Genomic DNA, 56,129 nt, shown 5'->3' on the forward strand with positions numbered 1-56,129 from the left:
TGGACCTCTTGAGGACTCCATTTCCTGCGCCAGGAGGGGCCGAAAGGCAACCTGTCAGGTACTGAGGGCCAGGGCGTGAGAAAAGTGCGCTGACCCGGCTGACTGACACCGCCCGCAGTGATTTCGGCAAGTTGGGCCAACTCAACTTCAGTTGGGAAGCGCAGTTCAAGGCGTGGCGTACGCAGAATCAGTTCATACGGTGGCCAAAACGGGTTGATCATGTGCTGAGAATAGTTGCGGACGCTCCGGCGGCGCATCAGCCATACAGCGTATCCTCTCTCAGTGACTGCCCAGACCGACGCGCCCAACCTCGCCCGCCTGCTGCCCAAAGCGCCCCCCGGAAACCTGCTGCTGCTGCCGCAGGTGGCCCGCGCGGCGCTGTTTGCCGCGCACGCAGGCCCAGCGGTGCTGCTGACCACGCCCGAGCGGGCGGCTCTGTACGCCTCGGCGGGAGCGCTCGGTGCGCCAGTCAGTGTGAATCCGGGCCTGGCCGACTGGGACACCCGCTGCGAACACGTGGTGCTGGACGTGAACACGGCCATGGACCTGTTTCCTGCCGACCCCGCCGCGCACTCGCTGACGCTGGCGGTGGGCCGCGAGTATGCCCGCGAGGACCTGCTGTCCCGCCTGGAAGTCCTGGGCTACGAGCGCGGCGAAGAACCGGGCTACGAGCTGCACGGCGACACATTGGAGCTGCGCCTCGGCCCCGGCATGGGCCTCCCCAAAGACGCGGACGAGCTGTGGATTCGCGCCGAGTTCTTCGGAGATGAGCTGGACACCCTGCGCCGCCTGGAGCCGGGCGGCCTGAGCGGTGAGAAAATCGAGCGCTGGACGCTGGAGCCCTCGGACGAGTACCTGAGCGATGTGAAGTGGGACTCTGCCCGCTTGGAGCAGCTGCCGGGCCGCATTTTTCTGGATGCGCCGGAGTTTTATGCGTCCAGCCTGGGCGTGCTGACCGATACGCTCTGGGCCGCGCTGCGCCGCTTCCAGGAGGGGGGGCGCGACATCACTTCCTTTGGCCGTGCGCCGCTGGACCTGTCCGACCTGGACAGTGGGCTAAAAGCTTTGCCGTTTTACCGCGCTCGCCTCAGCGACCTGGAGCGCGACGTGGCCGAGTGGCGCGGAGCGGGCTACCGCATCTTCTTGCTGGTGCGCCATGACCGCACCGCCGAATATCTGGCCGGGCGGCTGCTGGGCGCGGGGCCGGACGACAGCAGCGTAGAAGTGCCCTGGCTGAACTTGCCGCGTGTGCGGGAGGGTGAGCTGGGCTTCCTGCGGGCGCTGGGCGAGGGCGGCTTCGTCATCCCGGAATACAACACGGTGGTGCTCACCGAAGACCTGATCTACGGGTTTCAGGGTGGCTCGGCCCTGCGCGGCAAGCGGATGGCGGGCAAGCCGGTCACCGACGCGCTGGGCCTGCACGTGGGCGACTACCTGATTCACCCGGAGCACGGCATCGGGCAGTTTCTGGGGCTGGAAACCCGCACCGTGCTGGGCGTGACCCGCGACTACCTGAACCTGGAATACCGGGGCGGCTCGCGCCTGAGCGTGCCCATCGAGCAACTTTCGCTGCTGCGCCGTCACCCCGGCACCACCGACGACCCGCCGCGTCTGAGCAGCTTTGACAAGAAAGACTGGAGCAAAGCCAAGGAGCGGGCCCGCAAGAACGCCGAGGAGGTGGCCGCACGCTTGCTGGTGCAGTACGCGGCCCGCCAGGTGATGCCCGGCACGGCCTTTGCGCCGATTCCCGAGTGGGACGAGCAGGTGGAGCACAACTTCGAGTTCGAGCTGACGGACGACCAGCGCACGGCCCTGCGCGAAACCCTCAGCGACCTTGAACGCGCCCACCCTGCTGACCGCCTGATTTCGGGTGATGTGGGCTTTGGCAAGACCGAGGTGGCGCTGCGGGCCGCGCACCGGGTGGTGGGCCACGGCTACCAGGTGGCGATGCTGGTGCCCACCACGCTGCTGGCTGATCAGCACCTAGCCACCTTCCGGGAGCGCTTCCAGGGCCTGCCGGTGCGCGTCGAGGGCCTCAGCCGCTTTACTTCCGACAAGGAAGCCCGCGAGATTCTGGCTGGGCTGGCCAATGGCCGGGTGGACATCGTGATCGGCACGCACCGGCTGCTGAGCGGCAACATCGAATTTGGGAACCTGGGCCTGATCATCGTGGACGAAGAGCACCGCTTCGGCGTGGGCCAAAAAGAAAAGCTGCGGGCCATGCGCGGTATTCCCGACGCGCCCCGCAGCGGCAAACTGGAACTGCCCGAAGGCGTCAAGGCCGTAGACACGCTGTCGCTGTCGGCCACACCGATTCCGCGCACCCTGTACATGAGCATGGTGGGCCTGCGCGACATGTCCAGCATCCAGACCCCGCCCAAGGGCCGCAAGCCCATCCAGACGGTGCTCACACCGTTTGACCCGGTCACGGTGCGCGACGCCATCGTCAGCGAAATCGAGCGCGGCGGCAAGGTCTTTTATATCCATGACCGCATCGCCAGCATCGGCGCACGCAGCCTGTATCTGCGCTCGCTGGTGCCCGAAGCCCGCATCGGGGTGGCGCACGGACGCATGAACGAAGAAGAGCTCGAAGAGATCATGAAAGGCTTTGAGGACGGGGCCTTTGATGTGCTGCTGTCTACCACCATCGTGGAGACAGGCCTGGACATCCCCGAAGCCAACACCATCCTGATTGAGCGGGCAGACCGCCTGGGCCTGGCGCAGCTCTACCAACTCCGGGGCCGGGTGGGGCGGCGGGCGCAGACAGCTTACGCTTATCTGTTCTATCCGCCGCGCATGACCGAGAACGCGCAGCGCCGACTGTGGGCCATCGCTGACCTGCAAGACCTGGGCAGCGGGCACCTGCTGGCCGAAAAGGACATGGAGATTCGCGGGGTGGGCAACATTCTGGGCGAGGAGCAGCACGGGCAGGTGCAGGCCGTCAGTATTGACGTGTACACCGAACTGCTGGCCGAGGCCGTCGCCAAGCTCAAGGGCGAGAAGCTGGAGCCGGTGCCTACGGTGACCATTGACCTGCCGGTGAGTGCGCGGCTGGACCCCGAATACTTCGCCCTGGACGAAGAAGCCCGCATTGCCACCTACGGCAAGCTGTCCGAGGCCCGTACCCTCCAGGCCGTCAGCCGCATTGAGCGCGACCTGCGCAAGCGCTTTGGGCCGCCCACCCCGGAAGTTCAGAACTTTATCGACCTGGCTCGGCTGCGGATGCTGGGCCTACGCAAGCGCGTGAGCGAGGTGCGCGACGCCATGACCCACCTGCAAATCACCTTTGCCTACAAGTCGCTCGACTACGACGCGGCGGGCCTGCGCAGCTTCCCGCACAAGACTACGGTGACCACCTTCCCGCCCGCCGTGCAGATTGACAAGCGCGGGCTGAAGCCGGACGACTACCTCAAGGTGCTGCTGGACGTGCTGGGGTATTTCGGGTGAGGTCAGGGCTGCGAGTACCAGCCAGCAAAAGGTACGGTTGGCAGCCCTGACTCGCCTTTGAAAACATGGAATCAGGCCCAATGAGGTCTGACCAGAGTGCCGTCTGCTTGGGGAAGCCTTGCCCCAACCATGTCTGTGAGTGGCCCTGCTTACAAGGAACCCAGCTGGCAGGGGCTTTGTTTGACAGCCTTAGGGGAATCCGTTTTCAAAAATTCCCGTCGCACGTCCCGTAACTTTGATTGTGTCCATGCGGGAGCGGGAACCCTGGGGATTTGCAGCCTCGGGCCAGGTGTCAGAACCCAGCCCAAGGCTGCAAATTTCGTTTCAGCTGTCACATTTAGGGACAAATCACCTTGCATCCGCTGGTGTGCTAACCTCCGTGCATCTTTAGTCAAGCTATATGTTCACTCATTTGTAAGGTCTGGCGCGTGTCTGGGTACTTACGTGTGCGGCGCATAGCCTGGTGAGAGAGAAGGTCAAATCCCCCCCCTGGAGCTGAAAGCATGTTTGAAACCCTCGTGAATACCCTCAACGGTTGGGTCTGGAGCCCGGCCCTGATTTATCTCTGCCTGGGCGTCGGGCTGTACTTTTCTATCCGCACGGGCTTTTTGCAGGTGCGGCACTTTGGCGAAATGATCCGGCTGCTGCGCGATGGCCGCAGCTCCAACGAAGGTGTGTCGTCGTTCCAGGCGCTGGCGATGGCGCTGGCGGGGCGCGTCGGCACCGGCAACATTGCAGGTGTAGCGACGGCCATCACCTTTGGCGGTCCCGGCGCACTGTTCTGGATGTGGATGGTGGCGTTCCTGGGGGCCAGCACGGCGTTCGTGGAATCGGTGCTGGGCCAAATCTACAAAGAAAAAGACAGTGGTGGGCACTATGTGGGCGGCCCAGCCTACTACTTTGAAAAGGGCCTGGGGCAGAAGTGGTACGGCGTGCTGTTTGCGATCAGTGCCGCTGTCGCCTGCGGCCTGCTGCTGCCGGGCGTGCAGGCCAACTCCATCGCTACGGCCATGACCACCGCGCTGAATGTGCCTCCCATCTTCACGGCGGGCGTGCTGGCCGTCATTCTGGCCTTTATCATCTTTGGGGGCGTCAAGCGCATCGCGTCCGCCGCCGAAGTGATTGTGCCGTTCATGGCGGGGGCTTATATCTTGGTCGCCATCGCCGTGGTGCTGATGAATATTGGTCAGCTGCCTGAAACCCTGGCGCTGATTTTCCGCTCGGCCTTTGGCATGGACGCCGCGTTTGGGGCCATCATCGGTCAGGCGGTGGCTTGGGGCGTCAAGCGCGGCGTGTATTCCAACGAAGCCGGCCAGGGCACTGGCCCGCATCCTGCCGCCGCCGCCAACGTGTCTCACCCTGCCAAGCAGGGGCTGGTCCAGGCGTTCTCGGTGTATGTGGATACCCTGCTGGTGTGCTCGGCCACCGGGTTCATGCTGCTGACCACCGGCATGTACAACGTGCAGGACCCCAACAATGCCGAAGGCTTCTTGCATCAGGGTGTGGCGGGCGTGGCGGCTGGTCCCGGCTACGTTCAGACGGCAATGGAGAACATCATGCCCGGCATCGGTTCCATCTTCGTGGCAGTGGCGCTGTTCCTGTTCGCCTTTACTACCATTCTCGCCTACTACTACATCGCGGAAACCAACATCCGCTATCTCAGCCGCAGCGTGAATCTGGACTGGGCACTGCCCATCCTCAAGCTGGTGCTGATTGGCATGGTGGTGTACGGTTGCCTGCGGACCGCCGACCTGGCCTGGGCAATGGGTGACCTCGGTGTAGGTGTGATGGCGTGGCTGAACATCATCGGGATTCTGTTCTTGCAAAAGCCTGCACTGGCCGCACTGCGCGACTACGAAGCCCAGAAAAAGGCAGGCCGCGACCCTGTGTATGACGCCGAGGCCAACGGTGTCCACAACGCGCCGATGTGGGCCGACATTCGCCGTGATTTTGAAAGCCGCCGTGGCTAAGGCGCACGCCTGAAGCGACATTTCAAGCACCACAAGGAAAGGACCAGAGCCATATTCGCTCTGGTCCTTTCCTTGTGTGTTGTCGTTGGTCGGCTTCCAGTGGCCCCGGCCTCCAGCACTTCTGAGCAGCGCTGGAGGCCCGCACTCTGTATCAGGCCCCCGGCTGCGGACGCTTGGCTTTCGGTGCGGCCACCGGGTCAGCGGCCAGGTTTTCTTCTTGCTGCACTGGGAGCAGCAGCAGGTCCAGCACTTCGCTGACATTCTCCAGGGCGTGAATTTTCAGCTCGCCCCGGATGCTCTCGGGCACTTCTTGCAGGTGGGGTTCGTTGTCGGCAGGAATAATCACCTCGCGGATACCGCCCTGGTGCGCCGCCAGCAGCTTTTCCTTGACCCCGCCGATGGGCAGCACCCGTCCGCGCAGGCTGATTTCGCCGGTCATGGCCACGTCCAGCCGGACTGGGCGGCCAGTAATGGCGCTGATGACCGCCGTGGTGATGGTGATGCCCGCGCTGGGGCCGTCTTTCGGGGTGGCCCCGTCAGGGAAGTGGACATGCAGATCAATGTTCTTGTGGAACTCGGGATCAGCGCCGTATTCGGCGGCGTGCGCACGCAGGTAGGCGATAGCCGCTCCCACGCTTTCTTTCATCACGTCGCCCAGGCTGCCCGTCATGTTGATTTTGCCGCTGCCGGGGGTGGCCAGCGCCTCGACGAGAAGCATGGTGCCGCCCACGCTGGTCCAGGCCAGGCCCTGTGCCACGCCCACCTGAGGCTCTTTTTCCATCTTTTCGGGGCGGTGCAGGGGCACGCCCAGGTAGTCGGGAATCTGCGGAGCGTCAATCACGCGCACGCCTTCCCAGGGCTGCTCCAGCAGTTCACGGGCCGCCTTACGGGCCAGTTTGCTGATCTGGCGGTCCAGGTTCCGCACGCCGCTCTCGGCGGTGTATTCCTCGACCAGCCGGTTCAGCGCGGCATCGGTGATCTCCAGGCGGCCTTCCAGCCCGTGTGCTTTGATCTGGCGCGGCACGCGGTAGCGCTTGGCAATTTCTACCTTCTCGGCCTGGGTGTAGCCGGGAATCTGAATCACTTCCATGCGGTCCAGCAGCGGACGGGGGATGGTCTGGAGGCTGTTGGCTGTCGTGATGAACATGACCTGTGAGAGGTCATAGGGCACTTCGAGATAGTGGTCCTGAAAGGTGTGGTTCTGCTCGGGGTCCAGCACTTCCAGCATGGCGCTCGAAGGATCGCCGCGCCAATCGCTGGACATCTTGTCAATTTCGTCCAGCAGGATGATCGGGTTGACCACACCAGCCTGCTTCATGCCCTGGATGATGCGGCCCGGCATGGAGCCGATGTAGGTACGGCGGTGGCCGCGCACTTCGGCTTCGTCGCGCATGCCGCCCAGCGCCATCCGCACGAACTTGCGGTTGAGGCTGCGGGCAATGCTCTTGCCCAGGCTGGTCTTGCCCACACCGGGAGGGCCGACCAAGCACAGGATAGGTGCGCGCAGTTCGGCGTCATCGGTCCTTTCTTCGGCAGTGCGCTCAGCCTTGCGGCCTTCAGCTTCAGCGTCTTCGCCTTCGGCGTCCTGACCTTCTGCGCTCTGCGGCTCATCCTTGGCCTGGTCCGCAGTCAGCTGACGCACCGCCAGGAACTCCAGGATGCGGTCTTTCACGTCGCCCAGAGCGTAGTGGTCGGCGTCCAGAATGTCAGCCGTGCGGCTGATGTCCAGAATTTCCTCGTCGCGGCTGCTCCAGGGCAGGTCCAGCAACCATTCCACATAGTTGCGGACCACGGTGCTTTCGGGGCTGCCGCCAGGGGTACGCTCCAGCCGCTGAATTTCCTTGAGCGCCTTGTCCTTGACGCTCTGGGGCATGCCAGCGGCTTCCACGCGCTCCTTGAGGGCTTCGGCCTCGGCGGGGCCGTCTTCGCCGCCGCCCAGCTCCTGCCCGATGGCTTTCATCTGCTCACGCAGATAGTACTCGCGCTGGTTGCTGTCCATCTGCTCCTTGACCCGGCCCGCAATCTTCTTGTCCAGGTTGAAGCGTTCCAGGTCACGGGTCAGCAGGCTCAACACCTGTTCCAGGCGGGGGCGCAACTCCGCTTCGGCGAGCACGGCCTGCTTGTCTTCCACGTCCCAGGTGGCGTGGTGGGTGACGGTGTCGGCCAGCAGCGCAGCGTCGCTGAGGGCCTTGAGGTTTTCCAGCTGGTAGTTGTCCAGCCGCAGGCCCTTGTTCTGGCGCTGGTACTCCTCGAAGCTAGATTTGATTTCGCCCACCAGCACGTCCAGCACCCGCGCTTCTTCGGCGTCTGGGGTGGGGGCCTGGAAGGTTTCGGCACGGACGCGCATGTACGAGCTGGGCACTTCTTCCAGCACGCGGGCACGCTCCTGAGCCTCGACCAGCACCTGATAGGTGTTGTCGGGCATCCGCACCACTTGCTTGATGACGCCCAGTACGCCTGTGCTGTGCAGTTCGGCGGCGGTGGGGTCGTCGGTGCGGGCTTCGCGCTGGGTCAGCAGCAACACGCGGCGGTCCGCGGCCTGCGCTTCGTCAATGGCGCGCTTGGACTTGGGCCGGCCCACGTCCACGTTCATGGTCATGCCCGGCATCAGGACGATATTTCTCAGTGCAACTACGGGAAGTTCCCAGATCATTAGGTGCTCCTTTGGCGGAGAGGATGGCAAAAGTTGGCGGGGAGGGGCGGTGTAAGAACGCTGCACCCCGCTCCAAAGTAGAAAGGCAGTCTAGGAGCTGAGGTACAGCGGCGCTGTAATGCGAGTTGCGATTTTACTGAAGATTAAGCAGACTTCTTGAGTCCCTTAGACTCAAGCAAGCGCATCGGATGGTCAATGTGCTCCGCTTCAAACTTCAGGTCCTTGAGCCCTTCCAGCGGCAGCTCAAACAGCAAATCCGTCATGGCTTTTTCCAGTACGGCGCGCAGGCCACGGGCACCCGTCTTGCGTTCGCGGGCGCGCTTGGCAACCTCTTGCAGGGCCTCTTCGCTGAAGGTGAGGTCCACGTCCTGAAAACCGAACAGGGCCTGATACTGCCGGATGATGGCGCCCTGCGGCTCGGTCAGGATGCGGACCAGGGCTTCTTCATCCAGGTCTTGCAGCTGCACCACCAGCGGCAGGCGGCCCACAAACTCCGGAATCAGGCCGAACTTGACCAGGTCCTCGGGCATAAAGCGCACTTCTTCGTGCTCCTCGCCCTTGGCCTCAGCGCCAAAGCCCACGCTGCGCACGTTGGTGCGGCTGCGGGCGATGTCCTCCATGCCGTCAAAAGCTCCGCCCACGATAAACAGGATGTTGCGGGTGTCCACCTGTACCAACTCCTGCTGGGGGTGTTTGCGTCCGCCCTGCGGGGGCACCTGCGCGGTGGTGCCTTCAATGATTTTCAGCAGCGCCTGCTGCACGCCCTCGCCCGACACGTCGCGGGTAATGGAGGTGCCTTCCGACTTGCGGGCAATCTTGTCAATCTCATCCACGTAGATGATGCCGCGCTCGGCAGCCTGCGGGTCGTAGTCGGCGGACTGGAGCAGGCGAACGATGACGTTTTCCACGTCGTCGCCGACATACCCGGCTTCGGTCAGGGTGGTGGCGTCGGCAATGGCAAACGGCACCTCCAGCATCTCCGCCAGCGACTGTGCCAGCAGCGTCTTGCCGGTGCCCGTCGGGCCAATCAAGAGAATGTTGCTCTTTTGCAGGCCCGCGTCGGGGTGGCTGAGACGCTGATAGTGGCTGACCACCGCCACCGCCAGAGCCTTCTTGGCCTCGTCCTGACCGATCACGAACTCGTCCAGATAAGCCTTGATCTCCTTGGGGCTGGGCAGTTCGGACAGGTCGAATTCTTCGCCACTCGTCTTCAGGTTCTGGCGAACCAGCTCGGAGGCACGCTCGGCGCACTCGTTGCAGATAAAAGCGGTGCGGCCCGGCGCTTCGATCAGCTGGGCAATCTGGGGATGCTGCCTTCCGCAGAATGAGCAGCGGTCCCCGGTCACAGGTTTGGTCATGCGTTCTCCTCGCGGTTGCGTTCAATGACCTGATCAATCAGGCCATACTTCTGGGCTTCTTCGGGTGACATAAAGTAGTCGCGCTCCATGTCGCGCAGCAGCTTGTCGTGGGGCAAGTCGGTGTGCTTGTGGTAAATCTCGACCAGCTTGTCGCGCAGCGAGAGCACTTCCTTGGCCTGCACTTCCAGGTCCGGAGTGTTGCCCCGGAAGCCTGCACTGCCCTGGTGAATCATGATGCGGCTGTTGGGCAGGGCCATGCGCTTGCCCTTGTCACCGGCCATCAGCAGCACGCTGCCCATGCTCATCGCCATGCCCACGCAAATGGTGCTGATGGGCGCACGCACGTACTGCATGGTGTCGTAAATGGCGAGGCCCGCGTACACTTCACCGCCAGGGCAGTTGATGTACATCTGGATTTCCTGCTCAGGGTTCTGGCTGTCAAGCAGCAGCAGCTGAGCCACGATGGAGTTGGCCATCTGTGATTCCACCGGAGTGCCAACAAAGATAATGCGGTCTTTGAGCAGGCGCGAGTAGATGTCGTACGTTCGCTCGCCGCGCCCGGTCTGTTCAATCACGTAGGGGATGACACTCATACCCTCCAGTATCGCACGCTCGCTGCGGGCAAAGGTAGGCAGAAAGGAGGTTGCGGGCTGGGGCCTGACAGACCGATGAACTTACTTTTTGGCGGTGTGGGTTCCAGGTATAGGGTTGCCCGTGCACTTCAGGTGACAGGCCATGCGGCAAAGTGGGAGCGGGAGGAATTCTATGATCAAGACAGTGACGGTATGTGGCAGCGGCGTGCTGGGCGGACAAATCGCCTACCAGTGCGCGTTTCACGGCTTCAAGGTGCAGGTCTATGACATCAGCGAGGAGGCCCTGACCCGGGGCCGGACACAACTGGAAGGGTTGCCCGCGCATTTTCAGCGGGACTTGGGAGCAGCGCCCGAGCAGACCGCTGCTGGCCTGGCCCGCCTGAGCTACCACACCGACCTGGCGCAGGCGGTGCAGGGCGCGGACCTGGTGATTGAGGCTGTGCCGGAAAACCTAGACATCAAGCGCGAGTTCTACCGCCAGCTGGCCGCAGTCGCCGCGCCCCACACCATTTTCGCCACCAATTCGTCCACGCTGCTGCCCAGCGATATCGCGCAGGCCACAGGCCGCCCGGACCGCTTCCTCGCGCTGCACTTTGCCAACCGCATCTGGCGCAACAACACTGCCGAGGTGATGGGGTCGCCCGCCACTTCCCCGGAAGTCTTTGGGCAGATTGTGGAGTTTGCCGCTCAGATTGGCATGGTGCCCCTGCCGCTGTACAAGGAGCAGCCTGGCTACATCCTCAACAGTCTGCTGGTGCCCTGGCTGAGCGCCGCGCTGGACCTGGTGGTGCGCGATGTGGCCGACCCACACACGGTAGACCGCACCTGGATGATCGCCACGGGAGCGCCGCTGGGGCCGTTCGCCACCTACGACGTGATCGGCCTGACCACCGCCTACAACGTTAACCAGGCCAAAGCGGCGGCAGGTGATCCCCGCGGTGCAGCGGGAGCGGCGTATCTCAAAGACCGGATAGACAGGGGCCTGCTGGGCATGGCAACCGGCGAGGGCTTCTACACCTATCCGAACCCGGAGTACACGCAGCCGGATTTCCTCAGCCCGGCGCAGGTGTCTGCTTCGGCGCAACAGGAAGTGAGCGAGAAAGCGGACAACGAGTCCGGGGACCAGCACTGAACTGAGCCAGCCCGACCGCCCCAAGAGGGTGTGGTCGGGCTGGCGTCACCTTGTTTGATTCAGAGCGTTCAATCAGTGCTCAATCGGGCTTGGCTGCTCAGTCCACGATCAGGGGAATCAGCACCGGGTTGCGGCCAGTGGCCTTGCGCACGAAGCGGCGCACCTGGCCGTACATATCGTTACGGACATCTTCCAACCTGCGCTTGCCGCGCATGCCCTCGGTGACAGCTTCCAGGGCCACGCGGCGGATTTCTGCGTCCAGATCGGCGTTGGAGCGGGCAAAGCCACGTGAAACGATTTCCACATGCGGCGTGGGGTGCAGCACTGCCGTCAGCACGATGATGCCGTCCTGGCTCATGGCGCTGCGGTCCAGCAGCACTTCGTCGCCTATATCGCCCACGCCCAGGCCGTCCACGTACACTGCGCCCGCAGGCACCGTGCCCGTCACCTTGAACTCGTTTTCTTCCAGGTGCACGATATCGCCGTTGCGGGCGATCAGGGTGCGCTGGGGAGGCTGGGGCAGCGTCTGAGCCAAGCGGGCGTGGTTGATCTGGTGGCGCGGTTCGCCGTGCCAGGGCAAGAAGAACTTGGGCCGCACCAGGTTCAGCACCTCGGCCAGCTCGTCGCGGCTGCCGTGACCCGAAGCGTGCACCCGGTAGGTGGGCGGATAGTACACGTCGGTGCCAATTTCGTAGAGGTGGTTGATGACCAGATTGACCGCTTCCTCGTTGCCGGGAATCGGGTTGCTCGACAGAATCACCGAGTCGCCGCGCTTGAGCGCAATCTTGGCGTGGTTGCCAAAGGCCAGGCGGCTCAGCACGCTCATCGGCTGGCCCTGCGACCCGGTGCAGAGAAACAGCACCTGCGAGTCCTGGAGGCCCGCCACCTGATCAGAAGTCAGGAACGGCTCGGGCGCTTCCATAAAGCCTAATTCCTGCGCCACCTGGGTGTATTTCAGCATGGAGCGGCCTTCAATCACCACGCGGCGGCCCAGCTTGTGGGCGATGGTGAGGATGTTTTGCAGCCGCAGCACCTGCGAAGCGAAGGTGGTCAGGAACACGCGGCCCCGGCATCCGGCAATCACTTCTTCGAGGTTGCGGGCAATCTCGGCTTCGCTGGGGGTGCGCCCTAGGCGCTCGGCGTTGGTGGAGTCGCTCAGCAGCAGCAGCACGCCTTCGTCACCGGCCTGCTTCAGCCGGGCGAGGTCGCTCAGCTTGCCGTCGCCGGGCTCTTCGTCCAGCTTGAAGTCGCCGGTATGCACCACCTGACCCACCGGAGTTTTCAGCACGTAGCCGGTGTTGTCAGGAATGGAGTGGGTCATGCGGAACACGTCCAGCTGAAAGTGCTGGCCGATCTTGAGCTGGTCGCCAGCTTCCACTTCACGGAAGTCCACATCACTGTCCTTGATGCCGAACTCTTTGAATTTCTCGCGGACCAGCCCCAGGGTGAGGGGGCCGCCATACATGGGAATCTTGGGCAGGCGGGCGACCAGATAGGGCAGGCCGCCGATGTGGTCCTCGTGGCCGTGCGTCAGATACCAGCCTTTGATCAGGCCAGCATTTTGCAGCAGGTAATCCATGCGGGGAATAATCAGGTCAATGCCCGGCTGGCTGGCGTCAGGAAAGGCCAGGCCGCCGTCGACAAGCAGGATTTCGTCGCCGTAACGGTAGGCAGTGATGTTCTTGCCGATCTCGCCCATGCCGCCCAGCGGGATGACTTGCAGGTGCGGTTTGGGCTGGGCTTCGCCGGAAGGCTGGGAAGCAGGTTGGTTGGGGGTGGTCATGATGCTCCTTAGGGTGAGTGGAGTGGCTTTGGTCTGTGGGGAGACACATAGGGTGTCTTTGAGATAGCCCTGGTTGGGCTCGGTGCTTTGGTCAGGTAGGCCCGCTCGCAAAGTCGCCGCAAGCGCTTTGATGGCCAGGGCCGAAAGAGGGCGAAAGGATATGCTGAAGGCGGAGGCCAAAAGCCGTGCAGCACAGAGATGTTGCTGTGGGCCAGGCGCTACCGCAGTGCTCTTACGCTACCACAGGCAGCTGTGCTTGGCAGAGAGATGCACAGGGCCCGCCGCCGAACAGGATGTGGACCGAACAGGATGCAAAGAGGATCAGGCGCTGCCACTGCCCCTGTGCTGAAGGGAGCTTGGGGCAAGGGAGGAACCGCTTTCTTTAAGGAAGCGTTATGATGCGGAGCAATGAGCGAACATCACATCTTGATCATCGAGGACGACCTGGACATTGCCAACGTCCTGAAACTGGACCTGACGGATGCCGGGTATGAGGTGGACCACGCTGACGTGGCGATGACGGGCCTGATCAAAGCCCGCGAAGACAATCCGGACCTGATTATTCTGGACCTGGGCCTCCCTGACTTCGACGGCGGTGACGTGGTGCAGCGTCTGCGTAAGAACAGCGCCGTGCCCATCATCGTGCTGACAGCCCGCGACACGGTAGACGAAAAAGTCCGCCTGCTGGGTCTGGGCGCAGACGACTACATCATCAAGCCGTTTCATCCTGACGAGCTGCTGGCCCGCGTCAAGGTGCAGCTGCGTCAGCGCGTGACCGAGAGCCTCAGCATGGGCGATCTGACCCTGGACCCCCAGAAGCGCCTGGCAACCTACAAGGGCGAAGAGCTGCGCCTGAGCCCCAAGGAATTCGACATTCTCAGCCTGCTGATTCGCCAGCCGGGCCGGGTGTACTCCCGCGCCGAGATCGGCCAGGAAATCTGGCAGGGCCGCTTGCCCGAAGGCAGCAACGTGGTAGATGTCCACATGGCCAACCTGCGGGCCAAGCTGCGCGATCTGGACGGCTACGGCCTGCTGCGGACCGTGCGCGGCGTGGGTTACGCGCTGCGGGGCTAAGCCTTCTTACACCCTGACTGCTGAGCCTGCCTAACCCAAGCCCTGGCTGCCAGTCAGGGCTTTTGCCTTTGTTGAGAGGTTTGAGAGGTTACAGGGCTTTTCATGGGGCTCAAGGGGCAAGGGGGTATAGAGCTGCATTTGAGCGCTGCCAAGTCGTCAGGAGAGCGAAGGTTGCCCGCGAATCGCTAGACTGATGTTGCATGCCCAGCTCACAGATGGACCCCCGCATCATCTCTGCCTTACGGGACTATTTTTCTGCTTTTTTGATGTCCTGCCGTGAAAAGGAATTGGACCAGAAGGCCGAAGAGCGGCGGCACTTGCCAGAATTTTTTCTGACCTTCTCTCCGGATGCTTCGGGGGGGAGCACCAAGGCAGCGCTGTCGGTCTATCTGTCACAGGACCACCCACGCTATGAAACGCTGGATGAGGTGGTGGGTGAACATAAGGTATTTCTCGAAAGCTGTGAGGTCCCCCTCAGGTGCTATGGTCCGCAGGAGCGCACCGCTATGTACCGCGATTTCGCTCGCAGCGGCGTGACCTACTACCTGCACCCAGGAGCGCTGGAAGCCATAGCAGCCTTTCCTGTCAGCCGCGATGCCTATGGGCGGCTGTCGCTGATCCTGAACTGGATATATGGCCTGCTGCTGCTCGGAACAGGGGTGTTGATGCTGGCCGACGGCAACGACTGGGGCTTCTGGTTGGCCCTCGCGGCAGCGCTGACAGCGGTGTATGGCCTCTTGGCCTGGCTGCTCAACCGCCCGGCCCTGCGGCAGCCGCTCTCTGCCCTCCGCCAGCAGCGCTTCGGGGAGATTTTGTCCGACTGCCAGAAAGTGAGCGAGCGCCAGTTGCCACCCGCGCTGGCTCCCGAAGTGCCTGCCAGCGTGCTGAGCCTGCTGACACAGTTGCCTACAACCCGTCCCCAGAGCGCGGGAACGCTCAGCGAGGCCGAATGGCGGCTGGGCGAACTGTGGGACCTGGCGCACCGAGCTTCAGCAGAGCTGGCCAAGATTCCAGAAAGTAGCCCGGTCTATGCCAAGCGGGTCAGGGAAGTGGAGATGCTGCTGCGGCAGCTTCTTCCTGCCTTTCAAGGGGACGAGCGGGCGCAGGATGTCAGTCGCTTGAATGTCCTGTACGAGCAGGCTCAGCACCATGCTCAGGCGCTGGGGCTTGAGCTTCAGCCCATTCGCGCCGCCGATGCGCCTGAACAGCCTGAGCACGCCGCCCAGCGCCTGAGCTGATACAGACGGGGAGAGACGCGGGGACGGTGCGTCACCCGTCAGGCCCCTAAGCCCTACGCCTCACGGCAGTGGTTCAAATCTCCTGCACGGCCCAGTCAAACCCGCTGTCCTGTGTGGGGGCCTTGCCGGTCACGGTGGCATAGGCCGCCCGCTCTGGCGTGAGGTAGGTTGCGGCCACCCGGTTCACATCGTCCAGGGTCACGGTGAGCAGACGGGCCAGGTACGCTTCCTTGACCTCCACGGTGAAGCCCGCGTGGTCGCCAAAAAAGCGCATGCGGCCTACGGTATCGGGGCTGGTGAGAGGGTCCAGGGTTTTGCTGGCCCCCAGGACGGCTTCGGTCAGGTGGCTGGATTTGATGCGGCCACTACTCAGGAACGCAGGCACGCCCGCAAACACCTCGAAGGTGCGGTCCAGCTGCGGGTCGCGGTAGCTGCTCATGGTCAGTACGCCAGCGCGGCTGTCCAGGCTGGCTCCGGCTCCGTACGCGCCGCCTTTTTCGCGGATTTCGCCCAGCAGGTACTCGCTGCGGAGCAAGCGGGTCAGCACCAATAGGGCCGGGCTGTCGGGGTGGGAGAACGGCACCGTTTCCCAGGCCACAGCGTTGAATGATACCGGCGAGTCGGTCACTCTGGCCTGCGGCTGGCGGTCCAGCAGGGCTGCGCCGGGTTGAGCAGTGTGGCCGCCAGCCGCGAACACCTGCCCCAGACCGGACACATCCAGGTCCACACCGTGTGGGGTGGCGGTCAGTGCCAGCAGGGCCTCGCCGTGCGGGAGCGCCTGGGTGATTTGGGCGAAGGTGCCCAGCAAGCCGCTCAGGTCGCTGCCCTTGCCTGTCAGGCCCTTGAGGCGCTCCAGGCTGGTCAGGCCGCTCATGGTTTCTTGCAGGGCTCCGGCGCGGCTCACCTGCGCGGCGGCCAGGCGTTCGGCGTAGGCATTGCCCGCGCTGACCACACTGTTCTTGAGGGCGGCGTAGCGCTGGTCCAGCAGTTGCCGCAGCCGGGCTTCGGTAAAGCGGGGCTCGGCCAGCAGGTCGCGCATCAGCTCGGTGAGGGCGGCACCGTTGCGCTCTAGCGCCTTGCCACTCAGGGTCAGCGACAGGCGCACATGTTCCAGGCTGTCTGGGGCGTGGCCCACGCCGATACTTGCGCCGATACCACCCGTGACCGCCTCGGTGCGGCGGGCCAGTGCCAGATAGTCGCGCTCGCCCGCGCCCGATTGCGTGAGTGCTCCAGCGTATAGCCCCAGGGCTTCGACCTGAGCCGCACTCAGCTCTGGCAGCCGCGTTTGCACATCCAGGTAGGTCAGGCCGCCGGTGGGCTGCGGAATTCGGCCCAGCAGCGCCGCGCCGGTGCGTTCCTCCGCGTAGTCCGGGCGCGGCAGCTGCCGGGTCACGTCGTCCAGCCCCAGCGAGGGCAGCACCGTGCTGTCGGGCTCCTGCGCCTGCCACTGCGCCAGCGCGGCGCTGTCGGCCAGGATGCGCTCACGGCCAGCGTCGTCCAGTGCGGCCCCCATCTGCGCCACCTGCTCGGCTTCGTCGGCTTCAGTTTTGGCAGCCAACTCTGGGTCGGGGGTCAGGGTGAGTGTCACACGGTGGGGGCTGTCCAGCAGCTCACGCAGCATCGGCTCGAACACCGGCCCGGCTTTCAGGTCGGCGCGCAGCCGCTCCAGCTCGGGCTCCAGCCTGAGGGCGTTGGCGGGATGACCGCCATTCATCCAGGGCCCCACCAGGCCGAACATCACCCCCAGGCCATAAGGAAAGCCAGCGTTGCTCACCTCCCGGCTCCCCAGCTCGAACCCGTGCAGGCTGCTTTCAATCAGCTCCTGGTCCAGGCCCTCCTCGGCAATCTGGCGCAGGGTGTCCAGCACCAGAGCTTCTACAGCGTCCGTCTGCTCCAGCGGCAGTCCCTTGAGGCCAGCGGCGAAGGCGCCCTCGCGGTACGAATCGCGGTAGCCGCCCACGTCGGCCAGCGCAGTGCCCAGGCCCGAATCAATCAGGGGCTGGGTGAGCGGCGCGGCGGAGTTGCCCAGCAGGACATCGCTCAGCACGCTCCAGCGCAGGTTCTCGCGGGGGTCGGCGCTGTAGCCCAGCTTCCAGCCCACCACCACCTGCGAGCCGCGTTCCAGGTCGCTGCCCGCGTAGGCCACTTCCTCGCGGCGCGGGGCGCTGAAGGCAGGCTGGTCGGGCACGCTCACGTCCAGCTCCTGCGCGCTGAACCGCGACATCACTTCACGTTCAATCACGTCCAGCACTTCTTCCAGCGCCACATTCCCGTAGGAATAAAAGTAGGCGTTGGAGGGGTGATAGTGCGCCGCGTGAAAAGCCTTCATGCCTTCGTAGCTGAGGCTGGGAATGTCGGCGGGTGTGCCGCCGGAGTTGTTGGCGTAGGTCAGGTCTGGATACAGCGCTTTCCCGAACGCCCGGTACAGCACGCTGCCGGGGGTGGCCATCGCGCCTTTCATTTCGTTGTAGACCACGCCGCCCAGTTTCAGCGGGCTGGTGGGGTCGTCCGGGGTTTCAAATTCCAGCCGCCAGCCGTCTTGGAGAAAGCTCTCGCGGCGCAGCAGCGGGAAAAAGGTGGCGTCCAGATACACCGACAGCAGGTTGAAAAAATCGGCGCGGTTGCGAGTGGAAAAGGGATAGGTGGTCCAATCGGCGGCGGTCATGGCGTTCATGAAGGTGCTCAGGGACCGGGGAATCATGGTGAAAAAGGGGTCGGCCACCGGGTATTTCTGCGACCCCATCAGCACGTTGTGTTCCAGGATGTGGGCCACGCCGCTGCTGTCCTGCGGCACGGTGGGAAAAGTCACGCCAAAGGCGAGGTTGTCGTCTTCGCGCTGAACGTGGGCGTGTCGTGCGCCGTTCTCGTGGCGCAGCAGCACCAGCGTGCCCTGCATTTCGGGCAGGTCATGGACTTCTTCAACGTGGTAGCGCCCCACCTGTGAGCCTGCGGCGGGCAGTGGAGGAAGGACCGGGGCCTGAAGGTCAGCCGTCTTGTGCGGAGCTGTTGTGTGAGAGGTGGTCATATCCCGGCATGATAGGGGAGGGGTGAGCGGGTAAAAGTGGGAGATGTGGCGGCTGAAGCGGCGTGGCTAGTGCCTGACCTCTACTTCTATCTCTGGTGCGGCAAACTCTGGGGGCAGGTCCAGAGCCAAGCTGTAGACGCCCGTAGGCACGCCGCGCACGCTGTACCAGAAGCGGTGCTGGACGGTTTGCCCAGGCTCCAGCTGAAGCACCAGCGCATCCGTTTGACAGCCACCCGACCTCGGCTCTGGCATGGGCCTAACCTGTTCGCCAGTCTGGACGTTTTGTAGCGGCGCGGTGTTCAGGCCGCACTCTCTGTCCTCTGTTGGCATGGGATGCGTGACTGTCGGCCCGCCCGCGTTGGTCAGGGTCACGTCTACAGAAAGGTGTGGCCCGCTCACCCAGCGCGGATGTGAAACCTGCACCGTATATGGGCCTTGCGTGTGCCTATAGCCTGTGCGCTCAAGTGAGGCGGTGCAGCTCGTCAGCAACGAGGCGGCGGCCAGGGCAACGGCCAAGGCGGGGCGGGTCAGGGGCATGCCCGCAGGCTAGTGGGCGAGGGTTAAAGCCGTCTGACAGCGCAGGGCTTTACACTTGTCCCCGATGACTCTGCCTTTTGCCCAAGCTGTCACCGAACGCACCCGCACGCTGAATACCCGCCTGTGCGTGGGACTCGACCCGCGCCTGGGCGAGTACCGCGACCCTGCACACCTGCGGCAGCACACGCTGGAGGTGCTGGAAGCCACCGCACCTTACGCCGCCGCCGTCAAGCCGCAGCTGGCCTTTTACGAGGCGCTGGGCCTGACCGGCATGCAGATTCTGGAAGAGGTCTGCGCAGCGGCCCGCACCCTGGGCCTGCCGGTGATTCTGGACGCCAAGCGGGGCGACATCGGTTCTACTGCTGAAGCCTACGCGCAGGGCTGGCTCACGGGGCGGCACGCGGGCGCAGCGCTGACGGTCAATCCGTTTTTGGGCTTCCAGACGCTGCAACCCTTCGTGCAAGCAGCGCGGGAGAATGGCGGCGGCGTATTCGTGCTGGTCAAGACCTCTAACCCTGACCAGGCTGATTTGCAGGGTGAGGGACGGAGTGGCGCGAGCGTCAGCGAACGGGTGGCTGCCGAAGTGGCCCGCCTCGGTGCTGAGGAAGAAGGCGAATACGCCAGCGTGGGCGCAGTGGTGGGGGCGACCCACCCGGACGATCTGCCGCACTTCCGTGCCCTGATGCCGCGTGCGCTACTGCTGCTGCCGGGGCTAGGCGCACAGGGGGCCAAAGCCAGTGACCTGGCGGGCGCATTCCATGCAGGCGGCACGGGTGCCCTGGTCAGCGCCAGCCGGGGCGTACAGTACGCGGCAGGTCTGGATGTGGCGGCGGCGCGGGCAGCGGCCCAGACGTTCCGGGACGAGCTGAACAGCGTCATGCCTTGAGGGGAAGAGAGCGCAGAGCGTAAGGCAAAAAGAAGAAGGCAGAAGGTGTGCAGAGATGTGCTTCTGCGGGCCTTCTGCCTTCCGCTGCTCTAGGGTTCTACTGCTCTATGCCTGAGCGGGGTTTTCGCCCAACTCCAGTTCCAGTCCAGCAATCTCTTCGGGCTGAAAGAAGTATTTCTCGTTGCACCAGTGGCAGACCACTTCTTGTCCGCCTTCGTCCTGCATGTCGCGGCGCTCGGCTTCGTCGAAGAACATCAGACTGCTGGCGGCCCGCTCACGCGAGCAGCGGCACCGGAATTCCCACGGCTCGGCGTCTTCGCTGATCTGTGGCTCCAGGCCTTCCAGAGCGCGCTGCACGGTGCCCAGCAAGCCCACTTCCCGCATGGAAGTGGTCAGCAGGCCGATGCTGGCGATGTTCTTTTCCAGCTGTGACAGTGTCTCGTCGCTCACACCTGGCATGGCCTGAATCAGCAGGCCGCCGCTGATGGCTACGCGCCCGCCTTCTTCGTACACGCCCAGCAGGAGGGCATTGGGAATCTGTTCGCTGCGGCCCAGGTAGGTGCTGATGTCCTCGGCAATTTCACCGCTGACCAGCTCCACACTGCCGGTCCAGGGTTCGGCATTTTCCAGCAGGCGGGTCACCGCCAGCTCACCGTCTTTGCCGACCACGCCGCTCACGTCTAGCTTGCCGTCGCTTTCGCGGGGGGGCAGGTCCGCGCCGGGGTCATGGACATACCCGCGTACGGTGCCGGGATGGTACGTACCGCCCACCTCGCCGCCAGCGGTGCCCTCAGCCACCACCCAGCCGATAGGGCCGCCGCCCTGAATACGCAGGGCCACGCGGCTGCCCGTGTTCTTGCCCAGCACCACGGCCAGCAGCCCAGCTCCTATCAGGCTGCGGCCCAGTGCGGCGGTGGCCGTTTTGCTGAGGTTATGGCGTAACCGGGCTTCTTCCACGATTTGCGTGCCGTCCATGGCGACCACGCGCAGGGTGCCCTGGGCGGCGATACCGCGCAGGAGATAAGACTGTGTATAGGCAAAATCGGTCATTGTCCCAGCTTAGGCCAAGTGGCCTAAAAGTAATGGTGCAGCTACAGGCAGTTGCGCCGGGAGACTGTCCACAGGCACACGTGCCTCGGTGCTCAGGGGTGGCTGACTTTGCAGCATAAAAAAGCGCTCATGCCTCACTCGGTGTCCGGCGCTTCTTCACGGTATCGAAAAAAAAGTCACCTAAATCTAAACATTTGAACATGTAATAGCCCTAAGATATTTCAAAAGTTTAATATAACCACTTGAAAAGCAGTTTTCAGCGGACGGGTTCAATCTGGAAATTATTCACCTTGTTTCTACTTTATGCAAAAGTCGCTGCGGCTCTCTATACAAAGTGAGCAAATCATGTAGAATTTGCTTCCGGTTAGATCTATCAACCCTGCGCCTGCTGCCACTCGGCGGGCAGGCGTGCTGCGTGCTGCTGCGAGAAGTTCTGGCAAGCCGCCCAAGGAGACATGCATGAAGAGAATTTTTGCCCTGACCACCCTGGCTCTGGCCCTGGCCGCCTGTGACACCAAGACCACCACCACCGAGACCACCTCGGGCGTGACGACCACCTCTGAAACCACCGCTTCCGGCGCGGCGGCTCCTGCTTCCGGCGCAGCCACCGTGTCGGCAGCTGGCAAGAGCGACACCCTGGTGATTCAGCGCTCCAGCGACATTCCCACCACCGACCCCGGCACCTCCTACGACACCGCCAGCGGCGAAGTGCTGGAGAACGTGTACGAGACCCTGGTGACCTACAAGGGCAACTCCACCACTGAACTCGAAGGCGTGCTGGCAACGGAGTGGAAAGCCAACGACGCGGGCACCCAGTACAGCTTCACGCTGCGCCCCGACGTGAAGTTCCACAGTGGCAACCCCATGACCTGCGCTGACGCTGAGTACACCTTCCAGCGCAACCTGGTCACCAACACTGCCGACTCCGGCAACTGGTTCATGGCTGAGTCGCTCCTAGGCACCGGCGCCAACGCCAACGACGACAAGAACGTCACCTGGGACAAGATTGACGCTGCGGTGCAGTGCGACGGCGAAACCCTCGTGTTCAATCTGCCCAAGGCTGACCCTGCGTTCCTCGCCAAGCTGGCTTACACGGGTCAGGCCATCGTGGACTCCAAGCACGCCAAGGAAATCGGTGAGTGGGACGGCACGGGTGACACTATGATGAAGCACGTGGGCGTGGACCTGACTGGTAGCCCCCTCGCCAAAGATCCCAGCGGCACCGGCCCCTACCAGATTGTCAGCAACGACTCGACGGGCGTGACCCTCAAAGCCTTTGACGGCTACTGGGGCGGCGCTCCTGCCATCAAGAACGTGGTGCTGAGCATCGTGCCTGAGCAGTCCAGCCGTATTCAGGCCTTCTTGAACGGTGACGCTGACCTGATCGAATCGGGTGGCCGCGAAGTGGTCGAAACCCAGCTGGCTGGTCAGCCTGGCGTGCTCACCGTTGATAACCTCGAAAACCTGGGCACCTTTGGCTTCACCATGAACCAGGACCTGGAAGGCAGCCCCAACCTGGGCAGCGGCAAATGGGGAGACGGGATTCCTGCCAACTTCTTCCAGGACGCCAACATGCGCAAGTGCTTCGCTGCGGCCTTTGACTATCAGTCCTACATCGACCAGGTCCAGATGGGCAAGGGCGAGCAGCTGAACACCATGCTGCCCAAGTCCTTCCTGGGCTATGACGCCAGCCTGCCGCTGGCCCAGTACGACATGGCCGCTGCCGAAGAAGCCTGTAAAGCAGCCCACGGCGGACAAGCCTGGGAAAACGGCTTCACCCTGAACGCCGCTTACCGCGAAGGCAGCAAGACCATGCAGACGGCCCTGGAAATCCTCAAGATGAACATGGAGGGCATGAACCCTAAGTTCAAAATGAACATCCAGCCGCTGCAGTGGAGCGAAGTGATCAGCAAAGCTGACGAGCAGCCGATGATCTACGTGGGCTGGTCGCCCGACTACGGTGACCCCGACAACTTTATTCACACCTTCTACCACTCCGACGGCTACTACAACAGCCGCGCTGGCTTCAAAGAGCCGGAGCTGGACAAGCTGATTGATCAGGCCCGCACCAGCACCGACGAGGCGCAGCGTAAGGCTCTGTACAGCCAGATTGCGAAGATGGCCGCTGAGAAGAACCTGTACCTCCAGCTGCCTACCGGCATTGACGTGGCTGCTGTACACGACAACCTCAAGGGCGCTACCGCTGAAGGCTACAACGCTATGAATAGCGGCCTGTGGCTGTGGAAGAACCTGAGCAAGACCCAATAAACCTGAGAAGAACCTAAGCTGCATGGCTGCTCTACTGAGCCCGCCGTATGAGCCGCACCCAAGCCCCTGGCCCCGCGCTGGGGGCTTTTGCGTGCGTCCGGGAGTGTGATCCATCAGGCGCACGGGTCGCCTCTTGCTGGTGTACGGCTGACTGAATAGTGGTCTGCATAAATTACAGCACGGGGTCTATCCCTCTATCGGCGAGACAGAAAGGGCACTCCTTTTCCGTATGACAACTCGGGGCGAGCCCGCTTGCTGATCATGCACGCCTAGGGAGCAAAACGAGTTACAGGACACTGGCAAACTTCGTCATGATTGTGTATTGTTACTCATCAGCTACTTCATCTCATCTAGGCAGTGATCTGGAGTATGGGAATTTGTCCCGCCCAGACGAATTTTTGAACCTTTGGTTCAGAGACTGCTCAATGAGAAGCTGGCTCATTCTTGGAAGGCCCGGAGTGCCCAAAACTGCTACCAGCCTTCCTAATTCCCCCCACAGGAGTACAAGTACACATGAAGAAATCTGCCATCCTGCTGACCACCCTGACCCTGATGCTGGCCGCCTGTGACACCAAAACCACCACCACCCAGAGCACTTCGGGCACCACCAGCACCGAGACGGCTTCTGCTGCGAGCACCAGCGGCACTGACGCTTCGGCCACCACGACCACCGCTTCGGGTACGACGGGCTCCGCTGTGGGTGGGGCCAGCAAGACCGGCAAGGACACCATGGTGATCCAGACTTCTTCGGATGTGCCTGCTATGGACCCCGGTACTTCCTATGACACCTCTAGTGGTGAGCTGCTGGAGAACATGTACGAGACGCTGGTGACCTACAAGGGAACCTCTATTGATGAGTTTGAGGGCTTGCTGGCCACCGAGTGGGAAGAAGTGGACGGCGGCAAGAGCTACCGCTTCACGCTGCGTCCTGATGTGAAGTTCCATAGTGGCAACCCCTTTACCTGCGCCGACGCCGAGTACACCTTCCAGCGCAACCTGGTGACCAACGGAGCTGAGTCGGGCAACTGGTTCCTGGCCGAGTCGCTGCTGGGCACCGGTGCCAATGCCAACGACGACAAAAACATCACCTGGGCACAGATTGACGGTGCTGTGCAGTGCGACGGCGAAACCCTGGTATTCAACCTGCCCAAGGTGGACCCGGCCTTCGTGTCCAAGCTGGCCTACACCGGTCAGGCTATCGTGGACTCCAAGCACGCCAAGGAAATCGGTGAGTGGGACGGCACCGAAGCCACTTGGAAGGATGCTGTGGGCGCTGACCTGGCCCAGAGCGCCCTGGCCAAGGACCCCAGCGGCACTGGCCCTTACGAGATGGTGAGTGCTGACGCCAGCACCATGACCTTCAAGGCCTTTGAAGGCTACTGGGGCGGCGCTGCGCCTATCAAGAATGTGGTTCGCCAGCTGGTCCCCGAAGAGGCCAGCCGCGTGCAGGCTTTCCTGAATGGTGACGCTGACCGCGTGGAGTTTCCCAGCCGTGAAGTGATTGATACCCAGGTGAAGGGCAAGCCTGGTGTGGTGGTTGAAGAGGGGCTGTCTAACCTGGGTGCCTATGCCTTCCTGATGAATATGAATCTGGAAGGTAGTACCAACCTGGGCAGCGGCAAGTGGGGCGATGGTGTGCCGGTCAATTTCTTCCAAGATGCCAACATGCGCAAATGCTTCGTGAATGCCTTCAACTACGACCAGTACATTGAGCAAGTGCAGCTGGGCTACGGCAAGAAGCGCAACTTTATGCTGCCCCCTGAGTTCATGGGCTATGACGAGAGCATCGCTCCCGCCAACTACGATATGGCTGCTGCTGAAGAAGCCTGCAAAGCAGCTCACGGTGGTGCGGCCTGGGAGAACGGCTTCACGGTGAACGCCGCTTACCGTGAAGGCAGCAAGTCCATGCAGACGGCCATGGAAATCCTGAAGCAAAACATTGAGCAGCTGAACCCCAAGTTCAAGATGAATCTGGTGCCTAAGCAGTGGAGCGAAATCATTGACCAGAAGAACAAAGAAGTGATGGTGTACGGCGGCTGGGCACCCGACTACGCCGACCCGGACAACTTCATCCACACCATGTACCACTCTGAGGGCTACTACGCTCCCCGCAGCGGAATCAATGATCCTGAAATTGATAAGTGGATTGACGAAGCCCGCAGCACCACCGACGTGGAGAAGCGTAAGGCTATCTACAAGCAGATTGCCCAGAAGGGGATGGACCAGTCCTACTTCATCATCCTGCCAGTGGCAGAAAATCAGAACGTGTACCGCGAGAACCTGCAGGGCAAGACCAAAGCCACCGAGAATGCCATGCTCGCTGGCGGCTGGCTCTGGAAGGACCTCAGCAAGACTCAGTAAGCCTCAGGCCTCTGATGCTCAGAAAGTCGCCCCAGGTGGGCGGCTTTTTTTGGTTGTGTGAAGCAGAAAAAGGGAGCTGGCATCAGGGCCGCTCCCTTTTGCATTGCGCTTTCTCTCCTGTGCTCTGCCCTTAGGCCAGGTCATTCAAAATGTCGGCCACGTCCTTGCGGATGCAGGTGAACATGGGCGTGTCCTGCAGGGTGTAGTTGCTGGCCTCGGTGTAGCGCAGGCGGTGAACCAGGTCCACAAACTCCTGCGGGTAGTCCGAGTCAAAGGCCACCACGAACTCCTGGTCGTCAATGCCGTAGCTGTAGCTGGTGTTGATGCGCACACCCTTGAACGGCTCGGAGGCGTAGATGTGCTCATCCATCATGCCCTGGCGGGAATAGGGAGTCAGGTCGTACCAGGCGCGGGTCTTGATGAAGGGATAGATAAACAGGTATTTGCCCTTGCCCGGCAGCATTTCCAGGCCGTGCCCGCTGCCCTCAATACGGACCACGTACTGGCTGCGCTTTTGCATGCTGAGGTAGTTGTAGGGCTGCGTCAGGTAGCCCATCAGTCGGGTACGGTTGAGGCGGGCCTGGGCACCCTGAAACTCTGCCGGGTCAAAGGCGATGCGCCACAGCATAAAGTCCACGTCGCCGCGCACGCCCACCAGCGAGTAGGTGCGCTGAATCAGGCCCTTTTCCGCTGGGGCACCCTCTGTCCAGCCCTGCACGGCGGCCTGAAACTCGGCCTTGATCTCCTCGCGCTCGGCCTGGGGCAAGCGGCGGAAGGCTGGGTCCAGTTTGTAAAAGGCGTAGTTGAGGTACTGGCGGTTGGCGCGGTCAGGTTCCTTCTGGCCGACCTGTCCACTGGGGTCAAGGTCCACCATGCGGCCACGGCCTTTGCGGGCGGCTACGGCGGGGCCGCTGGGCTGCATCGGCTGGCCGCCTGCGCTGCCCTGCGGGGCCGGAGTCGCCTGAGAAGCGGAATGCTGTTCTTCGGGATTGCTCATGGCCCTATTGTGGCATGCCTGGCACCGCTGCTCGGAGGACGATATTCCCGTCTCAGACTGTATTTTGGCTGACTGAAAGGTCGGTCAGGCTGACGGGCCCGGCAGCTGCTTTACCCTGAAGTATGGCCTTTAAGCATGTTTCGTTTTTGACCCGTGACTTGGACCGGACGCTGGCGTTCTATGCCCTGCTGGGTGCTGGGCTGCTCAAGCGCCTGCGGACGCCCGAAGGGTATGACCGCGCCGTGCTGGACCTGGGTGGGGCGCGGGTACAGTTCTTTCAGATTGCGGGCGAGCAGCCCGCGCCGCACCCTCACTGGGCCGAGCATCTGGCGCTGGAGGTGCCCGACCTGGGGCTGACTGTAGAGCAGCTGCGCGGCGCAGGGTATCGTCTCAGCCGCGAGGTGCAGCCCAGTCCCGGTGGCCGCCCGATGGCCTTTGTGCTTGACCCGGATGGGCGCTCGGTGGAACTGCTGCAGCAAGACTAAGGCTATGTGCCCATGCTCCGGGTGCGTGGCCAAGTGAGCTGGTCAAGTCTCTGCAAAAGAAAGCCGTCCGCGCTGGGGACACGCGAACGGCTCATGGGCAGAGCAGGCTAGGGGCCTTCGGTATAGACCTTGGAGGAGTAGTAATACTTCTCCACTGCCAGCTTGCCCAGGGCCACCAGCGGCACAGCGATCAGGGCACCGGCAAAGCCCAGCACACTGGCCCCGATCAGGATGCTCAGCAGCACGGTGATGGGGTGGAGGTCGGTGGTCTTGGACAGCACGATGGGGCTGAGGAAGCTGCCTTCTACCTGGTTGGCGATCAGGAAGACCGCAATGGCGAGCAGCACCTTGGTCACGCCCATCGGGGCAGCCAGCAAAATGGCTGGAATGGCCCCGATAATCGGCCCCAGGTAAGGGATGATGTTGAACGCACCCGCCAGAAAGCCGATGGCAAGTGCACTGGGAATGCCCAGCAGACTGAGTCCCAGGGCAACGACGCTGCCGACGAACAGGGCAATCAGCAGCTGGCCGCGCACGTAGCCGCCGATGGCCGTGCCCGCCAGATCAGCGAATTCCAGCACGCGGGGCTGCCAGGGACGGGGAAACATCTTGAGCATGGCGCGGTTGACCCGGCTGTAATCCAGCATCAGGTACACACTCATCAGGATGACGATCAGCAGCCGCCCCAGGACACTGCCGATGGTGGCGATAGAAGTGAGCAGTGCGCCCTGAGGGTCCAGCCAGCGCTGCAACATGGGCACCAGATTGTCGCCCAGGTTGCGGATGTAGGTCTGGACTGTGTCGACGATGCCGGCGCGGGCGTCTTCCAGGCCGGTGACGCCGCGTGCGCTGAGCCACTGAATCCAGCTGTCGGCCCAGCCTTCGATGTTCTGAACCAGCGTGGGCAACTGCCGCAGCAGGTCGATCAGCTGGCTGGCAATGGTGCCCAGCAGGACCCCTGCGACAGTCAGCAAGCCGCCGAACAGGAGGAGCACGAACAGCACGCCCAGGCCGCGTGGCACCCGGCCACGTTCTAGCCAGTTCAGCATGGGATTGGCGATATAAGCGATCAGGTAAGCAATGGCAAAGTTCACCAGGATGCTGCTGATCATGCCGGTGAAGTAATAGGCCACAATGCCCAGCAGTGCAAAGACAACCAGACGGAACCAGGGGCTGCGCCAGGCGTATGCAAACGCGTTGGGAGGTTTCGGGGTAGAGATCACGCCACGCAGTATAGGTAAGGTTCCCTCAGTGAAGGGAGGCTCTGTCCTTAGTGAAACTTGGGCTCTGGAGACGGGACAGAGAATGAAGCGGGGGTGCCCAGGGCAGTGGGCGGGCAGCCACAGCAGGGGGCAAATACTCTACACTCGGAGCCATGTCGACTGAAAGAACTTTTGCCATGATCAAACCTGACGGCGTCAAGCGCGGCCTGACCGCCGAAATCCTGCGCCGCATTGAACTCAAGGGCTACCGCGTGGTGGGCCTGAAGCTGTACCAGATTCCCCGCGAAACAGCTGAAAGCCACTACGGTGAGCACAGCGAGAAGCCCTTTTTTGGTGAGCTGGTGGACTTCATCACCTCCGGCCCCGTGGTCGCCATCGCCCTGGAAGGCGAGAACGCCATCGCTGGCTGGCGCGGCATGATGGGCGCAACCAACCCCGCCAACGCCGCTCCTGGCACCATTCGCGGTGACTTTGCCACCAACATGGGCGAGAATGTGACCCACGGCAGTGACAGCCCCGAGAGCGCCCAGCGCGAACTGGCACTGTTCTTCAGCGAAGGCGAACTGCTGAACTAAGCCTGCGCAGCTTGGTGTATGGCTCCCGCGTGGCGGGGGCTATTTTTTTGTCCCGGCCCAGCTGGCCTATGCTGGCAGGCGTGTTGCACCACCTCACCCTGCTGCTGAGCGCCGCGCTGCTCCTCGTCCTGCTGACCCTGGGCCTGGGATTACAGCTGCGGCGCTTTGCTGTGGCGCGGGCCTGGCACCACCGGCTGTACTTTGCAGTGGTGGCCGGCGTGGTCCTGAGCAGCCTGCTGGCTTGGCGGGCAGGAGCGCCTTGGCTCTGGCTGCTGCCCGCGCTGGTCCTGCTGCTGCTGATGCCGCTGACCCGCCCAGGCCGCGCCGGGCACTGGAGGCTGGCGCTGGCCTGTGCGCTGGCTTTTGGGCTGGGGCTGTGGGGGGCGTGGTGAACTACAGTGCGACTTCGGTGCCCAGGCCCCGCTGCCGGGCTTCCTGGTAAGCTCCCAGCGCCACCGCCAGGTCGAAATAGGCGGCCCCCACGCACTTGAAGAAGATAATTTCCTCCTCGGTCTGGCGGCCTGCTTTGGCTCCAGCCACCACGCCCGCCAGGTCTGAATGCGCCTGCTCAAAGCTCCAAAAGCCCTGCTGCTCGGCATGAATCAGCTCACCCGCTTCGTGGCGGGTGCCTTCCAGGGTGTCCAGCACGACTTTGCTGGCGCGGCGGATGGTGGTTTCATCCACTTCACGCATAGAAGGCAGATAAGAACCGATGCCACTGATGAAGGTGCCGGGTTGCAGCGCCTTACCGTCAAAGACGGGTGTGCTGGACTGAGTGGACGCCACCAGCATGTCCGAGGCTTCGACCAGGGCTTCGGCGGTAGGGGAGACGGAGATGCTGACGCCCGGCAGCTCGGTGCGCAGGTCTTCGGCCAGTGTGTGTGCTTTGTCGGGCGTGCGGTTGAACAGGCGCAGTTCGCTCAGCGGGCGCACCTCCTGCACTGCCTGAATCTGCTCCAATGCCATACCGCCCGTGCCGATCACGCCCAGTCGCGATGCTTGCGGGCGCGCCAGGTGCTGCGCGGCCAGGCCGGTCAGTGCCCCAGTCCGCAGGCGGGTCAGATATGAAGCGCTGAGCAGGGCGACATGCTGTCCGGTGTCGGCCTCGGTGAGGAGGGTCACGCCCTGAATGGTGGGCAGGCCACGCGGCGGATTGTGCGGAAACACCGTCACCACTTTGCTGCCCACCGCGCCCAATCCGCCGATGGCGCTCGGCATGTACAGCGCGGAGGCTTCACGTTCTGGCACGTCCAGCACCAGCCGGGGCGGGTTCTGCACCTGCCCGGCGTGCTCGGCCTGAAGCGCTGGGGCCAGGTCACGCAGGGCTTCACGCATCCCATAAAAGGAACGAATCTGCTCTTCACTGAGGATCAGCATGGCTCTTAGCCTACCCGTTCGCTGTGCAGCGGATCGAGCTGTTCGCCTTGCCGCTCAGGGACGGAGGCGACGGCCACCAGCGAGATCACTGCCGCCAGCATGATGTATAGGGCGACGGGCACATAAGAGTTGTCGTAGGCGTTCAGCAGCGCGGTGGCGACCAACGGCGCGGTGCCGCCCGCCAGCGCCGCCCCGATCTGGTAACCCAGCGTAATGCCGGTGTAGCGCACGTTGGAGCGGAAGATTTCTGAGAACATGGTGCCGAGCACGGCGGTAATCGGTGCCCAGATAATTCCCAGGCCAATCACGGTGGCCAAAACCAGGAGCGGCACGGACCCTTGGTGCAGCAGCCAGAAGTAGGGAAAGGCAAACAGCGCCATAGCGATGGCCCCGGCGATATACAGCGGTTTGCGGCCAATCCGGTCCGACAGAGCGCCCATCACCGGAATCAGCAGCGTGGTCACGACGGTGCCAATCGTGACGGCCATCAGCGTGCTGGTGCGGTCAAAGCCGAGCTGCGTGGTGGCGTAGGACACCACGAAGGTGCTGAAGATATAAAAAGGTGCTGTCTCCACCACTTTGGCCCCAATCGCAATCAGCACCTCGCGCCAGTGGGTGCGTAGGGTTTCGACCAGGGGCACTTCGGCCAGCTCGCCGCTCTTTTGGGCGGCCTTGAAGGACGGCGTTTCATCTATGCCTTTGCGAATCCACAGGCCAAAGGCAATCAGTACGGCGCTGAACAGGAATGGCATCCGCCAGCCCCAGCTCATGAACTGTTCTTCGGGCAGCAAGGTCATCAGCGAGAGGGCCACAGTGCCCAGCAACATCCCCAGCGCCACGCCCATCTGCGGCACACTGCCAAACAGACCGCGCTGCTCTTTAGGGGCGTACTCTACCGCCAGCAGCAGTGCCCCGCCCCATTCACCGCCGATGCCCAGGCCCTGAATCAGCCGCAGCGTAATCAGCAGGATTGGAGCCCAGATGCCAATCATCTCGTAGGTGGGCAGCAGGCCCATGCCCACGGTGGCCAGGCCCATGAGTGTGAGGGTCAGCACCAGCGTTTGCTTGCGCCCGATGCGGTCCCCGATATGGCTGAACAGCACCCCGCCAAATGGCCGAATAAAAAAGGCCAGGGCGAAAGACGCGTACGAGAGCAGCAAACCCACCGCCGGGTCTTCGGTGGGAAAAAAGAGCTTGTTGAACACCAGTCCGGCGACTGTGCCATACAGGAAATAGTCGAACCACTCAATGGTGCTGCCGACCAAGCTGGCCAGCAGTACCCGGCGGGAAGTCGGGTCAGAAATGGAGGGAACAGGGGCAGGCTGAGTCATCTTGGCTCCTTGAAGTTGAACTTTGGGGTGTGAGCCCTGACTATAGCGGTTGCTTGGCATTTGGGACAGTTGTCCCTAGCTGGCCTGGGCTACAGCCACCTACAAGACCACTTGTGAGGCAGTGAGAGCAGACGCTGCGGCGCACCCAGATGGTCTAGGCTGCGGAGATGGAACTTCTTGATGGGTTGATGGCCCGCCGCACCACCAACGGTCCTTTTCGCCCGGACCCCGTCTCCAAGGAGCACCAGCACCTGCTGATGCGGGTGGCGCAGGCTGCGCCCAGCCACTTCAACTCGCAGCCCTGGCGCTTCGTGCTGATTGAAGACCCGCAGACCATTGGCCGCGTTGCTGAGATTGCTGGGCAGAGCATGACCGAGCTGATTGACGCCGGGGTCTTTTTTGAGCGCTACCGCCGGTACTTCCGCTTCTCGCAGGCTGAGATGGAAGAGCGGCGTGACGGCATTCACATTGACCATCTGCCCGCCCCACTGAGGCCTTTTACCCGGCAGATTTTCAGCGATTCGGGCCTGAGCCTGATGCGCCGCTTAGGGGTGCCGAAGAAACTGGGCGAGGAAAACCGCCGTCTGGTGGCAGGCAGCCCCCTGCTGCTGGCCGTGCTGCTGGACAAAGAGGAGTACCGCCCCGGCGAGCTGAGCGGCTTTTATTCGGTGTTTGGGATGGGCGCGGCAGTAGAGAACATCTGGAATGCCGTAGGCGAGCTGGGCATGGGCATTCAGTTTGTCTCTACACCGATGGAGCTGCCGCACCGCTGGCAGGCCATCTGCGAGTTGCTGGACGTTCCACCCGAGTTGGAGCTGATGGCGGTCTACCGCCTGGGCTACCTGCCTGAAGACCAGGGCCGCCCCAGCATTGACTGGAGCAGCCGTCACCGCAAGCGGCTATCGCAGTATGTGTACCGCGAAAAAGTCGGCCAACCCGAACAGGACGGCTAAATAGCCGCCGGGGAAGTCGCCTGGACCCAGGGTGCAACCAGCACAAGGGGGGGGCGCCACTATTGGGCACGGGCTCACCTTCCACAATAAGACCGACTGGGAGTTGCTGACGCTGGAAGTCGGCAGCGTCCCGAGGGAGCTCTATGAACCATTCACATGAACAGCCCCCCCTGAGTGCGGGGGGCGACCCTGTTGACTCTTCAGCCGCTGAGCTGCCCAGTGCGGCGGCGGCGGGCACGTTTGCGCTGGGCGGAGAGTTGCCAGTAGCCCGACTGGGCTTCGGTGCGCTACACACGGTGGGACGCGGTGGCTGGGGCGAGCCCGCTGACGAACCCCTGATTCGCGAATTGCTGGCGCTGGTTCCACAACTGGGCGTCAATCTGATTGATACCGCTGACGCCTACGGCCCGCACCTGAGCGAAGACCTGATTCGTCAGGCGCTGCACCCCTATGACACGGTGGTCGTGGCGACCAAAGGTGGTCAGGTGCGGCCCACTCCCGCCGAGTGGCGACCACTGGGCCGGCCCGAATATCTCAAGCAGGCCGCGCAGCTCTCGCGCCGGCGTCTGGGCGTGGAAAGCATTGACCTGTGGCAGCTGCACCGCATTGACCGCCGGGTGCCGCGCGACGAGCAGTTCTGCGCCATCCGCGAGCTGCGCGACGAGGGCGTGATTCGCCATGTGGGCCTGAGCGAGTGCCAGGTGGAGGATATTGAGGTCGCGCAGCGCTATTTCCCGGTGGCGACGGTCCAAAATCAGTACAACCTGGTTTACCGTCGCAGCGAGAATGTGCTGAATTACTGCGCCGAGCGCGGGATTGGCTTTATGCCCTGGAATCCACTGGGCATGGGGCAACTGGCCACGGGCGGCACCCTGACTGGGGTGGCCGCTGAGCTGGGGGCGACCCCGGCCCAGGTCGCGCTGGCCTGGCTGCTGCGCCGCAGCCCGGTGATGCTGCCGATCCCAGGGACGGCCCGGCCCGCACACCTGCGTGAGAACGTGGCCGCGGCTTCGCTAGTCCTCAGTGATGAGCAGTTTGACCGGCTGGACCGTGCAGGCCGCAGCGAGTGGCAGCTGGAACTGAGCGATGAGGAAGACCTGCTCTGAGCGGCTGCTCCCGATTCCTGTTCTGGACTCCTGCGGTGTGCGCTGCACCCGGCTGCCCCTGGTAAATGAATGAGCATGAGGATACATTAAGTGCAGGTTTCCGTCCTGACAGCTCTGAATCTAGCCCTGGCGCGGCTTTTGGCGTACCGGCGGCGAGCGGACGCGCAACCTGTGGAGGAATCATGAAACAGACCTGGATGCACGCTGCCCTGGCGCTCGGCGCCGTTCTCTGCATGCCGCAGGCCCTGGCCGCTGCCGACGCCGTGCCCATGTACGACGATGTGGTAGAAGAAGTGGTGGCCGATGACTACCGCGCTGTCGGCACTCCTATGATGGGCCGCCTGCTGACCGAAGAGCAGCGCCTGATTCCGCTCAAGGTGCCCGCGAAGGGCAACTATCTGGTGCTGGCCGCCTGCGACGACGACTGCTATGACATTGACCTGTCGCTGTTCGGCGCAGACGGCACCCTGCTGTACCGGGACGACTACGATGACGACTACCCTGTGGTCTACGGTGATGAGCTCAAAGCTGGGCAGACCATCTACGCCATGATCAGCATGTACGACTGCATGAACGAAGACGACGGCTGTCAGTACCGCCTGGGCTTGTTCGCAGAGAAATAACAGACAAGTAACAGAGAAATAACGAGTCAGCATATGCGGGCACAACGGGCCACTCCTGCAAAAAGGGGGTGGCCCCGTTGCTGTGAGTTGGGTTCTCCGTCACAGGTTACGGCCTGGATGGGAGTCGCAGGCGCACAATAGGCCCTATGACTCTCCCTTTGCTGCGTTCACTGGTCACCGGCACTCCTCCCTACCGGGCGGCCCAGGCTCAGATTCAGGAGGCTGCCGAGCAGTTTTTCCCCCGGCTGGCTGCCCGCTCCAGCTTGAGAGGCGTCTTTGCCAATGCCCAGATCGAAGAGCGTGCCCTGGCGCAGCCGCTGGACTGGTTTGCTCAGCCGCACTCGTTTGCCGAGAAGAACGCCGTATTTGTGCGCGAAGCTCGTGCTCTCACGGGCCGACTGGCTGCACAGGCGATCCAGCAAGCGGGTCTGACACCGGCCCAAATTGACGCGGTGGTCGTGGTGAATACCACTGGCATCAGCACGCCGAGTCTGGACGCCTGGTTGATCGGTGAGCTGGGTATTGATCCACACGCGGCCCGGATGCCGCTGTGGGGGCTGGGCTGCGCGGGCGGTGCGGCAGGGCTGGCCCGCGCCGCCGACCTGGTCCGCGCCGGTCACCGTGCGGTGCTGTACGTGGCGGTGGAGCTGTGTAGCCTCACCTTTTTGCCGGAAGATGAAAGCCCGTCTAACTGGGTTGGGCTGGCCCTGTTTGCCGATGGCGCTGCCGCTGCCGTCATCACGGCTCCGGAGCTGGACGCCGCTCCGCCCCGGCTGGCCCTGCATGGCGCACGCTCTACCCTGATCCCAGACAGCGAAGATGTCATGGGCTGGGACGTGGTGGAAGCGGGCCTCAAAGTACGCTTTAGCCGCAGCATTCCGGCGCTGGTGCAGGAGCTGATGGCTACGAACGTGGCCGACACCCTGGCAGAAGCCGGTTGGGCGCGGGATGACCTGCGGCTGTGGGCCGTGCATCCCGGCGGAACCAAGGTGCTGGAAGCCTACGCTGAGGTTCTGAATCTGACGCCACAGGACTTGTGGGCCAGCTGGGAGGTGCTGCGCGGTCATGGCAACATGAGTAGTGTCACGGTGCTGTTCGTGCTGGAGCGGTTGCTGGCTGCTGGGGTGCAGGGACGCGGGCTCCTCAGTGCGATGGGGCCAGGCTTCAGCGCCGAGCAGGTGCTGATAGAAGCGCTCTGAAGGGGGAGTGGCGACTCCTTTCTCTCTGGCCCCTCTGCTACCCTGGCCCCTATGGCGAATCCTGATTTTGTAGGGCTGGTGACCTCGGTGCAGGCCACGGCGGAAGCGGCGCTGGGTCAGCTGAATGCGGCGACCAGCAGCGCGGCCCGTGACGGCCTGCTGGACGAATCGCGCTCAGCGCAGGTGGCGGAGCGCTCCCTGCGGCTCCTGCTGATGCTGGCCGAGAAAACACGCGGCAACCTCGACTTTGAAGAAGCCGAGATTCTCAGTGATGCGGTGGCGTCGGTGCGTGAGTTGCAGGCGGCCCGCGCTGCTCAGGCAGAGGCGGCCCAGGCAGCGGAACCCAACTGATGCGCGCCGTGCTTCAGCGAGCGGCGCATGGCCGCTGCACCGTGGATGGCCGCGTGACTGGGCAGATTGAGCGCGGGCTGGTCATCTTGCTGGGGGTCGGCCCACAGGACACGCCCGCCGAGGCCGAACGGCTGGCGCAGAAAATCGCCCGGCTGCGTATCTTCAGCGACGCGGCAGGCAAGATGAACCTGAGTGTGCAGGACGCAGGCGGCGCAGTGCTGAGCATCAGCCAGTTCACCCTGTACGCCGACACCCGGCGTGGCAATCGGCCTGGCTTTTCGGGTGCGGCGGCTCCCGCACTGGCCCAGGAGCTGTACGGGGCATTCAATACCGCGCTGCGGGCCGAGGGGCTGCGGGTAGAGGAGGGCATCTTCGGCGCAGACATGAGCATCGAACTGCTGAATGATGGCCCCGTCACTCTGATTCTGGACACCGACGACTGGCAATAAAGCTTGAGCGGGCTGGCGGTGTGTTCTGTGCCGCCAGCCCGCCCTGATCTGTTGCCCTTATTTCAGCTTCGCCAGCAACTGCTGCGCAGCCTGTTTGTCGCGCTTGTCCCAGAAGGTGTTGGCGGGCAGCGATACGGCCTTGTTCAGCTGGGCCACGGCCTGCGCTTTGTTGGCGCTCCCCAGCAGCATCAGGGCGCGGGCGTATTCCAGGCGGTGAATGATGCGGTTCGGCTCCAGGCTTACGGCCTTGTTGAAGTTGGGGCCGACCTGGTCCGCTTTGGCCCCGGTAGCGGCGCGGGCGGCAGTGCCTTTGGCATACAGCTCAGCGTGCCACAGGCCCAGGGCCACGTAGGCACCGGCCAGGTTGGGCTTGAGGCTGATGGCTTTTTGGAGGTTGGTTTTCATGCTGCCAGCCAGGCTGAGGCTCTGCATGATCCCGGCACTCTGGGCCAGGCGGCCCTGGGCACGGGCCAGCTCGAAGTAGGCTTCAGCATTATTTTTGTTCAGACTGATGGCTTTTTGGGCGTAGGTTTGCGCCTGCTGGTACTGGGCCTTGCTGCCGCCGCTCAGCCCCGCGCCCAGGGTGGTGGCTTCGGCAGCCAAGGCGTAGCCGTCGCTGGTGTTGAGGGCCGCAGCAGCTTTGGCTGCGCCCTGCCAGTCACCGGCGTTCAGTTTGTTCTGCGCGGCACTCAGGCTCTGCGCGCCAGCGGTGCTGAGGGTCAGGGCTGCGCCCAGGGCGAGAGAAGAAATCAGAATGTTGTGCATACAGACCTCCGCGGCGGGCCGCTTGACAGACCCCAGCCGCTTTTAGGGCGTGAGAACGGCTGCCTGTGTCTGGCCGCGCCCCCACGCCCGATTCCTGGATATGGTTGAATCAAGTCCAAGATTAGCCTGAGTCAAATGCTCTGAACATGGGGCAGAATACAAGTCGGATGACCGGCAGACAGCGCGTAGAGCTGCTGTTTGACAGAATTGCTGATGGGCGGGGGGATCCTGTGGCAAACAGCAGCGGCCACGCCCTTTGGGGCAATGGCCGCTCGCCTGGCTGTGGAATAGGGTTACTGCCCCAGGCGCTCCAGGCCTTCGCCCGCTTCGGGATAGTTGGCACGCAGTTCCAGGGCGCGGCGGTAGGCTTCGGCGGCGCGTACGGGCTCGGCAGCCACGCCAGCGCCGCTGCGTTCCAGGCTCAGGCCCAGGAAATAAAAGGCTTCGGGGTTCTGGCCGGTGGTTGCTGCATCTGCAAAGTTGGCGCGGGCGCGGGCCAGGTCGCCAGCGTCCAGATTCAGCCGTCCCAGGTAGTACGAAAAGTCCGGATAGCTACCCCCGGCCAGCCGTACCGCCCGCTCCAGCTCCTCGCGGGCAGTCCGGGGTTCACGGGCCAAATAACTGACCACGCCACGCTGTCCAGCGGCATAGGCACTGTTCGGTGCCAGTTGCACGGCCAGCTGTGCCTGCGGGCGGGCCACAGCAAAGTTGCCACCCTCGGCCAGCAGGCGGGCAAAGTAAGCGCGGTTGATTCCGTCACGCGGCTCGGCCAGGACGGCGCGCTGCAAAGTGGCCGTGGCGGCCCGCAGGTCACCGCCTGCATACTGCGTCTCTGCCAGGTTGAACAGAATCACGCTCTCCTGCGGATTCAGGCGGCTGGCCTCCTCAAAGGCACGCACAGCGGCAGGCAGATTGCCCTGAAAGCGCAGGATATAGCCGCGTTCGTTCCAGATTTTGCTGGCTTCGGTCCCCCGGCGGCTGGCGGGGATGCTCGGCAGCACCTTCTCGGCGGCGTCCAGGGTGCGGAGTGCCGCTGCCAGATTGCCTTCACCGCCAGCGACGGGCCCCAGTTGGATGTCGCCCGCACCAGGCAGCCGGGCCTGGCGGAAAGCCAGTGAGTGTGCTTGTGACAGAGCGATGTGCGCGCTGATGTTGGCCGGGTCCAGCTCGGTCAGGCGGGTCAGCGTGGTGATGGCTTCGGCGCTCTGGCCCAGCCGGGTCTGGGTGCGGGCCAGGCCCAGCAGGGCGTCGGGGTTGGTGGGATTGGCCCGCACCGCCGCGCCGTAGGCCACGGCAGCCCGCTGAAAATTGCCCTGGCCGTAGTAGAACTGGCCCACCGTCACGTAGCTGCTGGCCGAAATGGGCGCAGCCTGCACGCTAGGGGTCTGCGGCGTGCCCGCTGTTTGGGCCTGGGCGGAGGCCAGCAGTGCCAGCGCAAAAAAGCTGACCCCTGGCCGTGTCCACTTGGAAATCAAGGTGCTCACAGTGCCTCCACTATAGGGCGGTGCCTGGAGTGACCCGGCAAAACATAAAAAAACGCCCCGGCATGTTCCGGAGCGCCCTTCTGAAGTGGGCTGGTCAGCGGCGGGGCAACTGCTGAGGATGCTGGCCCTGGTCGGTATCTTTGACGCTCTGCGGCGTCTGGTCAACCTGCCGACCCTTTTCCAGCATGCCTTCCTTCTGCACGTCCTTGATGTTGTGCAGGGTGCTGGTGTCTTTGTCGCCACCTTCGGGGCTGGGCTGGCTCTGCGTTGGCTGGTCCTGGGCAGAATGTTTCTGATCGGTCATAACTCGCACCTCCTCAGATGAGATGGCTCCAGCTTACGGTGAGGGCTGAGGCCACAAGCAACAATGGCCTTATCAGAAGGTTGAGACCTGAACGGGCTTCAGTCCCCATCACTGCCGCCAGTGCCAGTCTCGCTGCCACCCTCTTGGCCGAAAGTGCGCTGCAAACCGCTGACCAGGGCCTGGGTTTCTTCCGGGGTCAGCCGGGCTTCCGGGTGCAGGGGCAGGTAAGTCTTTTCAGGCATTTCGCCCTCCCGTACAGCTTCAGCGGCCTCACCGGCTTCTGGGCCGAAGCCGGGCACATTCACGTTGAACTTGGAGCGGCCTTCGTCCACATGCTTCTGAACCAGCCAGGAGACTGGGGCCACGTTGGAGTACCAGGGCCACCGGGTCTGGTTGCTGTGGCAGTCGGCGCAGGCGCGGGCAAACAGCTGCTCGGTCTGTGGGCTGTCCCAGGTGGTCTGGGTCTGCACGGGCGGATTGGTGTGGGCGCGGCCATAGGGAATGAGCTGAAGGAGTAAGAAAGCAGCCGCAGCTGTACCCAACCATTTGGCCCAGAGGTCGGAGCGGGGACGGGCAGCTTGCAAATGACGTTCGGGTGGGGTCATGGTCAGTCGCTCCTTTGCGGCAAGGTTAAGCCGGGAACATTAGGGTGGAAGAAGGAAAGAATGATACGGACGGGGCGGGGCGCACCCTACAGCTGCCGGCGCAGCAACCGCAGGCCCATAAACACCACGAACACCGTGCCGCCCTCGTGGGCCACCACGCCCAGCGGCAGCGGCACCTGCCCGGCAATCGCCAGCGGGGACACCAGCAGAATGATGCCGAAGGCGAACAGCAGATTGAACCGCACGGTGTGCCGCGCTTCACGGGCCAGCCGCACGGCACCGGCCAGACGGCCCAGGTCACTTTGCATCAGCACCACGTCCGCCGATTCAATCGCCACGTCCGTGCCTGAGCCGACGGCCACGCCCAGGTCAGCGCGGGCCAGGGCAGGCGCGTCGTTCACGCCGTCACCCACCATCGCCACCGGGCCGGGCAGCTCCCCGATAATGCGCAGTTTGTCCTCGGGCAGCAGCTCGGCGCGGTATTCACTCAGGCCCACTTCCTGCGCCACACTGGCGGCCACTTCTTCTTTGTCGCCGGTCAGCATTACTGGGTGGGCTATACCGGCGGCCTTCAGCTCGGCAATAGCCCCAGCGATGCCGGGGCGCAGGGCATCGGCTACACCCATCACGCCCAGCACGCGGGAGCCGAGGCCCACGACCACGGTGGAACTGCCCTGCATGTTTAGCTCGTTCAGGGCTGCTTCCTGGGCGGCGGTCAGGGCCGCGCCCTCACGCCGCATCAGCCGCAGGTTGCCGGCCCAGGCTTTCTCGCCACTCGCCGTGTGGGCCTCGATGCCGTGTCCCGGAATGGCCTGGGCCTCCTCGACAGCTTGCGGGGCCACGCCGCGTTCCTGCGCCGCTGTCACGATGGCCTGGGCAATGGGGTGCTCGGAGTGGGCTTCCAGGCCAGCAGCCAGAGCCAGGGCCGCCGCTTCATCGTCGGCCACCACGCGCGTCAGGGTCATGCGGGCCTGGGTCAGCGTGCCGGTCTTGTCGAAAGCGACGGTGTTCACGCTGGCCAGGGCGTCCAGCGCGGCGCTGCTCTTGAACAGCACTCCGCCGCGCGCCGCCGCCGCCATTGCACTGAGCATCACCGCAGGGGTGGAGATGACCACCGCGCAGGGCGAGGCCACCACCATAAAGGTCATGGCACGGTACCAGGCCGCTGCTGTATCCAGCCCGCCCAGGAAGTGTAGCCCGGCAAACACCAGCGGCACCCCGAGCAGCACCGCTGTGGCATAGGGGCTTTCCCAGCGCTCGGTCAGGGTTTCGGTGCGGCTCTTTTCGGTCTGGGCCTGTTCCATCAGGCCCACCAGCCGCGCCAGGGTACTTTCTCCGGCGGGGCGCAGCACTTCGGCCTCTACGCTGCCGTTCAGATTCACGGTGCCGGACGCCAGCTCAGCGCCCACGGCCTTGTCCACCGGGCGGCTCTCGCCGGTGATGGGTGACTCGTCTACAGCGGTGTTGCCCTGCACCACGCGGGCGTCGGCGGCGATGCGCTCGCCGGGGCGCACCAGCAGCAGGTCGCCCACGCGGATGTCGCCCAGCTCGCACCAGCGCTCGGCACCGTCACGGCGGATGGTCGCACCCTGCGGGTTCAGGTCCATCAGCGCGGCGATGGCGTTCTTGGTGCGGCCCATCGCCCAGTCCTGCAAGGTGTTGGACAGGCTAAACAGAAACAGCAAAATGGCCCCGTCAGCCATCTGCCCGATGCTGGCAGCTCCCAGTGCGGCCAGCACCATCAGCAGGTCCACGTCCAGCCGGTGCTCGGTGGTCAGCGTCTGAATGGCTTCGCGGGCCGCTGGAATGCCGCCAGCCAGGAAGGCGAGTGCGTAGCCCGCCCACATGAGTGCGGATTGATGCAGCACATGCTCGCCCAGCAGTCCCAGTCCCAGCCCCAGCAGGGTGAGGCCAGTGAGCAGCAGGGCGCGGCGCAGCTCGGGTGAGAGGCGAAAAGCTGCGCTGCCTGGGGCCTGGCGCTGCGGTGGAGGCGTGGTGGGGACGCCGCTTTGATTGACGGTGGGTGCGGACATATCAAGACTCCTTAGGAGGGCAATTACTTATTGAGAATAATTCCTACTAAGGAGAGTCTATCCCAACGGTTTACCGTTCTCAACGCAGAAAGCGCAGCGGAGAAGTCGGGTTTAGGGAGGTGAAAAACGGAAAGCTGAAGGCAGAAAAAAGCAGAAAGCGGAAGGGGGAGGAATCGCCTCGCTCCCGTCCGCCTTCTGCCTGGAACCGTCCGCGCTAGCGGTGTTGCCAGAGGTATTCTTCCCGCCACGGCAGGCCCCGGCGAATCTGCGGCACCGGCAGCCCCAGCACCCGCGCCCCGCCCTTGACCGCTGAGCGCAGCAGCAGCCGGGGGTCCAGCTCCGGGTACAGCTGCCGCGCAAAGGCCAGCTCGTCCCGGATGTCCAGTGTCTCGCCGCTCGCCACCGAGTCGGTGCCCAGCGCCACTTCTACCCCCGCCGCCAGGAACTCGCTCAGGCGAAGGCGGCCACAGTCCAAGTTGACATTCGAGCGCGGGCAGCTCACCACGGCGCAGCCCGCTTCGGCGACTCGGCGGATATCATCGTCCGACACGTTCACCATGTGAACCAGCGTGGGCCGGTGCCTGAGCACGCCCAGTTCGTCCAGATAGCGCACTGGAGTGAGGTCCGGTTCCGGTGTGCGGCCCATCACCTCGGCAAAGGTGTCTGGACAAAGGCCCGGAATGCGGTGTTCCCACAGTGGCCCGGCGCCGCTGGCGAACAGCTCGGTTTCGCTGGGGTGTTCGGCTACATGAATCTGGACGGGGAGGCCCTCGCCTGCCGCGTACTCGGTGACCAGCCGCAGCAGTGGGGCGCTGACCGTGTAGCTGGCGTGCGGCGATACGCCCACCCGCAGGCCGCCGGGCCGCTCCAGCCGCCGGAAACCTTCTACCTGCTCGCGGAATTGGGCAAAGCGCTCCTGGGCCTGCTCGGGCTTTGGCCCCAGCACCTCGAGATACAGGACCCCGCGCAGGTCCTCGCGGGGCAGCAGCGCTTCCATCACTGCTGGGTCCCAGACGATGTCGCCCACCGGCTGCCCCAGCCGCACCAGCGTGTCTGCTCCGGCCAGCGCTCCGGCCAACCCGCGCTGTGCCTTTTGAGCCACCACCACTTCAGGAATCCAGCGAAAGTAGGGCAGGGCCTGAAAGCGGTAAGCGCTCATGTCCAGGTGGGTGTGCGCATTGGCCGGGAGCGGAGCGATGATGCCGCCTGCGTCCACTTCGCGGGCGTGGGGGTAGTTCTGCCGCAGCTGGTCCGGGTGGCCGGTGGCCGCCACTGTCCCGCGTGACACGACCACCCCTCCGGGCGACTGCGCCCCGCCCAGTCCAGTAAACAGGGTGTCTGCGGTGTAGAGGACGGGGGAGAAGTCGGCGGGGCCTATGGGCTGCGGTTCGCTCATGCCTTCAGTATCTCCCGCAAGAGACGCCGCGCCTGTGACACCTGCGCCGCGTCCGTGCGGCGTTCGCGCTGGTCAAAGCCCAGGTCCGTCTCCAGCGCTGGGGCTGACGGCCACAGCTGCGAGAACGACCCGTGAACAGCATTTACCCCGGTCTGCCTGAGCAAGTCGGCCAGTGTGTCTGGACGCACCCCGCCGCCAGCCAGCACCTCGAAGTTGGGGGCAGCCTGCTCCCGCAAGCGCCGCAGCAGCGCCGCGCCCTCACTCGCGGTAGGCGCACCTCCCGAAGTAAGCACACCGCTGTAGCCCCAGGCGTGCAGTTGGGCTAGGCTCCGTAGCGGGTCAGCGCTCAGGTCAAAAGCGCGGTGACAGACGGCCCGCACCCCGACTTCTGCGGCAGTTGCTGCCCACAGGCGCATGGGCACTTCATCCAGTTCACCAGTGTGGTCCAGTGCTCCGACCACCACACCCGCTGCGCCCGCAGCTGCGGCGTCCCGGATGTCTGCGGCCATCAGCTCGGTTTCAGCGGGCGTAAAGCGGAAGGGGCCCTCGCGGGTGCGAATCAGCACATGCACCGGCACCTCTAGAGCGCACACGGCGCGGGTCAGCGCCAGCGATGGTGTCAGGCCACCACTGCTCAGGGCACTGCATAGTTCCAGTCGGTCAGCCCCAGCAGCTCCGGCACGGCGGGCATTTTCCAGGCTGTCCACGCAGACTTCCAGCACGGGCTGTGGGGGCACTGTAGGCAAGGGGGGCTCAGCTTTCGCCCAGGCTGGGGGCCTGCTGCGCGGCGTACATGGCCGCGCCCACGATACCGGCTTCATTCTTGAGGGCCGCAGGCACCGCCCGGCTGCGTTCCAGCTGAATGTAAGGCAGCCATTTGTCGGCCTTTTTGCTCACGCCGCCGCCCAACACGAACAGGGTCGGGCTAAACAGCAGTTCCAGATGCTGCAAGTAGCGGTTGACGCGGCCCCCCCACTCCTCATAGCTGAGGTCACGGTCCTCGCGCACCTTGGCCGAGGCCCAGCTCTCGGCGTGCCGCGCCTTGCCGCTGCGGCTTTCCAGAAACAGGTGGCCCAGCTCGGTGTTGGGCACCAGGCGGCCATCATGCAGCAGTGCCGAGCCGATGCCGGTGCCCAGTGTGACCACCAGCACCACGCCCTGCACGCCCTGGGCGGCTCCGAAGCGGGCTTCGGCCAGACCAGCAGCGTCGGCGTCGTTCAGCAGATGCACGTCATGGTCGCTGCCCAGCCCAGCGGTCATGAAAGCGTCGGCGTCCATGCCCACCCACCGCTTGCTCACGTTGGCGGCACTCAGCGTGTAGCCCTGCTGCACGATCCCTGGAAAGGTGATGCCCACCGTCCCCCGATAATCAAAGTGCCGCACCAGTTGCCCGATCACGTCCAGTACGGCGTCCGGCTCAGCTCCTTGCGGGGTGGGTAGCCGCATCCGCTCGGCCAGCAGCTCGCCGGTGTTCAGGTCAACCGGAGCGGCCTTGATGCCACTGCCGCCGATATCTACGCCAAGTACCACGTTCATGGGGGACAGTGTAGGGGTTGATGGGGCGGTGATGGTATGGACAGATGCAGAGAGCAGTGATGGGAGAAGGCGCTTCGGCCCGCGACGAGGAGGGCGCGCTGCACTTTATGACACGACTTTCTGCCTTGTCCCCGCCCTCTCCCATCAAAAAAACCGCCCCGAAGGGCGGCTGTTTCACACTGAGCGAAAGACTCAGGCGGCTTTTTGGCCTTCGCGGGCCTGCTTGGCGGTGTCCACCAGGGCCTTGAAGGTTTCGGGTTCGCGGGCGGCGATGTCGGCCAGCACCTTGCGGTTCAGGTCCACACCGGCCAGCTTCAGGCCGTTCATAAGGGTGGAGTAGTTCATGCCGTGCAGGCGGGCACCAGCGTTGATACGCTGAATCCACAGGCGGCGGAAGTCACGCTTCTTGTTGCGGCGGTCACGGTACTCGTAGGTCGCGGCGTTCAGCAGGGTCTGGAAGGCGTTGCGGTACAGCTTGGAGCGGGTACCCCAGAAGCCCTTGGCGCGCTTCAGGACCTTCTTGTGACGGCGGCGGCGGATGATACCGGTCTTGGCGCGGGCCATTATTTACCTCCTGCGTAAGGCTTCATTGCCTTCATACGGGCCCATTCGCTCTTGGCGAGCACGAAGCCCTTGCCTTTGCCGCGAATCTCGTTGCCGCTCTTGCCGGTGTTCTGGTGGCGCTTGCCACTCTTGAACGCCATGACTTTGCCGGTGGCCGTGATCTTGATCCGGCGCACCGCGCTCTTTTTGGTCTTCATCTTGGGCATAGTTCTCCTTGATAGGCGGCTCAACACGTGCGGGGCACGGTTGCCGTCCGGGGGGCAGGCCACTTCAGGCTCTCTCAGAAAGCTTGGTTTTGAAGTTGTTAGGTGCCTGTCTTGCACCCCACTTTGCCAACTGAGAATTGTAGCGTCCAGGCAGCGATGGTTCAAGTTGCTCTGGCGGGACGGCTCACCTTCCACGATTTCCAGCCGCCTAAAGTACCAGCACGCCGCTGTGCTTGGCCTGGTCCTGCGGCTCCACGTGGATGGTCACGCGGGCTCCTTCGACTTCGGCTTCAAGCACCGCTTCCAGCCGGTCACAGATGGCGTGGGCTTCTGCCACGGTCATGCTGCCCGGCACCACCAGGTGAAATTCGATAAAGGTCAGCCGCCCAGCGGTGCGGGTCAGCAGGTCGTGGGCTTCCAGAGCGCCGTCGGCATGTTCGGCCACCAGCTCGCGGATGCGGGCCTGGGTTTCTGGGTCCGCCCCGGCATCCATCAGGCCGCCCACCGACTCGCGCATCAGGTGCCAGCCACTCCAGAGGATATTCAGTGCCACGAGGCAGGCCAGCAGCGGGTCCAGCACATGCCAGCCGGTCAGCAGCGCCAGGACAATCCCGATCAGTACGCCTACCGAAGACACCACATCGCTCATCAGGTGCTTGCCGTCGGCCAGCAGTGCCGGAGAGCGGTGACGGCGGCCCGCCGCAAGCAGCCGCGAAGCCCAAAGCCCATTGATGACCGAGGCCACCACGCTCAGTCCCAGGCCCAGCGGGGGCAACTCCACTGCAGCCGGGGCCAGCAGCTTTGGCCCTGCTTCCCACAGGATGGCCAGAGCCGCCAGCACAATCAGCACCCCTTCGAGCACCGCGCTGAAGTACTCGGCTTTGGAGTGGCCGAAGGGGTGATTATCGTCGGCGGGGCGGGCGGCCACCCGCAGGGCAATCAAGGCCGCCGCCGCTGCCGCCACGTTGATGATGCTTTCCAGTGCGTCCGAGTACAGCGCCAGCGAGCCGGTCAGCAGATACGCGGCCCATTTGAGGCCCAGCACCAGCGCGGCGATCCCTACGCTGCCCCAGGCCAGCCGGGTCAGCCGGGCCGGTGGCTGTGCTGATGCCTGCGCCTGTGGCTGAGGTGGGATGGGGGAAGGCGCAGCAGTCACGCCCGTCAGGGTAGCAGCCCGGTGCTGGGCCGCATGGCCACCTCGCAGACCTGCGGCAGCAAGAAGGCGCGCAGTGTCCCACTGCTCAGATCAGCGATCAGATAGGGAACGCCGTAGCCAGCAGCGGCGATGTCGGTCTGGCTCGGGTGTTGCGGCCCACGCGGGTGGCTGTGAAAGATGCCGCACAGCTCTAGCCCAGCGGCGCGGAACTCGCGCAGCGCCTGAATCAGCGCGGCAGGCTCGGCCTGGTATTCCACCTCCGGGCAGGCGGCCACGTTGGGGAGCGGCACGTAAACCTGCGCTTGCCATGCACCTTCTGCGACTTCGCTGCATTGACCGCCCAGCACGCCCACGCACTCGTTCGGCGCGGCGTGGTGGGCGTGGTCCCACAGCTGCTGGTGCAGAGGTGGGGGCACTACAAGTGAAGCAGGTCCAGCCGGCATGAAGAAAGGATACGCCCGGCTCTCATCTCTCACGGCACCCTGGTATGCTGCCTGACGTGTCAAAGGCCCGCAGCGCTCAGGGGCGCAAAACCAAGTCAACTTCTCACCAGACCGCAGTGCCCGCTTCCCGCTCTCCACTGGACAGCGAAGCCGTGGGCCTGCTGCTGATTGCGCTGGGGCTGTTCCTGGCCATGTCGCTGCTGCTGCCGCTGCTTGATTCGCTGGGCGGGGGCCGGCTGAGTGACCGTCAGCCGGAAGGAGGACTCAATCTGACCGGCACAGTGCGCGACTTTTTGGTGCATGGGTTGGGCTGGGCCGCTTATTTGCTGCCGCTGGTGCCCCTGGGCTACGGGGCGCTGATTTTCACGGGGCGCTCCATGCGGCGGTTCAGTCGGCGGGTGGCGGGTGGCTTGCTGGTCGTCCTGGCCCTGTGCCTGTTGGCGGCGCCCTTTTGGCCACTGGCGTCGGGAGCGCTGGCGACCTCGCTGCTGCGTCCGGTGCTGAGGGTGGTGGGTTTGGCCGCGCTGCTGCTGCCGCTGGGCTTGTTGCTGCTGGGCCTGGACCTGCTGCGTGCGCAGGCACCGCTCAGCCACTTCCGGCAGGTGGGCCGGGGCTTTAGCCGCGCCGCTGTGAGCGGGGCTGACCGCGTAGGTGACTTGGTGCAGGAGCGCCGCGAAGGCCGCGAGGTGGCCCGCGCCCGCAGTGCCCTGCGCAGTGAGCTGCGCCGTCACTTGTCGCAGCTCGGTAGCCTGCTGGACGTGCGGCCCGAACACCCCGAAATGAAGCTGCAAGAAGGCGAAGTGCGCGGCGTGCTGGCCGAGGTGCGCGGGCTATCCGAGGCGGACGTAGAGCACTACGCGGCCAGCTTGAAAGGCTGGGACCGGGCGCTGGAAGACGCCGCCGTGCAGGAGCTGGACGCGCTGCGGGGCCGCTTGAGCGCCGAAGCGGACGCCGCCGGAGACAGCCCCGCCCAGATGGAGGAGAAGGCCGCTGCGGTTCGGGCGGGCCGCTGCGAACTGGGGACCGAGCTGCACGCCACGCAGGCCAGCGCGGCTCTGGATGGGGTACGCCGCAGCCTGGTGGGCGAACTGACCCGGCTCACCCAGCGGGCTGGACGGCTGGAGCGGGCGCGGGTCACAGCTGACGCACAGCTGGCCAAAGCGGCCAAAGGCGGAAAAAAAGCCTTGCCCCTGGCCGCCCGCCTCAAGGTGCTGACCCGTGAAAGCCGCGCCCACGCCGAGCGCGGGGAAGCCTGGCAAGGCCTGGCCGAGGGCTGGGCCGATTGGCAGACGCTGGAGCCGCTCTTCGCGGGCTGGCCCGACCTGGCCGCCGCTTATGACCGCTCGCCCAGCGAGGAGGCTGCCGAAGCCCTCGCCAAAGCCCTGACCGCCCAGCCGCTCGACACCCTGCGTGAGCGGGTCGCCTGGACCGAAGCCCTTCAGGACGGGACGTTTCTGGCCTCCGGCCCCGCTCCCGTTGGTGGAATGACCGCCGCTCCCACCCGTGCGGCTCCGGTGCCTGTCTCTGCGGCGGCGCCTTCCTCTGGGCCGTTATCTCCTGTGGCTGCTTCCGCAAATGCCCGCTCTGGTGAGCCACCGGCCCTCGCCTTTGACTTTACTGCCGATGCCCTAGAGGAACTGGAGGAACTGGAGGAGCTGGAGCGTCCAGCCCCGGTGGCGGTGGTCCGCCCCGCTCCGCCCCGACCTGCTGCCCCGGTTCATCCTGCGCAAGCCCTGGAAGAAGATGAGGCCAGCGACTCGGCTGACGACTGGCAGCCCCCGGCCCCGCCCGCTCAGGCCGTCCAGCGCACGGCGGACACTCCGCCCTGGGAAGGGTCCAGGGTGGGGGCGGCCCGCATGACCGTCAGTGCTCACGCTGCGCCTGAGCGTTCCCAGGTGCAGGAACCGGCCAGGCCCAAGCAAGGGGCGCTGGAACTGGCGCTGCCTTCCACCGACCTGCTGGACCCCATTCCTGCTGCGGCGCTGAATACCGCCGCGCTGGACGTATCGGCCCGGCAGCGCGCCGCCCTGATTGACCAGACCCTGGCCGAGTTCAACCTGCAAGGCCGGGTGGTGGATTTTGCGCGTGGTCCTACCGTGACCCGCTACGAAATCGAGCCAGCTCCCGGTGAGAAAATCAGCCGTATCGCGTCGCTCTCCAATGACCTGGCCCGCGCGCTAGCGGTGGCGGGGGTGCGTATCGAAGCCCCGGTGCCGGGCAAGAGCGTGATTGGCCTGGAAGTGCCCAACGCTGACCGCGAGCCGGTCACGTTTCATCAAGCGGTGGCGTCTCCTTCGTTCCAGCGGTCCAAAGCGGCGCTCCCCATCATCCTGGGCAAAAGTATTGACGGCGAGCTGCTGGTGGGCGACCTCGCCAAGATGCCGCACCTCCTGATTGCGGGTTCTACAGGGTCGGGCAAATCGGTCTGCGTGAATACCCTCATCAACTCGCTGCTGTACCGCTTTTATCCCCAGGAACTGCGCTTCCTCATGATTGACCCCAAGATGGTGGAGCTGACGCCCTATGACGGCATTCCCCACTTGGTGCGTGGCGTGGTCACCAACCCGATGGACGCGGCGGGCGTGCTGCTGGGCGCAGTGGCCCACATGGAGCGCCGCTACAAGATGATGAGCCAGGTGGGAGCCAAGAACCTGGGCCAGTTCAACGCCAAGATGCGGCAGGTGGGCGAGCCGGAGCTGCCGCATCTGATCATCATCATTGACGAGCTGGCGGACCTGATGATCACCAGCCCCAAAGAGGTGGAAGCGGCGATTATGCGCCTGGCGCAGATGGCGCGGGCCACCGGGATGCATCTGGTTCTGGCGACCCAGCGGCCCAGCGTGGACATCCTGACCAGCCTGATTAAGGTAAACGTGCCTGCCCGCGTGGCCTTTGCGGTGAGCAGCGGGCACGACTCGCGCACCATTCTGGACTCGCTGGGGGCCGAGCGCCTGACCGGCATGGGCGACATGCTGTTCTATCAGCCGGGCCTGATCAAGCCGGTGCGGTTGCAGGGGCCGTTTATCAGCGAGGAAGAATCGGTGCGCGTGACCAGCCTGCTTCAGCGCATGATTTTTGAGGACCAGTTTGTGGAAGCCTACGGTTCTGACTTTGATGGAGCCGTGAGCGCCGAAGGCCCAGGGGCCGACCCCTCCAACATGGACTTTTCGGACCCCTACCTGCGCCAGGCCGCGCAGATTGTGGTGGAAGAAGGTCAGGGCAGTGTGTCGCGGTTGCAGCGCCGCCTGAGTGTGGGGCACGCCCGCGCGGGCAAGCTGATGGACATGCTTGAAGCGATGGGCATCGTGAGCAAGCACCAGGGCAGCAAGCCGCGTGACGTACTGATTACCGAGGCGGACCTACCAGAGTATTTCGGGCGCTGACGGGACCTGCGGCCTGGTAATGGTCGGTGGCAGATGGTGAATGGAGAGGGGAAATCAAATCTTTCGACCCTTCGCCGTCAGCCGCGCAGCGGTGAAGCCATCATCCATCAATAGGCAAGGCCAGCAAAGCCCGCGCCCCCGCCTCACACTCCCGCCGGTAAGCTTCCAGGTCCGGTGCTTCCTCGGCCACAAAGCGCAGGCTGAGGCCCTCTACCAAAGCCCGCAGCTGCCGGGCGCGGGCGTCGGCACCGTTACTGCCGCCCAGCTGGGCCAGTTCTAGGTCCAGGGCGTGGGTCTGCGCCAGGAACTCGCGCTGCACGGCCAGCAGGGCCGGGTCGTGGGAGGCCGCACTCTGAAAGTCCAGCCACACGGTATAGAAGCGCCGGGTATTTTCCACGCCGTAGAACTGGTTTTCTACGTAGGCACGCAGCTTGGCTTCTGGTCCAGCCGCCTGCCGCAGCGCCCGGCGGGTGGCGGCAGTCATGGTGCGGGTAAAGCGCTGCATGGCGGCGGTGAGTAGTCCCGCTTTGGAACCGAAGTGATACATCAGCGTGCCCCGGCTGACGCCCGCTTCGGCGGCGATGTCGGCCAGTGTGACGGCGTGATAGCCGCGCTCGTAGATGGCCTGATACGCTGCGCCCACCAGCGCGGTGCGGCGCTGCCGGTCCTGCACCGGGTCAATGCGGCGGGCCATGCTGAGCTAGTTGGCACTGAATTCGACCCAGCGGGCCAGGTCGGGCCAGCAAGTGGCAGGCGTCCCTGTGCTGGCCGCCTGCACACTGAGCGGCAGCGCCGAGACGGTCTGGGCGCGGGTGCTGGCCGTCACTGTGCGCAGCAGCCCACCCTGCGACAGATACAGCTGCGCCACCCTCGCGTCGCCCTGCTTGCTGGGATACACGTAGGAAGCAAAAATGCCCCATACCGTGCCGCGTGCTGCTGGGCGCACCTGAATGTCGCGCACGCCCTGCGCAGCCAGGCCATCTTTGAGCGCACCGGCCAGGCGCACCGCCGAAGCATGGTCGCGCAGCACTGGGAATGCTTGACCGCGCCGCTCGACACGGTAGCTGCACTGCTGGGCAGGGTCGGCCCACTGCCCAGGGGCCACTTGGGCCCAGCTTCCCTGAGCAGAGGCTTGCGCCTGCGCCGCTGTGGGGGCGCTCAGGAGCATCAGGGACACGGCGAAGCCAGGCAAAGCAGAAAGAACGGTGGAAAAGCGCACGCCCTGCATCCTAGAGCATCTGCCTAAAGGACGTTGTTGCTGAGGGGCGCGGCTACAATGACGCGCAGGCCGCTCCCGCCCGCCCGCAGGTTCGCTACTCTGGTGGGCATGCCCGTTTTCGCCGTAGACAAACCGCTTGGCCTCACTTCCCACGATGTGGTGGGCCGGGTCCGGCGGCTGCGCGGAACGCGCCGCGTGGGCCACACCGGCACGCTGGACCCGCTGGCAACCGGCGTGCTGGTGGTGTGTGTGGAAGACAGCACCAAGGTCGTGCAGTTCATGGAGCGCGACTCCAAGGACTATCTGGCCTGGATCAGTCTGGGGGCGAGCACGCCCACCCTGGACGCCGAGGGGCCGGTTGAGGTGCAGGAGCCGGTTGAAGTGCCCGACCCTGCCGCCGTGCGGGAGGCGCTGGCTGGCTTTCTGGGCGACATCCAGCAGGTGCCGCCGCAGTACAGCGCCATTCAGGTGGGCGGCGTGCGGGCCTATGACGTGGCGCGGCGTGGGGGCACGCTGGACCTTCCGGCCCGGCCCGTGACCATTCACCGCCTGGACCTGCTGGACGTGTCGCCTTCGCTGGCGCAGTCGCCGCAGCGGGTGAGCCGGGGCGAAGACGGCTGGGGGCCGGACTCCGCCGGGCGGCCTGTGCCCCTGCCGCCCGCGCTGGGTGAGTTCCCTACGCTGCTTGTCCGCGCTTCGGTGGGCAGCGGCACCTATCTGCGCTCGCTGGCCCGCGACCTGGGTGCGGCGCTCGGTGTGCCCGCGCACCTGTCGGGCCTGCTGCGAACCCGCGCCGGAGCCTATGACCTGGCCGACTGCCTGGACCTGGACGCGGTGGCGCAGGCCCAGGGCCACGCTGACCTGAGCGCCCTGCCGTTCGCGCAGGTGGACGTGCCCGCCGAGGTGGCCGCCGAACTGCGCCAGGGCAAGCGCCCGCGCCGCGCCGAAGCGGGCCGCCTGACCATCACGCATGGCGGGGCGCTGGTGGCGGTGGTAGACGGCGACGGTGAGGCGTGGAAAGTGGTGCGGGCCTGGGTGTGAGGAGCCGTAGCCCAGAGCCCCCTTGCTAGACTGGCCGGATGAAGCATGACCTAGACCGTTCTTTTGGCTCCCAGACGGACGGCCCCGACATTGACGTGGCCGAGCTGGTGGAATTCCTGGCGCAGCAGGTGGTGGACGACCCGGCTGGCGTGCAGGTCAGCCGCCAGGGCCAGAACCTGCTGATCCGGGTGGGCGAGGGCGAAGAAGGACGGCTGATTGGCCGTCAGGGCCGGGTGATTCAGGCCATTCGCACGCTGGCCCGCAGCGCCACGCCGCCCCGCGCCCGGTTGAATGTGGACCTGGACGGCCCGCGTGGGCCGCGCCCCGGAGGCGAAAGGAAGCGCCCGTGAAAGCGCCTGAGAATACCACCCGCGTCGGTCATTTCCTGGGGCCGCAGGGCCTGAAGGGCGGGGTCAAGCTGTTCGTGCTGGGCGAGGCCGAGCAGCTGACCGGCTTGCCCCGCGTCTGGGTCGAAGGCTGGGGCTGGCTGAAGTTGCGCCGCACCGAGCTGACCTACCCCGGCATTGCGCTGTTTCTGAGCGGCATTGACACCCGCGAGGCTGCCGCCGACCTGCGTGGAGCCAATGTGTATGCCCACGACGACGAACTGCCTGCCCTGGAAGAAGGCAGCTATTACTACCATCAGCTGCGCGGGTTGGCAGTGCATAGTGCCGGGGCCCAGGTGGGCGAAGTGGTGGACGTGCTGGACATGGGCTACCAGGACCTGCTGGTGGTGTCGCACGACTACGGCGAGTCGCAGGTGCCGCTGCAAGCACCCTACGTGGTGATTGAGGAAGAGGGCGGCGAACCTACCCGCGTCACCCTGACCGAGGACGCGCCCGCTGGCCTGCTGGGCGATGACGACTGGGATGGGGAAGACGAGGACCACCCAGCAGGAGCAGACGAGGAAGAATGACTCAGCCTCCCCCCGCCCTGACCTTTTCTGTCCTGACCCTGTTCCCAGAATTGCTGCGCCCCTTTGCCGCCGAAGCCCTGCTGGGCAAAGCGCAGGCGCGGGGGCTGGTTCAGGTCCAGCTGCGCGACCTGCGGCAGTGGTCCGGCAACAGGCACCACAAGGTAGACGACACCCCCTACGGCGGCGGCGCGGGCATGGTGATTCGGGTGGACGTGGTGGCCCGCGCACTAGATGCCCTGCGGGCCGAGCAGCCCGTGGATGAGGTGGTGATGTTGACTCCCGCCGGGCAGACCTTCCGCCAGGCCGACGCCGAAGCCTGGGCGGCGCAGGGCGGCCACTGGGTGATTCTGTGTGGCCGCTACGAAGGCTTCGACGCCCGCGTGGAGCGGCTGGTCACCCGTGAAGTGAGCATCGGCGACTTTGTGATGATGGGCGGCGAGGCGGCGGCGGCCTGCATCATGGAAGCGGTAGCGCGGCTGGTGCCCGGCGTGCTGGGTGACCAGGCCTCCCACGAGGATGATTCCTTTAGTTCGGGCCTGCTGGACTACCCCGAGTACACCCGCCCACCGGTCTGGGAAGGGGAGGGCGTCCCCGAGGTCCTGCAAGGCGGCCACCATGGGGCCATTGCGGGGTGGCGGCGGACGCAGGCCCTGGCCCGCACCCTGGAGCGCCGCCCCGACCTGCTGCCCACCGCTGGCTTGACCCCGCAGGATTCCGCTGAGCTGCTGCGGCTGGGAGCTACGCCAGAGCAGCTGACAGGCTGGAATGCCCCCGAGCCGCCCGCGTCCAAGCCGCCCAGGCGCAAGCGCAAAGCTGCCGCAGACCCGGTATAAAAAATGCCCCCTACGCGGGGACTTTCTTTCGGTATGCGGGGTTCAGGCTCCCAGCCGCTCCCGCCCGCACTGGGTCATCAGTTCCGGGTGGCCTGCTTCCAGCAGCGCTTCGTCACGGATGCGGCAGCTGTCGCATAGGCCGCAGGGTTCGCTGCCGCCGCTGTAGCAGCTCCAGGTGAGTTCCACCGGCAAGCCCACCTCCAGCGCCGTGCGGACGATGTCTGCCTTGCTCATCTCCAGCAGTGGGGCCACCAGCCGGGCACCGCGTCCCTCACGGCCCGCCACCGTCGCCAGGTCAGCCAACGTCTGATAAGCGGCCAGATAGTCGGGGCGGCAATCGGGGTAGCCGCTGTAGTCCACTGCCGTGATGCCCAGGTGCAGGCTGCCCGCGTCTATCGCTTCGGCCAAGCTGAGCCCCACCGCGATAAACACCGTGTTGCGGCCCGGCACGTAGGTGGGCGGAATCACCCCGTCAGGCGTGGCGTCCAGCGGTACGTCTCGGCTCTCGTCGGTCAGGGCGCTGCCGCCAAAGCTGCCGATGTTGATGTCCACCACGCGGTGTGCGGCTCCAAAGTGGGCGGCCACCTGCGCGGCCCGCTCCAGCTCCACAGTGTGGCGCTGACCGTAGCGGAAGCTCAGGGCGGTGGGCTGATACCCGGCGCGGACGGCCAGACCCAGCACGGTGCTGGAATCCAGCCCGCCGGAGAGCAGCACCACGGCGCGGGGGTTGTCGTTTGCTGAAATCATGGGTGCTCCTTTTGGTTGGGCGGCGGGTCATGGAGAGGCTGAGGGTCTAAAAGTCTAATGGTCGAAGGGAAAATGTCTTAGTCTCTAGACCTTTTGACCCTTAGACGGCGCGAAATCCCTCAGTACCCTAACCCTTCGTTGCCGCCCAGCGGAATGAGGCGCTTGTCGCTGTGCTCGTCCAGGTCGTCGGCGCGGTACAGCTTGTGCATCTGGTAGCCAGCGCGCAGGCGGGGATTGGCCTTGACTGCTTCGGTGATGGCATTGAGCACTGCCATGTCGCGCTCGCGGGCGCGGCTCCACTCCGGATGCAGCCAGATCACAGCGTCCTCGCGTAGACCGTCCAGCGTCCCCAGACCCGCCGCAATGTCCTGTGGCTCATGCACGATAATCTTGACCTCGTTGGCGCGGGCCACCACTTCCGGTAGCGGCCACTTCTGGGTGGGCTTGGGCGAGAGTGTGACCCAGTCAATCTCCCCACGCAGCGGCGCAATCCCGCTAGTTTCGATATGCACTCGGCGGCCCAGCGCATGCAGGGCGTCTGTGAGGGGGCCGAGGTCGAACAGAATCGGCTCGCCTCCAGTGATGATGACCACCGCACCGTCAGGACTTTCCTGGGCCACAGCCTGCGCGAGGGCCTCTGCGGACAGCAGCCCGACAGCAGCGGGCCGGTAGTCCGGGTGCCAGGTGCCTGCGCTGTCGCACCAGGGGCAATGCTGCGGGCAACCGTACAGCCGAATAAAGTACGCCGCCCGCCCCAGGTGAACGCCTTCGCCCTGCCAGGTATAGAAGCGCTCGTAGACGGGGTATTTTGTAGAGGTCGAGGGTCTAAGGGTCGAAGAGTCTAAGACTGCATTGTCCTTAGACCCTTCGACTTTTAGACCCTTTAACGCGCCCTCGGCGGCGGGGTGGCCCGCCATCTCATTCACTCCTCGCTTCGCTGGCAAGGGCGATTTATTCCCAGTATTCACAGCAGGACTCCGGCGTTTCCCACAGGAACACCCGCAGCCGCAGGTCGTCCCCGCTGTCGCCTGCGTCCAGCGTGTCGCGGATGCGGCGCATGGTCTCGCGGTGCAGGAAGGCGGCCATCACTTCGGCGGTGGTGTCGCCGCCGAGGTCAGGGTGCTCGTTGAGGAACATATGGTCCAGCCCGCCCTGCTCCACGTCTTTTTTTGCCCACTTCAGGCTCTTGAAGTCGGCCACCATGATGTCGCGGCGCACATGGGCGCTGGGGCGCAGGCGCTGGGATTCCAGCTCCATCCGCACCCGGTAGGTGTGGCCGTGCAGCCGCCCACAGGGGCCGTCATAGCCCTCAATCACGTGCGCCGAATCGAAGGTGAATTCGGTAGACAGTTTCCAGGGCATTACGCGCTCTTTTGGTCTTCGGCGGTGTAGTTGGCCTTGACCACCGTACGGATACCGCCGCGCAGGCCGTAGTCGCAGTCAATGCTGAGCTT

Annotated in this window: 51 protein-coding genes (1 of these 51 running past the window's edge); 22 read left to right on the forward strand and 29 right to left on the reverse strand. The window is 64.3% G+C overall.

The features are described 5' to 3' along the window. Positions 1 to 282: 282 nt before the first annotated feature. Both IE158_RS08495 and IE158_RS08500 read left to right on the forward strand, forming a co-directional pair. Entirely contained in the window at positions 283 to 3,447 is a 3,165-nt protein-coding gene (locus IE158_RS08495; protein WP_189643236.1) for a DEAD/DEAH box helicase, read from the forward strand. Between the two features lie 503 nt (positions 3,448 to 3,950). Further along, entirely contained in the window at positions 3,951 to 5,417 is a 1,467-nt protein-coding gene (locus tag IE158_RS08500; RefSeq protein ID WP_189643237.1) for an alanine/glycine:cation symporter family protein, read from the forward strand. Between the two features lie 151 nt (positions 5,418 to 5,568). Here the strand turns inward: IE158_RS08500 and lon are convergent, their stop codons facing one another. The 3 genes from lon to clpP form a co-directional block, all read right to left on the reverse strand. Then, complete coding sequence (lon, locus tag IE158_RS08505; RefSeq protein WP_189643238.1) at positions 5,569 to 8,070, reverse strand: endopeptidase La; 2,502 nt, start codon at positions 8,068 to 8,070, stop codon at positions 5,569 to 5,571. 143 nt (positions 8,071 to 8,213) lie between these two features. Beyond that, complete coding sequence (gene clpX, locus IE158_RS08510; protein WP_189643239.1) at positions 8,214 to 9,428, reverse strand: ATP-dependent Clp protease ATP-binding subunit ClpX; 1,215 nt, start codon at positions 9,426 to 9,428, stop codon at positions 8,214 to 8,216. After that, positions 9,425 to 10,030 (reverse strand): ATP-dependent Clp protease proteolytic subunit, encoded by a 606-nt coding sequence (gene clpP / locus IE158_RS08515; RefSeq protein WP_308430682.1) that lies wholly within the window; start codon positions 10,028 to 10,030, stop codon positions 9,425 to 9,427. Before clpP ends, clpX begins: the two co-directional genes overlap by 4 nt. A gap of 163 nt (positions 10,031 to 10,193) precedes the next feature. On the opposite strand from clpP, the gene IE158_RS08520 reads away from it, so the two are divergent. Further along, complete coding sequence (locus IE158_RS08520; protein ID WP_189643241.1) at positions 10,194 to 11,153, forward strand: 3-hydroxyacyl-CoA dehydrogenase; 960 nt, start codon at positions 10,194 to 10,196, stop codon at positions 11,151 to 11,153. A 97-nt stretch (positions 11,154 to 11,250) separates the two neighbouring features. Here IE158_RS08520 and IE158_RS08525 read toward each other — a convergent pair whose 3' ends face one another. After that, positions 11,251 to 12,936, reverse strand: coding sequence for a ribonuclease J (locus IE158_RS08525; protein WP_189643242.1), 1,686 nt, complete (start codon positions 12,934 to 12,936; stop codon positions 11,251 to 11,253). 408 nt (positions 12,937 to 13,344) lie between these two features. Here IE158_RS08525 and IE158_RS08530 point away from each other — a divergent pair, with 408 nt between their 5' ends. Both IE158_RS08530 and IE158_RS08535 read left to right on the forward strand, forming a co-directional pair. Continuing rightward, positions 13,345 to 14,010, forward strand: coding sequence for a response regulator transcription factor (locus IE158_RS08530; protein ID WP_189643243.1), 666 nt, complete (start codon positions 13,345 to 13,347; stop codon positions 14,008 to 14,010). Positions 14,011 to 14,210: 200 nt separating this feature from the next. After that, positions 14,211 to 15,248: a hypothetical protein gene (locus tag IE158_RS08535; RefSeq protein WP_189643244.1), complete on the forward strand. Its 1,038-nt coding sequence runs from the start codon at positions 14,211 to 14,213 to the stop codon at positions 15,246 to 15,248. Positions 15,249 to 15,321: 73 nt separating this feature from the next. Here IE158_RS08535 and IE158_RS08540 read toward each other — a convergent pair whose 3' ends face one another. Both IE158_RS08540 and IE158_RS08545 read right to left on the reverse strand, forming a co-directional pair. After that, complete coding sequence (locus IE158_RS08540) at positions 15,322 to 18,273, reverse strand: insulinase family protein (protein WP_189643245.1); 2,952 nt, start codon at positions 18,271 to 18,273, stop codon at positions 15,322 to 15,324. A 66-nt stretch (positions 18,274 to 18,339) separates the two neighbouring features. After that, positions 18,340 to 18,810: a hypothetical protein gene (locus IE158_RS08545; protein ID WP_189643246.1), complete on the reverse strand. Its 471-nt coding sequence runs from the start codon at positions 18,808 to 18,810 to the stop codon at positions 18,340 to 18,342. A gap of 64 nt (positions 18,811 to 18,874) precedes the next feature. On the opposite strand from IE158_RS08545, the gene pyrF reads away from it, so the two are divergent. Beyond that, positions 18,875 to 19,696: an orotidine-5'-phosphate decarboxylase gene (gene pyrF, locus IE158_RS08550; protein WP_189643247.1), complete on the forward strand. Its 822-nt coding sequence runs from the start codon at positions 18,875 to 18,877 to the stop codon at positions 19,694 to 19,696. A 105-nt stretch (positions 19,697 to 19,801) separates the two neighbouring features. Here pyrF and IE158_RS08555 read toward each other — a convergent pair whose 3' ends face one another. After that, positions 19,802 to 20,746: an Hsp33 family molecular chaperone HslO gene (locus tag IE158_RS08555; protein WP_189643248.1), complete on the reverse strand. Its 945-nt coding sequence runs from the start codon at positions 20,744 to 20,746 to the stop codon at positions 19,802 to 19,804. Positions 20,747 to 21,205: 459 nt separating this feature from the next. Here IE158_RS08555 and IE158_RS08560 point away from each other — a divergent pair, with 459 nt between their 5' ends. After that, positions 21,206 to 23,014: an ABC transporter substrate-binding protein gene (locus tag IE158_RS08560; protein ID WP_189643249.1), complete on the forward strand. Its 1,809-nt coding sequence runs from the start codon at positions 21,206 to 21,208 to the stop codon at positions 23,012 to 23,014. 513 nt (positions 23,015 to 23,527) lie between these two features. Beyond that, on the forward strand, positions 23,528 to 25,375 hold the full coding sequence (locus tag IE158_RS08565; RefSeq protein WP_189643250.1) for an ABC transporter substrate-binding protein: 1,848 nt from the start codon (positions 23,528 to 23,530) through the stop codon (positions 25,373 to 25,375). Between the two features lie 130 nt (positions 25,376 to 25,505). Here the strand turns inward: IE158_RS08565 and IE158_RS08570 are convergent, their stop codons facing one another. Continuing rightward, positions 25,506 to 26,297, reverse strand: a complete 792-nt coding sequence (locus IE158_RS08570) for a chlorite dismutase family protein (protein WP_229839015.1) — start codon at positions 26,295 to 26,297, stop codon at positions 25,506 to 25,508. Between the two features lie 197 nt (positions 26,298 to 26,494). Between IE158_RS08570 and IE158_RS08575 the strand changes: the two genes are divergently transcribed. Further along, positions 26,495 to 26,857, forward strand: a complete 363-nt coding sequence (locus IE158_RS08575; RefSeq protein ID WP_189643252.1) for a VOC family protein — start codon at positions 26,495 to 26,497, stop codon at positions 26,855 to 26,857. 107 nt (positions 26,858 to 26,964) lie between these two features. On the opposite strand, the gene IE158_RS08580 is transcribed toward IE158_RS08575, so the two are convergent. Then, positions 26,965 to 28,080, reverse strand: coding sequence for an AI-2E family transporter (locus tag IE158_RS08580; RefSeq protein WP_189643253.1), 1,116 nt, complete (start codon positions 28,078 to 28,080; stop codon positions 26,965 to 26,967). Between the two features lie 152 nt (positions 28,081 to 28,232). Here IE158_RS08580 and ndk point away from each other — a divergent pair, with 152 nt between their 5' ends. Further along, entirely contained in the window at positions 28,233 to 28,655 is a 423-nt protein-coding gene (gene ndk / locus IE158_RS08585; RefSeq protein ID WP_189643254.1) for a nucleoside-diphosphate kinase, read from the forward strand. 80 nt (positions 28,656 to 28,735) lie between these two features. Beyond that, positions 28,736 to 29,047 carry a hypothetical protein gene (locus IE158_RS08590; protein WP_373295835.1) on the forward strand — a complete coding sequence of 104 codons (312 nt, stop codon included), beginning with the start codon at positions 28,736 to 28,738 and terminating at the stop codon, positions 29,045 to 29,047. Position 29,048: 1 nt separating this feature from the next. Here the strand turns inward: IE158_RS08590 and IE158_RS08595 are convergent, their stop codons facing one another. Continuing rightward, the gene (locus IE158_RS08595; protein ID WP_189643256.1) at positions 29,049 to 30,032 is read right to left on the reverse strand and encodes an ornithine cyclodeaminase family protein; all 984 of its coding nucleotides are present in this window, start codon (positions 30,030 to 30,032) and stop codon (positions 29,049 to 29,051) included. 5 nt (positions 30,033 to 30,037) lie between these two features. After that, positions 30,038 to 31,363, reverse strand: coding sequence for an MFS transporter (locus IE158_RS08600; protein ID WP_189643257.1), 1,326 nt, complete (start codon positions 31,361 to 31,363; stop codon positions 30,038 to 30,040). 167 nt (positions 31,364 to 31,530) lie between these two features. Here IE158_RS08600 and IE158_RS08605 point away from each other — a divergent pair, with 167 nt between their 5' ends. The 6 genes from IE158_RS08605 (at position 31,531) to dtd (ending at position 36,044) form a co-directional block, all read left to right on the forward strand. Next, positions 31,531 to 32,316, forward strand: coding sequence for a nitroreductase family protein (locus IE158_RS08605; protein WP_189643258.1), 786 nt, complete (start codon positions 31,531 to 31,533; stop codon positions 32,314 to 32,316). A 143-nt stretch (positions 32,317 to 32,459) separates the two neighbouring features. Then, positions 32,460 to 33,422: an aldo/keto reductase gene (locus IE158_RS08610; protein ID WP_189643259.1), complete on the forward strand. Its 963-nt coding sequence runs from the start codon at positions 32,460 to 32,462 to the stop codon at positions 33,420 to 33,422. 182 nt (positions 33,423 to 33,604) lie between these two features. Next, a complete protein-coding gene (locus IE158_RS08615; RefSeq protein ID WP_189643260.1) occupies positions 33,605 to 34,045 on the forward strand; it encodes a hypothetical protein in 441 nt (146 codons plus the stop codon). 146 nt (positions 34,046 to 34,191) lie between these two features. After that, positions 34,192 to 35,244, forward strand: coding sequence for a type III polyketide synthase (locus IE158_RS08620; RefSeq protein ID WP_189643261.1), 1,053 nt, complete (start codon positions 34,192 to 34,194; stop codon positions 35,242 to 35,244). A 51-nt stretch (positions 35,245 to 35,295) separates the two neighbouring features. Beyond that, positions 35,296 to 35,595 carry a DUF1844 domain-containing protein gene (locus IE158_RS08625; protein ID WP_189643262.1) on the forward strand — a complete coding sequence of 100 codons (300 nt, stop codon included), beginning with the start codon at positions 35,296 to 35,298 and terminating at the stop codon, positions 35,593 to 35,595. Further along, on the forward strand, positions 35,595 to 36,044 hold the full coding sequence (gene dtd, locus IE158_RS08630) for a D-aminoacyl-tRNA deacylase (protein ID WP_189643263.1): 450 nt from the start codon (positions 35,595 to 35,597) through the stop codon (positions 36,042 to 36,044). Before IE158_RS08625 ends, dtd begins: the two co-directional genes overlap by 1 nt. A 57-nt stretch (positions 36,045 to 36,101) precedes the next feature. Here the strand turns inward: dtd and IE158_RS08635 are convergent, their stop codons facing one another. The 12 genes from IE158_RS08635 to IE158_RS08690 form a co-directional block, all read right to left on the reverse strand. Next, complete coding sequence (locus tag IE158_RS08635; protein WP_189643264.1) at positions 36,102 to 36,809, reverse strand: tetratricopeptide repeat protein; 708 nt, start codon at positions 36,807 to 36,809, stop codon at positions 36,102 to 36,104. A 293-nt stretch (positions 36,810 to 37,102) separates the two neighbouring features. Further along, positions 37,103 to 38,293, reverse strand: coding sequence for a tetratricopeptide repeat protein (locus IE158_RS08640; RefSeq protein WP_229839013.1), 1,191 nt, complete (start codon positions 38,291 to 38,293; stop codon positions 37,103 to 37,105). Positions 38,294 to 38,387: 94 nt separating this feature from the next. Next, positions 38,388 to 38,597 carry a hypothetical protein gene (locus IE158_RS08645; RefSeq protein ID WP_189643265.1) on the reverse strand — a complete coding sequence of 70 codons (210 nt, stop codon included), beginning with the start codon at positions 38,595 to 38,597 and terminating at the stop codon, positions 38,388 to 38,390. Positions 38,598 to 38,695: 98 nt separating this feature from the next. Continuing rightward, entirely contained in the window at positions 38,696 to 39,202 is a 507-nt protein-coding gene (locus IE158_RS08650; RefSeq protein WP_189643266.1) for a heme-binding domain-containing protein, read from the reverse strand. Between the two features lie 86 nt (positions 39,203 to 39,288). After that, on the reverse strand, positions 39,289 to 41,235 hold the full coding sequence (locus IE158_RS08655; protein ID WP_189643267.1) for a heavy metal translocating P-type ATPase: 1,947 nt from the start codon (positions 41,233 to 41,235) through the stop codon (positions 39,289 to 39,291). 214 nt (positions 41,236 to 41,449) lie between these two features. Beyond that, complete coding sequence (locus tag IE158_RS08660) at positions 41,450 to 42,631, reverse strand: amidohydrolase family protein (protein WP_189643268.1); 1,182 nt, start codon at positions 42,629 to 42,631, stop codon at positions 41,450 to 41,452. Then, complete coding sequence (locus IE158_RS08665) at positions 42,628 to 43,368, reverse strand: copper homeostasis protein CutC (protein ID WP_229839016.1); 741 nt, start codon at positions 43,366 to 43,368, stop codon at positions 42,628 to 42,630. Before IE158_RS08665 ends, IE158_RS08660 begins: the two co-directional genes overlap by 4 nt. Positions 43,369 to 43,384: 16 nt before the next feature. Further along, positions 43,385 to 44,167 carry a polyphosphate--glucose phosphotransferase gene (gene ppgK, locus IE158_RS08670; protein WP_189643270.1) on the reverse strand — a complete coding sequence of 261 codons (783 nt, stop codon included), beginning with the start codon at positions 44,165 to 44,167 and terminating at the stop codon, positions 43,385 to 43,387. Between the two features lie 192 nt (positions 44,168 to 44,359). Continuing rightward, complete coding sequence (gene rplT, locus IE158_RS08675) at positions 44,360 to 44,731, reverse strand: 50S ribosomal protein L20 (protein WP_189643271.1); 372 nt, start codon at positions 44,729 to 44,731, stop codon at positions 44,360 to 44,362. Next, positions 44,731 to 44,937, reverse strand: a complete 207-nt coding sequence (gene rpmI / locus IE158_RS08680) for a 50S ribosomal protein L35 (protein WP_013615035.1) — start codon at positions 44,935 to 44,937, stop codon at positions 44,731 to 44,733. The genes rplT and rpmI overlap by 1 nt, the downstream gene beginning before the upstream one ends. Before the next feature lie 208 nt (positions 44,938 to 45,145). Continuing rightward, positions 45,146 to 46,093, reverse strand: coding sequence for a manganese efflux transporter MntE (gene mntE / locus IE158_RS08685; protein WP_373295836.1), 948 nt, complete (start codon positions 46,091 to 46,093; stop codon positions 45,146 to 45,148). A 5-nt stretch (positions 46,094 to 46,098) separates the two neighbouring features. Continuing rightward, positions 46,099 to 46,536 (reverse strand): M67 family metallopeptidase, encoded by a 438-nt coding sequence (locus IE158_RS08690; RefSeq protein WP_189643272.1) that lies wholly within the window; start codon positions 46,534 to 46,536, stop codon positions 46,099 to 46,101. Positions 46,537 to 46,580: 44 nt separating this feature from the next. Here IE158_RS08690 and IE158_RS08695 point away from each other — a divergent pair, with 44 nt between their 5' ends. Continuing rightward, positions 46,581 to 49,919, forward strand: a complete 3,339-nt coding sequence (locus tag IE158_RS08695) for a DNA translocase FtsK (RefSeq protein ID WP_189643273.1) — start codon at positions 46,581 to 46,583, stop codon at positions 49,917 to 49,919. Positions 49,920 to 50,019: 100 nt separating this feature from the next. Here the strand turns inward: IE158_RS08695 and IE158_RS08700 are convergent, their stop codons facing one another. Continuing rightward, entirely contained in the window at positions 50,020 to 50,613 is a 594-nt protein-coding gene (locus IE158_RS08700) for a TetR family transcriptional regulator (protein ID WP_189643274.1), read from the reverse strand. A 6-nt stretch (positions 50,614 to 50,619) separates the two neighbouring features. Next, positions 50,620 to 51,138 carry a hypothetical protein gene (locus IE158_RS08705; protein WP_189643275.1) on the reverse strand — a complete coding sequence of 173 codons (519 nt, stop codon included), beginning with the start codon at positions 51,136 to 51,138 and terminating at the stop codon, positions 50,620 to 50,622. 108 nt (positions 51,139 to 51,246) lie between these two features. Here IE158_RS08705 and truB point away from each other — a divergent pair, with 108 nt between their 5' ends. Genes truB through trmD form a run of 4 tightly spaced genes read left to right on the forward strand, consistent with a single transcriptional unit; the run spans position 51,247 to position 53,928 of the window. After that, positions 51,247 to 52,179, forward strand: a complete 933-nt coding sequence (truB, locus tag IE158_RS08710; protein WP_189643276.1) for a tRNA pseudouridine(55) synthase TruB — start codon at positions 51,247 to 51,249, stop codon at positions 52,177 to 52,179. A 38-nt stretch (positions 52,180 to 52,217) separates the two neighbouring features. Then, positions 52,218 to 52,529, forward strand: coding sequence for a KH domain-containing protein (locus IE158_RS08715; RefSeq protein WP_189643277.1), 312 nt, complete (start codon positions 52,218 to 52,220; stop codon positions 52,527 to 52,529). Then, positions 52,526 to 53,095: a ribosome maturation factor RimM gene (rimM, locus tag IE158_RS08720; protein WP_189643278.1), complete on the forward strand. Its 570-nt coding sequence runs from the start codon at positions 52,526 to 52,528 to the stop codon at positions 53,093 to 53,095. The genes IE158_RS08715 and rimM overlap by 4 nt, the downstream gene beginning before the upstream one ends. Continuing rightward, on the forward strand, positions 53,092 to 53,928 hold the full coding sequence (gene trmD, locus IE158_RS08725) for a tRNA (guanosine(37)-N1)-methyltransferase TrmD (RefSeq protein WP_189643279.1): 837 nt from the start codon (positions 53,092 to 53,094) through the stop codon (positions 53,926 to 53,928). The genes rimM and trmD overlap by 4 nt, the downstream gene beginning before the upstream one ends. Positions 53,929 to 53,970: 42 nt before the next feature. Here trmD and queC read toward each other — a convergent pair whose 3' ends face one another. The 4 genes from queC to queF all read right to left on the reverse strand — a co-directional run. Beyond that, positions 53,971 to 54,675 carry a 7-cyano-7-deazaguanine synthase QueC gene (gene queC, locus IE158_RS08730; protein ID WP_189643280.1) on the reverse strand — a complete coding sequence of 235 codons (705 nt, stop codon included), beginning with the start codon at positions 54,673 to 54,675 and terminating at the stop codon, positions 53,971 to 53,973. Positions 54,676 to 54,794: 119 nt separating this feature from the next. Then, positions 54,795 to 55,592 carry a 7-carboxy-7-deazaguanine synthase QueE gene (locus IE158_RS08735; RefSeq protein WP_189643281.1) on the reverse strand — a complete coding sequence of 266 codons (798 nt, stop codon included), beginning with the start codon at positions 55,590 to 55,592 and terminating at the stop codon, positions 54,795 to 54,797. A gap of 34 nt (positions 55,593 to 55,626) precedes the next feature. Further along, the gene (locus IE158_RS08740; protein ID WP_189643282.1) at positions 55,627 to 56,037 is read right to left on the reverse strand and encodes a 6-pyruvoyl trahydropterin synthase family protein; all 411 of its coding nucleotides are present in this window, start codon (positions 56,035 to 56,037) and stop codon (positions 55,627 to 55,629) included. After that, positions 56,037 to 56,129, reverse strand: the final stretch of a protein-coding gene (gene queF / locus IE158_RS08745; RefSeq protein WP_189643283.1) for a preQ(1) synthase. 360 nt of this gene lie beyond the right edge of the window; 93 of the gene's 453 nt are visible here — the last part of the coding sequence; the start codon falls outside the window, past its right edge — the gene reads right to left on this strand; its stop codon occupies positions 56,037 to 56,039. Before queF ends, IE158_RS08740 begins: the two co-directional genes overlap by 1 nt.

The sequence above is a fragment of the Deinococcus piscis genome (assembly GCF_014653275.1).
In the GTDB taxonomy this organism is placed as follows: Bacteria; Deinococcota; Deinococci; order Deinococcales; family Deinococcaceae; genus Deinococcus; species Deinococcus piscis.

Bases quoted from the DNA above. Each gene is read 5' to 3' on its own strand.
- IE158_RS08500 (WP_189643237.1), top strand. From the start codon at position 3,951: ATGTTTGAAACCCTCGTGAATACCCTCAACGGTTGGGTCTGGAGCCCG.
- lon (WP_189643238.1), bottom strand. From the start codon at position 8,070: ATGATCTGGGAACTTCCCGTAGTTGCACTGAGAAATATCGTCCTGATG.
- clpX (WP_189643239.1), bottom strand. From the start codon at position 9,428: ATGACCAAACCTGTGACCGGGGACCGCTGCTCATTCTGCGGAAGGCAG.
- IE158_RS08520 (WP_189643241.1), top strand. From the start codon at position 10,194: ATGATCAAGACAGTGACGGTATGTGGCAGCGGCGTGCTGGGCGGACAA.
- IE158_RS08525 (WP_189643242.1), bottom strand. From the start codon at position 12,936: ATGACCACCCCCAACCAACCTGCTTCCCAGCCTTCCGGCGAAGCCCAG.
- IE158_RS08530 (WP_189643243.1), top strand. From the start codon at position 13,345: ATGAGCGAACATCACATCTTGATCATCGAGGACGACCTGGACATTGCC.
- IE158_RS08535 (WP_189643244.1), top strand. From the start codon at position 14,211: ATGCCCAGCTCACAGATGGACCCCCGCATCATCTCTGCCTTACGGGAC.
- IE158_RS08540 (WP_189643245.1), bottom strand. From the start codon at position 18,273: ATGACCACCTCTCACACAACAGCTCCGCACAAGACGGCTGACCTTCAG.
- IE158_RS08545 (WP_189643246.1), bottom strand. From the start codon at position 18,810: ATGCCCCTGACCCGCCCCGCCTTGGCCGTTGCCCTGGCCGCCGCCTCG.
- pyrF (WP_189643247.1), top strand. From the start codon at position 18,875: ATGACTCTGCCTTTTGCCCAAGCTGTCACCGAACGCACCCGCACGCTG.
- IE158_RS08555 (WP_189643248.1), bottom strand. From the start codon at position 20,746: ATGACCGATTTTGCCTATACACAGTCTTATCTCCTGCGCGGTATCGCC.
- IE158_RS08560 (WP_189643249.1), top strand. From the start codon at position 21,206: ATGAAGAGAATTTTTGCCCTGACCACCCTGGCTCTGGCCCTGGCCGCC.
- IE158_RS08565 (WP_189643250.1), top strand. From the start codon at position 23,528: ATGAAGAAATCTGCCATCCTGCTGACCACCCTGACCCTGATGCTGGCC.
- IE158_RS08570 (WP_229839015.1), bottom strand. From the start codon at position 26,297: ATGCAGCCCAGCGGCCCCGCCGTAGCCGCCCGCAAAGGCCGTGGCCGC.
- IE158_RS08575 (WP_189643252.1), top strand. From the start codon at position 26,495: ATGGCCTTTAAGCATGTTTCGTTTTTGACCCGTGACTTGGACCGGACG.
- ndk (WP_189643254.1), top strand. From the start codon at position 28,233: ATGTCGACTGAAAGAACTTTTGCCATGATCAAACCTGACGGCGTCAAG.
- IE158_RS08595 (WP_189643256.1), bottom strand. From the start codon at position 30,032: ATGCTGATCCTCAGTGAAGAGCAGATTCGTTCCTTTTATGGGATGCGT.
- IE158_RS08600 (WP_189643257.1), bottom strand. From the start codon at position 31,363: ATGACTCAGCCTGCCCCTGTTCCCTCCATTTCTGACCCGACTTCCCGC.
- IE158_RS08605 (WP_189643258.1), top strand. From the start codon at position 31,531: ATGGAACTTCTTGATGGGTTGATGGCCCGCCGCACCACCAACGGTCCT.
- IE158_RS08610 (WP_189643259.1), top strand. From the start codon at position 32,460: ATGAACCATTCACATGAACAGCCCCCCCTGAGTGCGGGGGGCGACCCT.
- IE158_RS08615 (WP_189643260.1), top strand. From the start codon at position 33,605: ATGAAACAGACCTGGATGCACGCTGCCCTGGCGCTCGGCGCCGTTCTC.
- IE158_RS08620 (WP_189643261.1), top strand. From the start codon at position 34,192: ATGACTCTCCCTTTGCTGCGTTCACTGGTCACCGGCACTCCTCCCTAC.
- IE158_RS08625 (WP_189643262.1), top strand. From the start codon at position 35,296: ATGGCGAATCCTGATTTTGTAGGGCTGGTGACCTCGGTGCAGGCCACG.
- dtd (WP_189643263.1), top strand. From the start codon at position 35,595: ATGCGCGCCGTGCTTCAGCGAGCGGCGCATGGCCGCTGCACCGTGGAT.
- IE158_RS08635 (WP_189643264.1), bottom strand. From the start codon at position 36,809: ATGCACAACATTCTGATTTCTTCTCTCGCCCTGGGCGCAGCCCTGACC.
- IE158_RS08645 (WP_189643265.1), bottom strand. From the start codon at position 38,597: ATGACCGATCAGAAACATTCTGCCCAGGACCAGCCAACGCAGAGCCAG.
- IE158_RS08650 (WP_189643266.1), bottom strand. From the start codon at position 39,202: ATGACCCCACCCGAACGTCATTTGCAAGCTGCCCGTCCCCGCTCCGAC.
- IE158_RS08655 (WP_189643267.1), bottom strand. From the start codon at position 41,235: ATGTCCGCACCCACCGTCAATCAAAGCGGCGTCCCCACCACGCCTCCA.
- IE158_RS08660 (WP_189643268.1), bottom strand. From the start codon at position 42,631: ATGAGCGAACCGCAGCCCATAGGCCCCGCCGACTTCTCCCCCGTCCTC.
- ppgK (WP_189643270.1), bottom strand. From the start codon at position 44,167: ATGAACGTGGTACTTGGCGTAGATATCGGCGGCAGTGGCATCAAGGCC.
- rplT (WP_189643271.1), bottom strand. From the start codon at position 44,731: ATGGCCCGCGCCAAGACCGGTATCATCCGCCGCCGCCGTCACAAGAAG.
- rpmI (WP_013615035.1), bottom strand. From the start codon at position 44,937: ATGCCCAAGATGAAGACCAAAAAGAGCGCGGTGCGCCGGATCAAGATC.
- IE158_RS08690 (WP_189643272.1), bottom strand. From the start codon at position 46,536: ATGCCGGCTGGACCTGCTTCACTTGTAGTGCCCCCACCTCTGCACCAG.
- IE158_RS08695 (WP_189643273.1), top strand. From the start codon at position 46,581: ATGCTGCCTGACGTGTCAAAGGCCCGCAGCGCTCAGGGGCGCAAAACC.
- IE158_RS08700 (WP_189643274.1), bottom strand. From the start codon at position 50,613: ATGGCCCGCCGCATTGACCCGGTGCAGGACCGGCAGCGCCGCACCGCG.
- truB (WP_189643276.1), top strand. From the start codon at position 51,247: ATGCCCGTTTTCGCCGTAGACAAACCGCTTGGCCTCACTTCCCACGAT.
- IE158_RS08715 (WP_189643277.1), top strand. From the start codon at position 52,218: ATGAAGCATGACCTAGACCGTTCTTTTGGCTCCCAGACGGACGGCCCC.
- trmD (WP_189643279.1), top strand. From the start codon at position 53,092: ATGACTCAGCCTCCCCCCGCCCTGACCTTTTCTGTCCTGACCCTGTTC.
- queC (WP_189643280.1), bottom strand. From the start codon at position 54,675: ATGATTTCAGCAAACGACAACCCCCGCGCCGTGGTGCTGCTCTCCGGC.
- IE158_RS08735 (WP_189643281.1), bottom strand. From the start codon at position 55,592: ATGGCGGGCCACCCCGCCGCCGAGGGCGCGTTAAAGGGTCTAAAAGTC.
- IE158_RS08740 (WP_189643282.1), bottom strand. From the start codon at position 56,037: ATGCCCTGGAAACTGTCTACCGAATTCACCTTCGATTCGGCGCACGTG.